The organism is Marivita sp. S6314, assembly GCF_023015985.1.
In the GTDB taxonomy this organism is placed as follows: domain Bacteria; phylum Pseudomonadota; class Alphaproteobacteria; order Rhodobacterales; family Rhodobacteraceae; genus Marivita.
In genome coordinates, this window is sequence record NZ_JALKAO010000004.1 from 1 (window position 1) to 57671 (window position 57671).

Annotated in this window: 49 protein-coding genes (1 of these 49 running past the window's edge); 27 read left to right on the top strand and 22 right to left on the bottom strand. The window is 59.2% G+C overall.

Going from position 1 to position 57671, the window contains the following annotated elements; translation table 11 throughout:
• The first annotated feature begins 607 nt into the window (after positions 1 to 607).
• Positions 608 to 2311 (top strand): adenine deaminase, encoded by a 1704-nt coding sequence (gene ade, locus MWU54_RS12250; RefSeq protein ID WP_247084069.1) that lies wholly within the window; start codon positions 608 to 610, stop codon positions 2309 to 2311.
• Here the strand turns inward: ade and MWU54_RS12255 are convergent.
• Positions 2308 to 3195, bottom strand: coding sequence for a LysR family transcriptional regulator (locus MWU54_RS12255; protein ID WP_247084071.1), 888 nt, complete (start codon positions 3193 to 3195; stop codon positions 2308 to 2310). The genes ade and MWU54_RS12255 overlap by 4 nt on opposite strands.
• Positions 3196 to 3360: 165 nt before the next feature.
• Between MWU54_RS12255 and MWU54_RS12260 the strand changes: the two genes are divergently transcribed.
• Both MWU54_RS12260 and MWU54_RS12265 read left to right on the top strand, forming a co-directional pair.
• A complete protein-coding gene (locus MWU54_RS12260; protein ID WP_247084962.1) occupies positions 3361 to 4866 on the top strand; it encodes a proton-conducting transporter membrane subunit in 1506 nt (501 codons plus the stop codon).
• 31 nt (positions 4867 to 4897) lie between these two features.
• Positions 4898 to 7288 carry a DUF2309 domain-containing protein gene (locus MWU54_RS12265; RefSeq protein WP_247084964.1) on the top strand — a complete coding sequence of 797 codons (2391 nt, stop codon included), beginning with the start codon at positions 4898 to 4900 and terminating at the stop codon, positions 7286 to 7288.
• 6 nt (positions 7289 to 7294) lie between these two features.
• On the opposite strand, the gene aroA is transcribed toward MWU54_RS12265, so the two are convergent.
• Positions 7295 to 8551 carry a 3-phosphoshikimate 1-carboxyvinyltransferase gene (gene aroA / locus MWU54_RS12270; RefSeq protein WP_247084073.1) on the bottom strand — a complete coding sequence of 419 codons (1257 nt, stop codon included), beginning with the start codon at positions 8549 to 8551 and terminating at the stop codon, positions 7295 to 7297.
• Positions 8552 to 8816: 265 nt separating this feature from the next.
• On the opposite strand from aroA, the gene MWU54_RS12275 reads away from it, so the two are divergent.
• Positions 8817 to 9815 (top strand): ArsJ-associated glyceraldehyde-3-phosphate dehydrogenase, encoded by a 999-nt coding sequence (locus MWU54_RS12275; RefSeq protein ID WP_247084075.1) that lies wholly within the window; start codon positions 8817 to 8819, stop codon positions 9813 to 9815.
• The gene (arsJ, locus tag MWU54_RS12280; RefSeq protein WP_348647648.1) at positions 9812 to 11071 is read left to right on the top strand and encodes an organoarsenical effux MFS transporter ArsJ; all 1260 of its coding nucleotides are present in this window, start codon (positions 9812 to 9814) and stop codon (positions 11069 to 11071) included. Before MWU54_RS12275 ends, arsJ begins: the two co-directional genes overlap by 4 nt.
• A gap of 137 nt (positions 11072 to 11208) precedes the next feature.
• Here arsJ and MWU54_RS12285 read toward each other — a convergent pair whose 3' ends face one another.
• The 6 genes from MWU54_RS12285 to MWU54_RS12310 all read right to left on the bottom strand — a co-directional run bounded on the left by MWU54_RS12285 (position 11209) and on the right by MWU54_RS12310 (position 16992).
• Positions 11209 to 12516, bottom strand: coding sequence for a TRAP transporter large permease (locus MWU54_RS12285; RefSeq protein WP_247084077.1), 1308 nt, complete (start codon positions 12514 to 12516; stop codon positions 11209 to 11211).
• Complete coding sequence (locus MWU54_RS12290; protein WP_247084079.1) at positions 12516 to 13016, bottom strand: TRAP transporter small permease; 501 nt, start codon at positions 13014 to 13016, stop codon at positions 12516 to 12518. Before MWU54_RS12290 ends, MWU54_RS12285 begins: the two co-directional genes overlap by 1 nt.
• Before the next feature lie 59 nt (positions 13017 to 13075).
• Positions 13076 to 14089: a TRAP transporter substrate-binding protein DctP gene (dctP, locus tag MWU54_RS12295; RefSeq protein ID WP_247084081.1), complete on the bottom strand. Its 1014-nt coding sequence runs from the start codon at positions 14087 to 14089 to the stop codon at positions 13076 to 13078.
• 70 nt (positions 14090 to 14159) lie between these two features.
• On the bottom strand, positions 14160 to 14786 hold the full coding sequence (leuD, locus tag MWU54_RS12300) for a 3-isopropylmalate dehydratase small subunit (RefSeq protein ID WP_247084083.1): 627 nt from the start codon (positions 14784 to 14786) through the stop codon (positions 14160 to 14162).
• Positions 14786 to 16192, bottom strand: coding sequence for a 3-isopropylmalate dehydratase large subunit (gene leuC, locus MWU54_RS12305; RefSeq protein WP_247084085.1), 1407 nt, complete (start codon positions 16190 to 16192; stop codon positions 14786 to 14788). Before leuC ends, leuD begins: the two co-directional genes overlap by 1 nt.
• Positions 16192 to 16992 carry a GntR family transcriptional regulator gene (locus MWU54_RS12310; RefSeq protein WP_247084968.1) on the bottom strand — a complete coding sequence of 267 codons (801 nt, stop codon included), beginning with the start codon at positions 16990 to 16992 and terminating at the stop codon, positions 16192 to 16194. The genes leuC and MWU54_RS12310 overlap by 1 nt, the downstream gene beginning before the upstream one ends.
• Before the next feature lie 144 nt (positions 16993 to 17136).
• On the opposite strand from MWU54_RS12310, the gene MWU54_RS12315 reads away from it, so the two are divergent.
• The 6 genes from MWU54_RS12315 to MWU54_RS12340 are packed head-to-tail and all read left to right on the top strand — an operon-like array spanning position 17137 to position 24291.
• Positions 17137 to 17703 carry a DUF4440 domain-containing protein gene (locus tag MWU54_RS12315; RefSeq protein WP_247084087.1) on the top strand — a complete coding sequence of 189 codons (567 nt, stop codon included), beginning with the start codon at positions 17137 to 17139 and terminating at the stop codon, positions 17701 to 17703.
• Positions 17700 to 19394, top strand: a complete 1695-nt coding sequence (locus MWU54_RS12320) for a hydantoinase B/oxoprolinase family protein (RefSeq protein WP_247084108.1) — start codon at positions 17700 to 17702, stop codon at positions 19392 to 19394. Before MWU54_RS12315 ends, MWU54_RS12320 begins: the two co-directional genes overlap by 4 nt.
• Positions 19391 to 21454, top strand: coding sequence for a hydantoinase/oxoprolinase family protein (locus tag MWU54_RS12325; protein ID WP_247084110.1), 2064 nt, complete (start codon positions 19391 to 19393; stop codon positions 21452 to 21454). The genes MWU54_RS12320 and MWU54_RS12325 overlap by 4 nt, the downstream gene beginning before the upstream one ends.
• Positions 21451 to 22071 carry an isochorismatase family cysteine hydrolase gene (locus MWU54_RS12330; RefSeq protein WP_247084119.1) on the top strand — a complete coding sequence of 207 codons (621 nt, stop codon included), beginning with the start codon at positions 21451 to 21453 and terminating at the stop codon, positions 22069 to 22071. Before MWU54_RS12325 ends, MWU54_RS12330 begins: the two co-directional genes overlap by 4 nt.
• Positions 22068 to 22934: an isocitrate lyase/phosphoenolpyruvate mutase family protein gene (locus tag MWU54_RS12335; protein ID WP_247084137.1), complete on the top strand. Its 867-nt coding sequence runs from the start codon at positions 22068 to 22070 to the stop codon at positions 22932 to 22934. Before MWU54_RS12330 ends, MWU54_RS12335 begins: the two co-directional genes overlap by 4 nt.
• Positions 22915 to 24291, top strand: coding sequence for an FAD-dependent oxidoreductase (locus tag MWU54_RS12340; protein ID WP_247084146.1), 1377 nt, complete (start codon positions 22915 to 22917; stop codon positions 24289 to 24291). Before MWU54_RS12335 ends, MWU54_RS12340 begins: the two co-directional genes overlap by 20 nt.
• Before the next feature lie 222 nt (positions 24292 to 24513).
• Here the strand turns inward: MWU54_RS12340 and MWU54_RS12345 are convergent, their stop codons facing one another.
• The 7 genes from MWU54_RS12345 to MWU54_RS12375 all read right to left on the bottom strand — a co-directional run bounded on the left by MWU54_RS12345 (position 24514) and on the right by MWU54_RS12375 (position 31632).
• The gene (locus tag MWU54_RS12345; RefSeq protein ID WP_247084155.1) at positions 24514 to 25899 is read right to left on the bottom strand and encodes an FGGY-family carbohydrate kinase; all 1386 of its coding nucleotides are present in this window, start codon (positions 25897 to 25899) and stop codon (positions 24514 to 24516) included.
• Positions 25896 to 26210 carry an L-rhamnose mutarotase gene (rhaM, locus tag MWU54_RS12350; RefSeq protein WP_247084168.1) on the bottom strand — a complete coding sequence of 105 codons (315 nt, stop codon included), beginning with the start codon at positions 26208 to 26210 and terminating at the stop codon, positions 25896 to 25898. The genes MWU54_RS12345 and rhaM overlap by 4 nt, the downstream gene beginning before the upstream one ends.
• Positions 26210 to 27196, bottom strand: a complete 987-nt coding sequence (locus MWU54_RS12355) for an ABC transporter permease (RefSeq protein ID WP_247084170.1) — start codon at positions 27194 to 27196, stop codon at positions 26210 to 26212. The genes rhaM and MWU54_RS12355 overlap by 1 nt, the downstream gene beginning before the upstream one ends.
• Entirely contained in the window at positions 27193 to 28176 is a 984-nt protein-coding gene (locus MWU54_RS12360) for an ABC transporter permease (RefSeq protein ID WP_247084172.1), read from the bottom strand. Before MWU54_RS12360 ends, MWU54_RS12355 begins: the two co-directional genes overlap by 4 nt.
• Positions 28177 to 28186: 10 nt before the next feature.
• Positions 28187 to 29680 carry a sugar ABC transporter ATP-binding protein gene (locus MWU54_RS12365; RefSeq protein WP_247084174.1) on the bottom strand — a complete coding sequence of 498 codons (1494 nt, stop codon included), beginning with the start codon at positions 29678 to 29680 and terminating at the stop codon, positions 28187 to 28189.
• Positions 29681 to 29790: 110 nt separating this feature from the next.
• Positions 29791 to 30792: a rhamnose ABC transporter substrate-binding protein gene (gene rhaS / locus MWU54_RS12370; RefSeq protein WP_247084175.1), complete on the bottom strand. Its 1002-nt coding sequence runs from the start codon at positions 30790 to 30792 to the stop codon at positions 29791 to 29793.
• A gap of 39 nt (positions 30793 to 30831) precedes the next feature.
• Positions 30832 to 31632: a DeoR/GlpR family DNA-binding transcription regulator gene (locus MWU54_RS12375; protein WP_247084177.1), complete on the bottom strand. Its 801-nt coding sequence runs from the start codon at positions 31630 to 31632 to the stop codon at positions 30832 to 30834.
• Positions 31633 to 31818: 186 nt separating this feature from the next.
• Between MWU54_RS12375 and MWU54_RS12380 the strand changes: the two genes are divergently transcribed.
• Positions 31819 to 33921 (top strand): bifunctional rhamnulose-1-phosphate aldolase/short-chain dehydrogenase, encoded by a 2103-nt coding sequence (locus tag MWU54_RS12380; RefSeq protein ID WP_247084179.1) that lies wholly within the window; start codon positions 31819 to 31821, stop codon positions 33919 to 33921.
• Between the two features lie 9 nt (positions 33922 to 33930).
• Positions 33931 to 35169 carry an L-rhamnose isomerase gene (locus MWU54_RS12385; RefSeq protein WP_247084181.1) on the top strand — a complete coding sequence of 413 codons (1239 nt, stop codon included), beginning with the start codon at positions 33931 to 33933 and terminating at the stop codon, positions 35167 to 35169.
• Between the two features lie 148 nt (positions 35170 to 35317).
• Here MWU54_RS12385 and MWU54_RS12390 read toward each other — a convergent pair whose 3' ends face one another.
• The 6 genes from MWU54_RS12390 to MWU54_RS12415 all read right to left on the bottom strand — a co-directional run bounded on the left by MWU54_RS12390 (position 35318) and on the right by MWU54_RS12415 (position 41851).
• Complete coding sequence (locus MWU54_RS12390) at positions 35318 to 36223, bottom strand: isocitrate lyase/PEP mutase family protein (protein ID WP_247084183.1); 906 nt, start codon at positions 36221 to 36223, stop codon at positions 35318 to 35320.
• Positions 36202 to 37476 (bottom strand): TRAP transporter large permease subunit, encoded by a 1275-nt coding sequence (locus MWU54_RS12395; RefSeq protein ID WP_247084192.1) that lies wholly within the window; start codon positions 37474 to 37476, stop codon positions 36202 to 36204. Before MWU54_RS12395 ends, MWU54_RS12390 begins: the two co-directional genes overlap by 22 nt.
• Before the next feature lie 6 nt (positions 37477 to 37482).
• A complete protein-coding gene (locus MWU54_RS12400; RefSeq protein ID WP_247084194.1) occupies positions 37483 to 37995 on the bottom strand; it encodes a TRAP transporter small permease in 513 nt (170 codons plus the stop codon).
• A gap of 5 nt (positions 37996 to 38000) precedes the next feature.
• The gene (dctP, locus tag MWU54_RS12405) at positions 38001 to 38978 is read right to left on the bottom strand and encodes a TRAP transporter substrate-binding protein DctP (protein WP_247084196.1); all 978 of its coding nucleotides are present in this window, start codon (positions 38976 to 38978) and stop codon (positions 38001 to 38003) included.
• A gap of 272 nt (positions 38979 to 39250) precedes the next feature.
• Positions 39251 to 40618 carry an FAD-binding oxidoreductase gene (locus tag MWU54_RS12410; RefSeq protein ID WP_247084197.1) on the bottom strand — a complete coding sequence of 456 codons (1368 nt, stop codon included), beginning with the start codon at positions 40616 to 40618 and terminating at the stop codon, positions 39251 to 39253.
• Between the two features lie 321 nt (positions 40619 to 40939).
• Complete coding sequence (locus tag MWU54_RS12415) at positions 40940 to 41851, bottom strand: LysR family transcriptional regulator (RefSeq protein WP_247084199.1); 912 nt, start codon at positions 41849 to 41851, stop codon at positions 40940 to 40942.
• 263 nt (positions 41852 to 42114) lie between these two features.
• Between MWU54_RS12415 and MWU54_RS12420 the strand changes: the two genes are divergently transcribed.
• The 7 genes from MWU54_RS12420 (at position 42115) to MWU54_RS12450 (ending at position 49580) form a co-directional block, all read left to right on the top strand.
• Positions 42115 to 43356: an amidohydrolase family protein gene (locus tag MWU54_RS12420; RefSeq protein WP_247084205.1), complete on the top strand. Its 1242-nt coding sequence runs from the start codon at positions 42115 to 42117 to the stop codon at positions 43354 to 43356.
• Positions 43357 to 43378: 22 nt separating this feature from the next.
• Positions 43379 to 44395: a GTP-binding protein gene (locus MWU54_RS12425; protein ID WP_348647650.1), complete on the top strand. Its 1017-nt coding sequence runs from the start codon at positions 43379 to 43381 to the stop codon at positions 44393 to 44395.
• Between the two features lie 162 nt (positions 44396 to 44557).
• Positions 44558 to 45460: a TRAP transporter substrate-binding protein gene (locus tag MWU54_RS12430; RefSeq protein ID WP_247084209.1), complete on the top strand. Its 903-nt coding sequence runs from the start codon at positions 44558 to 44560 to the stop codon at positions 45458 to 45460.
• A 58-nt stretch (positions 45461 to 45518) separates the two neighbouring features.
• Positions 45519 to 46040 (top strand): TRAP transporter small permease, encoded by a 522-nt coding sequence (locus MWU54_RS12435; RefSeq protein ID WP_247084211.1) that lies wholly within the window; start codon positions 45519 to 45521, stop codon positions 46038 to 46040.
• A gap of 12 nt (positions 46041 to 46052) precedes the next feature.
• Positions 46053 to 47366 (top strand): TRAP transporter large permease subunit, encoded by a 1314-nt coding sequence (locus tag MWU54_RS12440; protein WP_247084213.1) that lies wholly within the window; start codon positions 46053 to 46055, stop codon positions 47364 to 47366.
• Between the two features lie 2 nt (positions 47367 to 47368).
• Positions 47369 to 47902 carry a GAF domain-containing protein gene (locus MWU54_RS12445; RefSeq protein ID WP_247084214.1) on the top strand — a complete coding sequence of 178 codons (534 nt, stop codon included), beginning with the start codon at positions 47369 to 47371 and terminating at the stop codon, positions 47900 to 47902.
• Positions 47903 to 48056: 154 nt separating this feature from the next.
• On the top strand, positions 48057 to 49580 hold the full coding sequence (locus tag MWU54_RS12450; RefSeq protein WP_247084215.1) for a M81 family metallopeptidase: 1524 nt from the start codon (positions 48057 to 48059) through the stop codon (positions 49578 to 49580).
• Positions 49581 to 49589: 9 nt separating this feature from the next.
• Here MWU54_RS12450 and MWU54_RS12455 read toward each other — a convergent pair whose 3' ends face one another.
• Positions 49590 to 50501 (bottom strand): LysR family transcriptional regulator, encoded by a 912-nt coding sequence (locus MWU54_RS12455; RefSeq protein WP_247084216.1) that lies wholly within the window; start codon positions 50499 to 50501, stop codon positions 49590 to 49592.
• A gap of 176 nt (positions 50502 to 50677) precedes the next feature.
• Here MWU54_RS12455 and MWU54_RS12460 point away from each other — a divergent pair, with 176 nt between their 5' ends.
• The 7 genes from MWU54_RS12460 to MWU54_RS12490 all read left to right on the top strand — a co-directional run.
• Positions 50678 to 52261: an ABC transporter substrate-binding protein gene (locus MWU54_RS12460; RefSeq protein WP_247084217.1), complete on the top strand. Its 1584-nt coding sequence runs from the start codon at positions 50678 to 50680 to the stop codon at positions 52259 to 52261.
• A gap of 82 nt (positions 52262 to 52343) precedes the next feature.
• Positions 52344 to 53309 (top strand): ABC transporter permease, encoded by a 966-nt coding sequence (locus MWU54_RS12465; RefSeq protein WP_348647651.1) that lies wholly within the window; start codon positions 52344 to 52346, stop codon positions 53307 to 53309.
• Positions 53306 to 54226, top strand: coding sequence for an ABC transporter permease (locus MWU54_RS12470; protein ID WP_247084219.1), 921 nt, complete (start codon positions 53306 to 53308; stop codon positions 54224 to 54226). The genes MWU54_RS12465 and MWU54_RS12470 overlap by 4 nt, the downstream gene beginning before the upstream one ends.
• Positions 54223 to 55200 (top strand): ABC transporter ATP-binding protein, encoded by a 978-nt coding sequence (locus MWU54_RS12475; protein WP_247084220.1) that lies wholly within the window; start codon positions 54223 to 54225, stop codon positions 55198 to 55200. The genes MWU54_RS12470 and MWU54_RS12475 overlap by 4 nt, the downstream gene beginning before the upstream one ends.
• Positions 55197 to 56201, top strand: a complete 1005-nt coding sequence (locus tag MWU54_RS12480) for an oligopeptide/dipeptide ABC transporter ATP-binding protein (RefSeq protein WP_247084227.1) — start codon at positions 55197 to 55199, stop codon at positions 56199 to 56201. Before MWU54_RS12475 ends, MWU54_RS12480 begins: the two co-directional genes overlap by 4 nt.
• An 18-nt stretch (positions 56202 to 56219) precedes the next feature.
• On the top strand, positions 56220 to 57626 hold the full coding sequence (locus MWU54_RS12485) for an amidohydrolase (RefSeq protein WP_247084229.1): 1407 nt from the start codon (positions 56220 to 56222) through the stop codon (positions 57624 to 57626).
• A gap of 10 nt (positions 57627 to 57636) precedes the next feature.
• Positions 57637 to 57671 carry the start of a M20 family metallopeptidase gene (locus MWU54_RS12490; protein ID WP_247084231.1) on the top strand. Its footprint extends 1357 nt past the window's final position, so only the first 35 of its 1392 coding nucleotides appear in the window; the start codon lies at positions 57637 to 57639; its stop codon lies beyond the right edge, outside the window.

Consider the following 57671-nt stretch of genomic DNA (forward strand, 5'->3'; position numbering starts at 1 on the left):
TCAGACACCGACCGCGCATACATCTCCTCGTACCGCGCCGCATCAACATGCGCCCGCGATACCAGATCGGACGAGGGGGGATAGGTTTTGGCTGTTCCAGTGGTGGATTGGTCTTTCATAGTCTCGGTCTCCTCGCATCGCCCAGTCCTCCCCGGGCGCCATGGAATGCAATTGCATCGTGCAACTGCAGCTTGGGTGCGATCATAGAGACGTGTGAAAACAAATAAATAAGTAAATAAAAAACAGGTGGTTAGCTGTAAAGAATTTGCAAATGCACTGGAAAAAATGTGAAGTAATTCACAAGACGTAACGTAACACATTCAAAAAGCGAAGAACTTTAATCTGCCGAAAAAAGCAGCAAATGCCGTGAATGCGACATGCCGAAGCAGGCAAAGATACCCAGTAGTGGGTGTGACATATTGATCCGGTATGCCGTTGTATGCCGTTTTGCGCGCCTGTTTTTCGCACCCGCATGAAAACGCGTGTTCATCCGCTGCGCAGATTCGTCGTGAGTCGCCCGCATCGTTAGCGCTGAACAATTCTGCAGTGGCTGTGGCATGCCCGCTGCGCTAGCCTGACGGCACTGATTTCAAGAAGGCCGGACCTCATGCCCACGTCATCCTCTCTCGCGCGTCGTATCGCCGTTGGTCGCGGAGACGCACCTGCCGATCTGGTGTTGCGCGGAGGGCAGGTCTTGGATCTGGTCACCGGGGAATTGTTGGCCGGGGATGTGGCCATCTGCGACGGGTTCATTGCCGGGACCTGCGCATCGTATGATGCGCCGGAAGTCATTGACGTAACCGGCCTGATCCTTGTGCCCGGCTTTATCGACACGCATCTGCATATCGAAAGCTCTCTTGTCACACCGTTCGAATTTGACCGCTGCGTGCTCCCGCATGGCGTGACCACGGCGATCTGCGATCCACATGAAATCGCCAATGTCATCGGGGCCGAGGGCATCCGCTATTTTCAGGAGGCCAGCACGCACACGCTGATGGACATCCGCGTGCAATTGTCGTCCTGCGTGCCGTCGACCCATATGGAAACCGCCGGAGCCGACTTGTCGGCTTCGGATCTGGCCGGTTTGATGGGACATCCGTCCGGCATTGGTCTGGCGGAATTCATGAACTATCCCGGCGTCATTCATCGCGACCCTGGTGTTTTGGAAAAACTCGAACTGTTCCGCAACGGGCATATCGATGGGCATTGTCCGCAGCTGCTGGGGCGTGATCTGAACGCGTATGTCAGCGCGGGTATTTCAACCGAACACGAGGCAACCACCGCCGGTGAAGCGCGCGAAAAGCTGCAAAAAGGCATGCGTGTGTTGATCCGGGAAGGGTCGGTGTCTAAGGACCTTCATGCGCTGCAAGCTTTGCTCACCGAGCGGACCGCGCCGTACATGTGCCTGTGTACCGATGATCGCAATCCGCTGGACATCGGCGAAGAGGGCCATCTGGATTACATGATCCGCACGCTGATCGCGCTTGGCACGCCACCGCTGGCCGCGTATCGCGCCGCCGCGTTGTCAGGGGCCGAGGCCTTTGGCCTGAAAGATCGCGGCCTGATTGCGCCGGGCAAACGGGCAGATATCGTCGCGGTCACATCGCTTGAGGCCTGTGACGTTCAGCGGGTGTTCTGCACAGGGGTGGAAGCCACTGCAGACGCGTTTGCTGCCCGCACAACCCTGCCGCCGGTGGCGCGCCGGTCGGTGCATGCGCCGGTTTTGACTCCCGAGGATTTCAGGGCGCGCGCCAACACGCCGGATACGGACGTGATTGGTATCCTCGAAGGCAAGATCATCACCGAACATCAGCGCGAAACCATTCCAATTAAAGACGGCGACAAATACCCTGATCCCGCCCGCGACCTGATCCGGATTTCGGTGATCGAACGGCATGGCAAGAACGGCAACATCGCTACCGGTTTTGTGCGCGGTTTCGGGCTGAAACACGGGGCCATCGCGTCAACCGTGTGCCATGACCATCATAATATCGCCTGCGTCGGGGTGGACTATGCCGATATGGCCTGTGCCGCGAACCGTTTGACCAAGCTTGAAGGCGGATTTGTTGTCGTTCGGGACGGGCAGGTGCTGGCGGAACTGGCCTTGCCCGTTGCCGGGTTGATGAGCCTTGAGCCCTTTGAGCATGTCCGGGACAGGTTGATTCAGCTGCGCGACGCCGCCCGCAGCCTCGGGGTCACGCTCAACGAGCCGTTCTTGCAATTGGCCTTCCTGGCGTTGCCGGTCATCCCGGCGCTCAAGATCACGGACCGGGGTATGGTCGATGTGACGAAGTTCGAGATTATTCCCTAGGGGGTGCCTGACCCCTGCGCCCGGTCCAGCAATTCCGCGAGCAACGGGTTCGGATAGCGGCGGTCCAGCGTGACGGCGTAGAACACCTCGTGCAGGTCGAGCATGGCGGCTTGCTTTAGTTCGCCTCGGGCCAGTTCGTCCTGCACCACGATCGGCGGCACGACGGCCAAACCTGTGCCCTGTCGCGCCAACAAGCGGATCATGGCCATGTCATCCACCTCGGCGGCAATCGTTGGCACTGCGTTCACGCGCCGCAAGAGCGTGTCAAACGCGTCGCGGATTTGTGTGTCGCGTGTCGGAAGGATCAGCGGATGGCGTGCGACAAGCGCTTCCAGCGTGTCGGTTCCCGTCACGCGGTCGGCGGTGCCGAACAGGCCGACGGTCTGATCGGCCAGTTTTTGGGACAGGTAGGGGGTCATCGCGTCGCGGGGCGGGGCGGTGTTGGTCAGGACGACATCAAGGTTCAGCGCATCAAGCGCCGCGTAGAGTTCGGCAGCGCTGCCGGATCGCAGGATCACCTCAACATCGGGTCGGCCCAGAACCGGGGTGATGAATGACAGCTGAAAGTTACGTGACAGCGTGGACATGGCCCCGACCCGCAAAGCCCGCACGGGGCGCGATGCCTCGCGCAGCGTGTCGAGCAATTCTTCTCCGGCAGTAAAGATCGTGTCGGCGTGATCAAGGGCAATGCGCCCCGCTTCGGTCAGGTGCAGCGCGCGACCGCGTCGTTCGAAAAGCGCCTGGCCGATCCGGGCTTCCAACTGTTTGATTTGCGATGACAGGGCCGATTGCGACAGGTTCAGCCGCTCAGCCGTACGGGTCAGGTTGCCGTCATGAGCGACAGCCCAGAAATACCGAAGGTGGTGGTAATTCAAATCGGACATTCGTTCACTTTAATAGAACGATTATTCTCATACAATGTATTTTAATTCATCTTTCGGTCGAGCTACCTCGTTCTCAAAGATCACGTGACGAGGGGAGACCGCACCATGATCACCTTACTTCCACTGCTGGCTCCGGCGTTTTTCGCCGTCGTGGGGCTGATTTACATGCGTTCCGACATGCCGCGCGGTGCGCCGCAATTGCGGCTTGGGGAATTTGCCGGTCTGGGTGCCATCGCGGTTTCCCTTTTGGCCTTGGTGTCGCTGATCCAGACCGGTTCCGCCACCAGCCCAATGATCGGGTTTGCCGAAATGGGCTTTGCGGCCCGCATTGATGCGGTCAGTGTCACGATGCTGATGCTGGTCAGCTTTATCGGCTGGGTCGTGATGCGCTATGCCGTCACCTACACGGATGGTGAACACACGCAGGCGCGGTTTCTGGGATGGTTGAGCTTGGCCCTTGCGGCGGTTCTGCTCTTGGTGACGGCAGGCAATCTTGTTCAGTTGATTGTGGGCTGGGGCGCGGTTGGCATTTGTGTGAACCGGCTGTTGCTGACCTACCCCGAACGGGCAGCGGCACAGCGCGCGGCGCGCAAGAAAGCGCTGTGTTCAGCCGCGTCTGACATTGGACTGATCGCAGGTGCGATTGCGCTTGGAGTGGCCTACGGGACCGCAGATATCGCCGCCATCCTTGATGCGGCGCGGGCCGGAGACGGCGGCACGGCGGCGGTTGTTGCGGTGGCGTTGCTGGCGGTGTCGGCCTTGTTCAAATCCGCGCAGATCCCGACCCATGGCTGGCTGACCGAAGTGATGGAAGCGCCGACACCGGTGTCGGCCCTGTTGCATGCGGGCGTTGTCAATGCGGGCGGGTTCCTCCTCATCCGCTTTGCAGACGTCCTTCTGCTGGCCCCCGGTGTGCTGTCCATTCTTGTGATGGTTGGCGGTTTGTCTGCGCTCTTTGGTGGGCTGGTGATGCTCACGCAGCCATCGGTGAAGACATCGCTGGCGTGGTCCACCGTGGCGCAGATGGGCTTTATGATCCTGCAATGCGGTCTGGCACTGTTCCCGCTGGCCCTGCTGCACATCGTGGCGCATTCGCTTTACAAGGCGCACGCATTCCTTGCCTCTGGTGGGGCGGTTGCGCAGGTGGCGTCGATCCGGCGTCCCGGTCCGGTGGCGATCCCGAACGGCAAGGCGGTGCTCAAGGCGTTTGCCATTGCGCTTGCGATCTACTTTGCCATCGGTCTGTTGCTGGGTCTTGATGGAAAATCCGCGCAGGCGATTGCCCTTGGGGCAGTTTTGGTGATGGGCGTGGCTTACCTGCTGGCGCAGGGTCTGGCCGACAAGGCCCCCGGCGTGCTGACGCAGCGTATGGCGCTCTATTCGCTGGCGACCACGCTGAGCTACTTTGCGTTGCAATCCATCGCGATCTGGCTGACGGCGGGCACGCTGCCCGCGACGCCAGCGCCGGGTCCGCTGGAATGGGCGTTGATGGTGCTCACGATCATCAGCTTCGGCGCGGTGGCGCTGGCACAGGCAACCTTCCCGAACTGGGCGACACACCCATCCGCGCAAGGCTTGCGGGTGCATCTTTCAAACGGGTTTTACCTCAATGCGGTGTTTGACCGGGTGACGGGCGGCTGGGCGGCCCGGACATCTAGGGCTTCCCGGTAATTCAGGCACAGGAGTAGACGATATGTTGACGATGGTTGAACGGTTCTCGGGTCCTGCGCTTGAGATCATGGCAGGCGCAAAAACCGCCGCGTCCCACATTCCGCCACTATGGGCACTGGATGCCACGGTTGCGGTGAACCCTTATGTCGGGCAGGCCGGAGAGCCTTTGCAGGTGGCCGCCGCCCGTCTGGCGCGGGTGGCTGGTGTCCGGACGGTGGCAGAGCGGGCGCATTTCAAAGCCAAGTATGACGCGCATGAGCTGAGCCTTGGCGATCTGGAAGCGAGTCTTGCCGAGGTGCCGGAACTGACAATGTCGGTTGATGAGCTGATCGCGGCGATGTCTGCCGAGGTGGCGGCCCCCGAAACGCTGCCAACGATTGCAGACCTTGCCGAAGAGGTGTCAGACATCAACTGGCCGGACTTTGTCGCGGAACGGATCGGCCACTGGGCCGCGGGGCATTACGATGCCGGTCAGGCACTTTGGCCCGCGCCGAAAACCCGCGTCTGGCTGGCGTGGCGGTCCTTTGCGCAGCGCGACCTGACGCCCGAGATTTTTGGCCTGACGGGGTTTGCCAGCCGGGTGGCGTCCATGTCGATGTCAGCACGCGGCGCGCTGACCAAATGCGCCGAGGACATGGGCATCACAGCCGAGGTGTCGGAAAGCTATTTCCACACGCTGCTGATGCGGCTTGGCGGATGGGCGCAGCTTGCCTCGGGCGAGGCGTTTCGTGCCAATCTCAAAGGCGAGGGCAACAACGACATCACTGACCTTCTGACCGCCAAGCTGGTGTTCGAGGCGGCCTTGTTGGCGCGCTACGAAAACCAGATCGGCGCGCGGTGGAAAGAGGTGCTTGAGGCCCATGCCCAGCCGATTGTTCCGTCGCAGGACGATCTGATTGATGCGGCCCTTCAGGCGGCGGCGGATCACGCATCGGCCCGGAAACTGGACGAAACGCTGTGCCAGACCGTGCCAGAAACGGATGTTGCGCCCGACATTCAGGCCGCGTTCTGCATCGACGTGCGGTCCGAAGTGTTCCGGCGCGCATTGGAGGCGACCGGTACGAATATCGAAACCATCGGCTTTGCCGGGTTCTTCGGGATTGCAGCCGCCCATAACGGGTTTGCATCCGACGTCACCGAAACACGCGGGCCCGTTCTGATCAACACAGGGGCCGACACGGTGGCCACAGACCCGGACGCGACAGACACGCTGACCCGGGTAGCGCGGCGGGTGACACGGGCCTGGGGCCGGTTCCGGCTGGCGGCGGTGTCCAGCTTTGCCTTTGTTGAGGCCACGGGGCCGCTTTATCTGGGCAAGCTGATCCGGGATTCGCTGGCACAGAGGAAACCAAGCCTTGGGACCGATCCTGCGCCGGCGCTGGCGGGCGATGTGAGCCTTGAGGACCGCATCACCATGGCGGCTGGCATCTTGTCCGCGATGTCGTTGAAATCGGGTCTGGCCAAACTGGTTTTGCTGGCCGGACACGGGGCAGGCGTTGTGAACAACCCCCATGCCAGTGCGCTGCAATGTGGGGCCTGCGGCGGCCATGCGGGGGATGTGAATGCCCGGCTGGTGGCGCTGTTGCTGAATGATCCGGACGTCCGCGCGGGATTGGCCGACAAGGGGCTCGACGTGCCTGCAGACACGCTCTTCGTTGCCGGGTTGCACGACACGGTGACAGATGAGGTGACGCTTTACGAGGCGGACCTGCCGTCGGGCCATGCGCAGAAAGACACGCTTGCCAGCTTGAAAACCGCCTTGCGGCAGGCGGCCAAGGTCACGCGGGCCGAACGGGCCCCGCGTTTGCCGCGTGCGAAGACTGCCGACGCGGTGATGGAGCGGGCCAAGAACTGGTCCGAGACACGTCCCGAATGGGGTCTTGCCGGGTGTTCGGCCTTTATCGCCGCCCCCCGTGCGCGGACGGCGGGCCGGAACCTGGAGGGCCGGTCTTTCCTGCATAATTACACGTGGCAGGAGGATACCGAGTTTGGAGTACTGGAACTGATCCTGACCGCCCCTGTTGTGGTCGCAAGCTGGATCAGCCTGCAGTATTACGGATCGTCTGTTGCGCCCGATGCGTTCGGGGCGGGCAACAAGCTGTTGCACAATGTCACCGGCGGGATCGGCGTGATCGAAGGCAATGGCGGCGTGCTGCGCGGTGGTCTGCCCTGGCAGTCTGTCCATGACGGTGACAAATTCATGCACGATCCGGTGCGGCTCAGTGTGGCGGTGGAAGCCCCGCGCGAGGCGATCACCGATATCCTTAAGCGGCATCCCGGCGTGGCAGAGCTGTTCGACAATGGCTGGCTCAAGCTGTTCGTGATCGGCGAAGCCGGTGGGCTGGCCTGGCGCTATACGGGCAAGGGGCAGTGGACATCGATGGACGGCCACACGCCGCCTGCCAATATCGCGGCCGAATAAACCGCGTCAGGGCTGGGTGATGTCGACCGACACACCCAGCCCGCGCAACACGTCCCAATAGTTGGGGAAAGTCTTTGACACGCAATAAGGGTCTTCGATCCTGACGCCGTCAATCTTGAGCGCGGCCAGTGCAAAGCACATTGCAATGCGGTGATCGGCATAGCTGTCGATCAGGCAGGGGTGCGATTGCCCGGCCAGCGACGGATCAGCATGCACGATCAAATCATCGCCTTCGATGCTGGCAAGATCGGCGCGGATGGCTGTCAGTCCGGCATGGACTGCTTCGATCCGGTCACATTCCTTGACCCGCAGGTTTTCGATCCCGGTGAAGCGCACCGGGGTTTCGTTGAACGCCGCCAGCACCGCCAATGTCGGCACGGCGTCCTGCATTTGTGATCCGTTGATCTGCGCCGGCATGTTCGGAAACGCCGCGATCATGTCATAAGCCTTGGCGTCGGGCTGGTTCATGTCGGCAGGGGCAATCCCGATGTCAATCTTGCCTTTGGTCAGCACATCCGCCGCCCAAAGATAGGTCGCCGCACTGGCGTCCGGTTCAACCGGGTACTCTGCCGCCCTGTACCCGCCCGCAGAGATGACGATCTCGCTTTCGAAGACCACCTTGGCCCCGAACGCGCGCATGACGGCGGCTGTGATGTGCAGGTAGCCCACCGCGCCGATCTTGCCGCCGCCGATGCGAATACGCGTGTCGCCGTCGCCCATGGCCGCCAGCATCATGATCGCCGAAATGTACTGGCTTGACAGGGTGCCGCTGACCTCGATCTCGCCACTGCGGAAATTGCCGGTGCCTTTGACCAGAACGGGCGGGCAACCGGTTTCCGAGGTTGCATCGACCCCCATTGCGCGCAGCGTCTCAAGCAGCGGCGCGATGGGGCGTTTCTGCATGTGTGCGTCGCCGGTGATCACCGTGTCGCCGTTCACAAGCGCCACCGCCGCTGTCAGAAACCGCACGGCGGTTCCGGCATTGCCCAGAAACAGCGGCTCGGACGCGGGTTTCAGGGAGCCTGTCCCATGCACCTCGACCGTTGTGTCGTCGATCTCGGTGATCTCAACACCCATCGCGCGTAGGGCGGCCATCATGTACTTGGTATCGTCACTTCGCAAAATGCCGCTCAGCCGGGATGTGCCGCGTGCAAGACCGGCCACAAGCAGGGCGCGGTTGGTGACGGATTTCGACCCGGGAAGGTTCACCGTCCCCGTCAGCGGCATGGTAACCGGGGTGATCTGGGCAATTGGCAACGACATGATGCGGCTCCAAGCGAAACAACAGGGCGTGGTTTACGCGTTTTGCCCCGCGTCGCAATCCGAAAACGTGCTGAGGCCTGTGCGCCGGGTGTCCAAGCGGGAGCGGATGGGACGGGGTGCGCCCGATAAGGTCCGGTCTTACGTGCTGTGCAACAGGCGCATCATGGCGCGGGCTGCCGACCGAGGCGGAAACGGACAGGGTGTTACAAAACTGTTAAATCGGCCCTATAGACCCGCCGCGACAGTTAAAATCTGAAAGATGTCCATGACCACATACGCGCTGAATGGCCTTGGCCGGATCGGGAAACTCGCGTTGAAACCCTTGCTGGACAGCGGGGCCGAGATTGCCTGGATCAACGACGCCACGGGCGACGCCGCCATGCATGCCCACCTGTTGGAATTCGACACGGTTCACGGTCGCTGGGACGCCGCTTTTGATCACGATGCAAACAGCGTCACGATCAACGACCGGACGCTGCCCTTTGTCGGAACCAACGATCTGGCGGACCTGCCGTTGGAAGGCGTTGACGTTGTGATTGATTGCACCGGCGTCTTCAAAACCGAGGCACAGCTTGCGCCGTATTTTGACGCAGGCGTCAAGAAGGTCGTTGTCTCGGCCCCGGTCAAGGACGGACCGACCGCAAACATCGTCTATGGCGTGAACCAGCACATCTACGATGCCGCACAGCACCGGATCGTCACGGCAGCCAGCTGCACAACCAACTGTCTTGCCCCGGTGGTGAAGGTCTTGCACGAAAACATCGGGATCAAACACGGCTCTATCACCACGATCCATGACGTGACCAACACCCAAACCATCGTCGATCGCCCCGCCAAGGACCTGCGCCGCGCGCGGTCGGCGCTGAATTCCCTGATCCCCACCACCACCGGCAGTGCCACTGCGATCACGTTGATCTACCCGGAGCTTACCGGACGGTTGAACGGACATGCCGTGCGCGTGCCGCTATTGAACGCCTCGCTGACCGATTGCGTGTTCGAGATGCAGCACGAAACCACGCGCGAGGAGATCAACGCGCTGTTCAAAACCGCCGCCGACGGCGCATTGCGCGGGATCCTGGGCTATGAAGAGCGGCCGTTGGTGTCGGCTGATTACACCAACGACACACGGTCCGGCATCGTCGATGCGCTGTCCACGATGGTGGTGAACGGCACGCAGGTCAAAGTCTACGTCTGGTACGACAACGAAATGGGATACGCCCACCGTCTGGTGGATGTGGCGCTGATGGTCGGGGACAGCCTGTGAGCCGACCCGAAGGTCTTTCGGCCTACATCGCTGTCACGGCGGCTTACTGGGCGTTTATGCTGACAGATGGCGCACTGCGAATGCTGGTGCTTTTGTACTTTCACACGCTGGGATTTTCACCGGTCCAGTTGGCCTATCTTTTTGTGCTGTACGAAGTCGCGGGCATGGTAACGAACCTGTCGGCAGGGTGGATCGCGGCCCGGTTCGGACTGGCGGCGACACTGTATGCCGGGCTGGGCCTTCAGGTCGCGGCACTTCTGGCGCTGGGCCAGCTTGATCCGGATTGGACGATTGCGGCGTCTGTCGCGTTTGTCATGGGGGTGCAGGGGGCATCGGGTGTGGCCAAGGATCTGGCCAAGATGTCCTCGAAATCCGCCGTCAAACTGCTGGCACCGACAACAGGGGATGGGCTGTTCCGCTGGGTGGCGCTGCTGACCGGGTCCAAGAATGCGGTCAAGGGGATCGGGTTTTTCATCGGGGCGGCGCTGCTTGGGACCTTTGGATTTGAGGCGGCTGTCTATGGGATGGCGGCCGTTTTGGCGGGTATCTTGATCGCGATTGTGATTGCCATGCCGCCGGGCCTGCCCAGCGGGCGAAAGACGGCCAAGTTTTCCGAGGTGTTTTCCAAGTCCGCCAACATCAACTGGCTGTCCGCTGCCCGCGTGTTCCTGTTCGGCGCGCGGGATGTCTGGTTCGTGGTCGGCATCCCGATCTATTTCTACGCCGTCCTGTCAGACGGGACCGAGGCGGGCAATCGTTCCAGCTTTTTCCTGATTGGCACATTCATGGCGCTGTGGATCATTCTCTATGGCGCGGTGCAGGCCAATACTCCCCGGCTGCTGAACGCCACCGGACGCAGCACCGCAGATCTGGTCGCAGAGGCCCGCATCTGGGCGCTGCGGTTGCTGGTGGTGCCGGTGGGGCTGACCGTTGCGGTCCTGCTGTCGCCGGGGCCGCAGCCCTGGCTGACCATCACGCTGGTCTGTGGTTTGCTGGTTTTCGGGGCCTTGTTCGCCGTCAATTCCGCGCTGCACTCCTATTTGATCCTTGCGTTTACGCGTAATGACCGGGTGACCATGGATGTCGGGTTTTACTACATGGCAAATGCGGGCGGGCGCTTGTTGGGCACGGTGCTGTCCGGGCTCAGCTACCAGATCGGTGGACTGGCACTGGTGCTGGGCACGGCGTCAGCCATGGTTGCGGCGTCGGCGCTGCTGGCCGGCCGCTTGCGCGCACCGCCAAGCGTGGTGACGTGACGGGACGTCCCGCCGCTTGATTGTGTGATGCGATGGCGCGATCCGGGCGCTGGCCAAGGCGCGCCGTTGGTGTCGTGTGGTCACGCGGGCGTCAAAGCCCGAGGCAGCGGGTGGTTCATTCCTGACGCATCACCCTTTCAGAGCGATGGCAACCAAAGGGCCAGTTGCGGGAAAACGATCAGCAGTGCGACCAGGAACAGCGAGCAAAAGATGAACGGAAATGCCGAGGTGTAAATTTCGCGCATCGTGGTGCCTGGGGGCGCCACCCCCTTCATCACGAACAGCAATAATCCGAAGGGTGGGGTGGTGAAGCTGATCTCAAGCGACAAGAGCATGATAAGCGCAAACCAAATCGGATCGAAACCAAGCGTTTGCGCGAGGGGAAAAAAGATCGGGACAGTCAGGAGCATGATCGAAATCTGTTCCATGAACATGCCGAGCAGCAACAGGACCGCAAACATCACAAGCAGCATCGCCAAAGGTGCAAGTTCAAAGCTTGTCGCCCAATTCACCAGACCCCGGGACGCGCCGGAGAAGGCCAGCAGTTGGCTGAACGTCGCCGAGCCGAAAACGATGAGATAGGCCATCAACGTCACCTTGAGCGCGCCGATCACCGACTTCTTCATCGCGTCCCAGCTCAGACACCGGAAGATCGCGGCCAGGACCAGAACGCCAAGCGCGCCAAAGGCCGCGGCCTCGGATGGTGTGACAAACCCTTTGATCATCAGCGCGATGATGATGATCATGACGCTGACCATTGGGATCACTTCACGCAGAAGCAGGCCAAGCTTGGACAGAAAGGACATCGGTTCCACGTCATAGGCGGGCGCGGCTGTCGGGTCGATCTTGGTCTGTATCCAGATTGTGGCGATATAGAACCCCGCAAGGATCAGGCCGGGGATCACGCCCGCAATCAGAAGGGCCGCCACGTCGATCTGAGCGAGCGTCGCCAGCAGCACAGCGAGCGCAGAGGGTGGAATGATGATTGCCAGACCACCCGTGCCGAGGATCGGGCCGATGCTCATATGCGACTTGTAACCCCGGCGGCTCATCTCGGGCACCATCAAGGAGCCGAGCAGCGCAGTGGAGCCCATGGATGAGCCCGAAAGCGTAGAAAAGGCCGTGCCGCCCAACACCGTGACATAGCTGAGCCGCCCTGGAAGGCGGCCCAAAAGCTTGTCGATGGCGGTAAACATGCGCCCGCCAAGGCCGGTGTGAAAGAAGATTTCCCCCATCAAAAGGAAGAGCGGAATGGGCATCAGCGCGTATTTGGTGAGCGAACCGAGACCGTTGTTGAGCAGCTGCATCACCCCGCGCTCACCGCCCATGAAGACCCATGCGCCGATGATATTGGCGGCCAGAAAGGCCAAGGCGATCGGCATTCCGATCGCCATGAGCAGCATGATCGTGCCAATCAGCAGGGCCAGCGCTTCGAACCATTCCATTATTCGTGTATCCCCGCTTCGCCGCTATGCATCAGGTCTTCGCCAAAGATGAAGCGCGAGAATTCAATCGCCATCATTCCGAACGAGAGCGGAAAGGCGATGGTCAGGAGCCAGCGCGGATAATAATAGGCGCGGGTGTCGAAATCGCCCCGCTGCAGGTTGATCATGACAAGCTCGACGCCCTTCCACGCGAGGATCGCACAGACCAGCACGCAGGCCGTAGCGACGGAGCGGCTGAGAAGGCGGCGCGGTTGCTCGGGCAGGGCAGCGGTGAGCAGTTCGATGTGCACATGACCCTTTTCGCGCACCAGCCAGGGCGCACCGAGCATTGTCATGTACAGCAGACCGTATTCAGCCGACGTAAAGAGCCATGCAAAGGGCTGAAGCCCCAGATTTCGCATCACCACGGACGTGATGACCGACACCATGATCCACACAAGCGTGAGGCCTGATATGCCTGCCATGCCATATAGCAAGGCCTTGTAGACCGTGTTGATCATCGCTGATGGCTCCGGAAAAAGGCGGGCCTGCCCGTAAGGTAGCAGGCCCGGATGCGGGATTAGTTGGCGGCGTCCAGATCGTAGAAGAGTTCGATCAGGCGGTCATAGTTGTCGGTGCCACCGGGCTGGCCGGACATGACCTCTTTCATCCGCTCCCAAGTCTTTTCACGGGCGGCGGCAAGGTAATTTGCCTTGGCCTCACCTTCGAGCGAGACAACCTTCATGCCAGCCGCATCCAGCGCTGCGAAGTCTTCGTCACGCTTGGTACGCAGTGCCGCAACGCTGTCTTTCTCATGCTGGATGGCCACGTCCTGAACGATCTTCTTTGCCTCGTCCGAGAGCGAGTTCCACTTGTCGTTGTTGACGATCACGCCAAGGTCGGTCGAGAAAAAGCACGGCTCGATCCGGTAGTTCAGGAACTCGTTCCACTTCAGGTCGATCAGGCCAATCTGCGTCCAGCCTGTTGCATCCACCACACCGCGTTGCAGCGCGGAATAGACCTCGCCAGTGGGCAGGTCGATCACCTGCGCGCCCAGGTAGTTGGTGAAGAATGCGTTGTAGACGTTGTTGCCGCGCAGCTTGAGACCTTCAACCTCAAGGTTGCCGTCGGCATCAAATGTCGGTTCGTTGCGGGTCCAAAGATTGTAGCACACGCCGCTGTCGAACCAGCCGAGGTATTTCAGGCCCATTTTCTCTTGGTGAATCTGGTCGATCAGGGCGATACCGCCGTTTTCGCGGGTCTCAACGGCGGTGAGGTTGGATGCAACCATGGCGTCCTTTTCGGGCAGAGCGCCGCCATAGAACGAGCCGGGTGTGTAGACCATGTCCACAATCCCATCGCGCACCGCATCGGGCTGCTGGAACATACCAATGGCCTCGGGGCCGCCCCGTACATCAATCTGAACCACACCTTTGCCGGCCTCGTTGACCTTGTCGACAAAGCTTAGGAAGCTTTTCGTGTAGATCAGCGTTTCGGGGAATGCATGCACCGCCGAGATCGTCTCTTCGGCCTTGAGCGTTCCCGCCACCAGCGTGGCCCCTGCAAGCAGGCTTGCCATAAGTTTCATTTTCATCGTGTCGTCCTCCACTGTTTTGAGGTCTCTGCCTCGTTTGTCTGGCCCACTTTGAGCCGTGGTCGCCGGGTCAAACGGCCGTTTTCAATCCGTCTCCGTCAGGCCAGGCCCAGGATGCGGTTTGACTGCGTTGTTGCTTGAACGCGGCGATGGCCGCGCTGTGATTTTGGGTCAGGTCGATATCGTCCCACCCGTTGATCAGTTTGGTTGCCCAACTGTCGTCGAGATCGAAACGAACCTGCACGGCACCAATCGTGACGCAGCGGGCGTCGATGTCTATTCTGGCGTCCTGTGGACCTGTCGCGAACGCCGCTTCCAATGCGGCGTTCGCGGTGTCATCGACCTTGGCCGGTAGAAGCCCATTGTTGACCGCGTTTGCAGCAAAGATGTCGCCGAAGCTGGGAGAGATGACCGCACGGATGCCAGCATCCACCAGCGCATAGACGGCCGCCTCGCGCGATGATCCGCTGCCGAAATTGCGGCCGACCAAAAGCACGCTGGCCTCGGGATGTGCATTGAGTGGGAAATCGTCGCGCAGCGCGCCGGACGCGTCGCGGCGCATGTCATGCAGCAGGTACGGCCCATACCCGTCGGCGCGCGGCACGGACATGAAGCGCGCAGGGATCAGTTGATCGGTATCGATGTTTGCAACCGGCAACCCGAGCGCTGTGCCTTGATGTACGCGCCAGCCGGGCATCACGCAGCGCGTCCTTCGAGCAGCGGACGCACATCGGTGAGCGTGCCGGTCACGGCGGCGGCGGCAACCATGGCTGGGCTCATCAAATGGGTGCGTGCGCCGCGCCCCTGACGGCCTTTGAAATTGCGGTTGGTGGACGACGCGCACCGTTTGCCATCGCGCACCAGATCGCCATTCATCCCCACGCACATGGAGCATCCTGACGCGACCCATTCAAGGCCTGCGTCGATGAAAACACGGTCGAGTCCCTCGGCCTCGGCTTGCGCTTTGACCTGTGCAGAGCCGGGAGAAATCAGCCCCGGCACCTTGGCTTTGCGGCCGCGCAGAACCGTTGCCGCCGCGCGCATATCTTCGATCCGGCCGTTCGTACAGGAGCCGATGAAAACCTGATCAACTGGCGTGCCGTCGAGCATGTCGCCAGCCTTCAATCCCATGTATTCCAGCGCCGCGCGGGCGGCCTCGGCCTTTTCGGGTGGGACCTCGGAAGGGTCAGGGATCGGTGCGCTGATCGGCAGCGCCTGTTCCGGGCTTGTGCCCCATGTCACCGTCGGGGAAATCTCGGACGCGTCGAAGGTCACTTCGCGGTCAAAAACCGCGCCTGCGTCGCTTGCAAGCGACGTCCAATCGGCGCAAGCGGTCTGCCAGTTTTGTCCTTTGGGCGCAAAGCGACGCCCTTCCAGATAGGCAAAGGTTGTGTCGTCCGGTGCCACCATTCCAAACCGTGCGCCGCCTTCTATCGACAGGTTGCACAGTGTCATACGACCTTCCATTGAAAGGCCCGTGATGGCGCTGCCCGCATATTCCACCGCATGACCCTGTGCACCGCCGGTGCCCAGTTTGGCGATCCAGCCAAGGGCAATATCTTTCGCCGTCACCCCTGCGCCAAGCGTGCCGTTCACCGTGATGCGCATTGATTTCGGTTTGCGCTGCCAGACGGTTTGCGTGGCAAGCACATGCGCCACTTCCGTCGCGCCGATGCCGAAAGCCAGTGCTCCAAAGGCACCATGCGTCGAGGTGTGACTGTCGCCGCAGTTGATGAGAAGACCGGGCAGCGTCAGGCCTTCTTCGGGGCCGACAACATGCACGATGCCCTGGTGTGGATCGTCCAGATCATAGAGCCGCAGCCCATGCGCGGCGCTATTGCTGCGCAACGTTTCGATCATGCGGGCAATCTGCGGATCGGCGATTTTTGAGCGATCCCTTGTGGGCGCATAGTGATCAACAACCGCAAAGGTGAGCGATGGTTCGGCCACGGACAGGCCACGCTCCGCGATCTTGGCAAACGCGTGGTGTGACCCTTCGTGCACCAGATGTCGGTCGACCCATAGCAGGGACACACCATCATCGCGCTGCAGCACCTCATGGGCGGCCCAAAGTTTGTCGAGAAGGGTTTGCGGCGTCGCCATTACCCCTCTCCCTCGCTCTGGCCAATCGCAGGCTCCCAATGACGCGCCGCGCCCTGGCCGACACGCGTCAGCGGCATTTCCAGCCGGAACATATCAGGACGGTACAGCCCCGACAGATATTCAACCCCGTTACCGTCAACATCGCGCACGACACGGCGCAGCGACAGTAAGGCGGACCCGACCGCCACGTTCAGCGCTTCCGCCACATCGGGCCCAGCGAGCGTGGCACTCACCGATTGATGCGCCTCCTTGATCTGGACGCCGCTGCGCTCAAGCAGTGTGAAAAGCGGTTTGGTCGCGAGATCGTTTTCGGAATAATTCTGGGCAATTTGCGCCGGAACATAGGTCGTCAGGTGAGAGAAGGGGATGTCGTCCGCCAAACGCACCCGCGTGGCGATCTGGACCTTGCTCTTGCTGTCGAAACCCATGGCGGTGGCCACGAAATCGGGCGCCGTGTCATAGGAAAACGACAACAGCCGCGCTGTGGTCTGCTGGCCCATCTCAACAAGCTGCGGCATCAAGGTGTTGAAATCCATTGCCGCGCGTTGACCGCTGGCGACCCGTGCGCGGACCTTGGTGCCGCTGCCTGCGCGCCGTTCGATCATCCCGCCTTGGGCCAGTGCATCCAGTGCGCGGCGCACGGTGACGCGGCTGACCCCGAAGGTTTCGGCAAGCTTCTGTTCGCCTGGCAGGCTTTCACCGTCGCGCAGGTCGCCGCCGGTGATCTGATCACGCAGCGACAGGTAAACATGCCGCGCCTTGACCCCGTCCGGCAGTATCTGAACAGCCTCCGCCCGCACCGCGATTCCTCCATATTTCTGAGTCGGAGGGTAAATGCGTTCTTTCCAAAAGCAAGGATTAGTATTCTGAATGTGCCGAAAAATTCTTTGGAATGATGCAATATATGTATTACAAATAATACAGATTGTGGGAGGGAGATGGTCATGCCAATCGTCGAGTTGCACGTTCTTGAAGGCTATAATGCGCAAGAAAAACAAAGGCTTGGTGCGGCGTTGACCGATGCAGTGCGATTCGTGGTTCCAGCCGCGCCCGAGTTGGTCGCGGTGATGATCCGCGATATGCCGATTGCCGATTATTACCGCGGGGGCACGCCGCGCAGCCCCGCGCCGGCGCGCCCCGATCCTGTTCAGATCGTCAAGGACTATCTTGCTGCGATGGAGGCGCGCGATCTGGAGCAGGCGCGCGCTTTGCTGGGCGACGGCTTTACCATGACTTTTCCTGGAACCGCGCCGATGTACAGGCTGGAAGAGCTGATCGAATGGTCAAAACCGCGCTACAAATTCGTCACGAAAACCTATGACGGCTTTGACGCGATGCAGGGCGCGGGCGAAGCCGCCATCGTCTATTGCCGCGGCACGTTGCAAGGCGAATACCACGACAGTCAGCGCTTTGACGGCATCCGCTTTGTCGACCGGTTCGAGATCACGGGGTGCAAAATCAGCAGGCAAGACGTCTGGAACGACATGGCCGAAGTGAGGGCAAACGTATGAGTGAGATTGACCCCATTACCCTGTCGGTCCTCGCAGGCCGGATGGAGCAGATTGCCGATGAAATGGACGCGACATTGTTCCGTGCGGCCTTTAACCCGATCATCGCCGAAGCGCATGACGCAAGCCACGGGCTCTATCATGCGGTGTCGGGCGATACGCTGGTGCAGGGAAAATCGGGACTACCCATTTTCGTGGGTGTGATGTCTTTCGCGGTAAAAGCCGTGATTGAAAAAGCCGCCCGGGACGGTGACCTGGAAGACGGCGACATCTACATTTTCAATGATGCGCATATCGGCGGCACGCACCTGTCTGACATGCGCCTCGTGCGGCCCTATTTCCGCGATGGAACGTTGTTTTGCTATCTCGCTTCGGTCGGACACTGGCATGACGTGGGCGGCGCTGTGCCCGGCAACTATAATCCTGCGGCGACAGATGTGTTTCAGGAAGCGTTCAACCTGCCGCCTGTAAAACTTGCCCGAAAGGGCGAGATCAATCAGGACATTATCGACATCCTCCTTCGTAACACCCGTTTGCCACAATCGGCGATGGGGGATCTGAACGGCCAGCTTGGGGCGTTGGATCTGGGCGTCAAACGGATGGACGAATTGCTGGATGAATATGGCGCCGACACGATCACCGCCGCGCTTGAGGCGCTCGGTCACCGGGCTGAAGCGTTGATGCGATCTGAACTCACCGATCTGCCCGATGGCCGGTGGGAAGCGACGGATTATCTGGACAATGACGGGATCATTGACGCGCCGCTGAAGATCCAGATTGCGCTTGAGATCAAAGGCGATGAGATGACGCTTGATTTCACGGGGTCGTCGCCGCAATGCGCAGGCCCCGTGAACATCGCATTGCCAACGACTGTGGCAACGGCCTATGTCGCGATCAAGCACGTCTTTCCGGCGCTGCCCGCAAATGCAGGCGTGATGCGCCCGATCAATGTGATCGTCCCCGAAGGAAGCCTGCTTGCCGCGCAATTTCCAGCGCCGACGGGCGGTTATACTGAAACCATTCTGCGGATGATCGATGTGGTCTTTTCGGCGTTTGCGCAGGCTGCGCCCGACCGCGTTGTCGCCAATGCTTATGGCACGATTAACGCGCTCTCGATTGCGGGGACGAAAAAGAACGGGCAGCCATGGGTGATGTTTTCTTTCTATGGCGGGGGGCATGGCGGCTCGATCGAAACGGACGGGCTGAACCACGGCAATGCGCCCATTTCCACTGCGACAATCCCGCCGATGGAGATTCTGGAAGCCGCATATCCGGTGATGTTCCGCACATGGGCGTTGCGCCCGGATAGCGCCGGAGCGGGCGCGCATCGCGGCGGACTTGGTGCGATCTACGAGATCGAAGTGCTGGAGGAAAACGGTGCTGAGGCCTTCCTTTTTGGCGAGCGCGGGCGATTTGCGCCTAAAGGCATTGCAGGCGGCGGCGAGGCGGCCATGAACGTGTTCCAATATGAGCAGGATGACGGCTGGCACAGCCCGCAACTGGCCTCGAAAATGCGCGGCATCAAACTCAAGGCGGGACAGGCTGTGCGTCTCGAAACGCCGGGAGGCGGCGGATATGGCGCGGCGGCTGAACGCAGCGTGGATGCCGTGGCCCTCGACGTGGCGCGCGGTCTGGTGAGCGAAGCCGAGGCGGACGCGATCTACGGCACCAAATGGCGGGAGGGCACGGCATGAGCAGCCGTATGATCGGTGTCGATGTTGGCGGCACCTTTACCGATGTCTTCGTTTTGAACGAGGCCGAGGGCACCGCCAGCGTTGCCAAGGTGCCGACGACGCGTCCCGACCAATCGAGCGGTTTTCTTGACGGGATTGGCTGCGAGGTGCAGGACCTGTCGGAAATCGCGGTCGTCGTGCATGGCACGACAGCCGGCACCAACGCCTTGTTGGAACGCAAGGGCGCAACGACGGGCGTGATCTGCACCGAAGGGTTGCGCGACGTGCTGGAGATGCGCCGACGCGATCGGCCGCGCACCTGGGGCCTGCGCGGAGATTTCGAACCGGTGGTGGACCGCCGCAACCGTCTCGAAGTGCCCGAGCGCACATTGGCCGATGGCACGATCCGCACGCCTGTGGATATTGATGCCGTTCGCATGGCCGCCAAGACGTTGCAGGATCAGGGGTGCGAAGCCGTCGCAATCCTCTTTGCCAATTCCTATGCCAACACGGCCAACGAAGACGCCGCTGTCGCCGCGCTTCGCAAGGTCTGGCACAATGAGCACGTCTCGGCCTCGTCCGAGATTCTGCCCGAGATCCGTGAATTCGAACGCTTTTCGACCACTGCGCTGAACGCCTATTTACAGCCCGAAGTGTCTGGCTATCTGGGGCGGCTGGAAAACGCGCTCAAAGCAGGTGGGTTTGATGGCGAGTTTATGATCGTGCAATCAAATGGGGGCGTGATGGCGGTCGACACCGCCTGCCGTTTGCCCGTGCGCACCGCGCTTTCCGGTCCTGCTGCCGGTGTCATTGCGGCGGGGTATATCGCGCAATCGTCGGGGTTTGAAAACATCATCACCGGCGATATGGGCGGAACAAGTTTTGACGTGTCCTTGATTGCCGAGGGGCAGTCGATGCTGTCGCCGCAGACGTCGATTGATTTCGGAATGGTCGTGCGCAACCCGATGATCGAAATCACCACAATTGGCGCTGGCGGTGGGTCCATTGCGTGGGTCGACAAGGGTGGGCTGCTCAATATCGGTCCGGAAAGTGCGGGCAGCAATCCGGGGCCGGTTGCCTACGGGCTTGGCAATACGCGTCCAACCGTGACGGACGCCAATGTCGTGCTGGGCCGGATTGATCCGGACAACCCAATCGGCGGCAAACTTGACCGGCTGGATCTGACCGCTGCAGGCCGCGCAATTGACGAGCATGTGGGCGCGCCACTGGGACTTAGCACTGTCGAGGCTGCAGAGGCGATCCTCAGGGTCGCCAACAGCCGCATGGCCGGGGCGATCCGACTTGTCAGTATCGAACGCGGTTTTGATCCCAAACGTTTTGCCTTTATGCCCTTTGGCGGCGGCGGCGCGCTTCATACCGGTGCTATGCTGGCCGAAGTGGGGATCGCGCGCGCCATTGTCCCGCGTTATCCTGGGGTCACCTCGGCGATGGGCTGTGTGATTGCCGATATGCGGCAGGATTTCGTGCAAACCATCAACTCGCTCGTCGACACGCTGGATGAGACGGCGTTGGGGACATTCATGCAAGCGCATGCCGATCAGGGCATGGCGCTTCTTGATGCCGCGCGCACCAAATTCGAAGCGCGTGAGCTGAGTTTTGAACTCGACATGGCCTATATCGGGCAGACGCATACTGTTTCTGTGCCAGTGAGCGTGAAGACGTTGGACGGTAAGGTGACCGCCCCCACACGGGCCGAGATCGAAGAGGCGTTTGACACCGCCTATCGCGCCACCTTTGGCAGGCTTCTGCAGAACGGTGTGCGGCGCATTTTGAACCTGCGCAGCGCCGTGACCGGCAAACGCCCCAAATTCGACCTGAGTGCTCTGGCTCCAACCGAGGGCGGCTCACGCGACCCTATCGGCCAAAGACAGGTACATTTCGCTGATACATGGCATGACACGGCGATTTATGACCGGCTTTCTTTGCCGGTGGGTGCTGTCATCAAAGGCCCCGCGATCCTGACACAGCCCGACACGACCGTTCTGATCGAGCCGCATTTGCGGGGCCGGGTCGACCCGTTCGGCAACACCATTATCGAAACCTCGGAGGATGTATCATGAGCAAGCCGGGCAAGTGGGATATCGCGCGCACGGCGCTTTTGACGATTGATCTGCAAAACGATTTTATCCATCCGGACGGCGCGTATGGGCGCGCGGGCCAAGGCGCGGACAGCATCCTTGCCTTGCCGGATCGCATCGCCCCGCTGGCACGGGCCATTCAGGCCAAGGGCGGGCGTTATTTCTCGGCCCAGTTCACACTGGTGCCGGACAAGGACGGCGAACCGCTTATCGCGCCGCATCTGAAAGAACTGCGCCCGTTTCTTGGCAAAGGTGACTTCGCGCCCGGCAGCTTTGGGCACACGCTTGTGGATACGCTGCAGCCGGCGGATTTCGTGATTGAAAAGGTTGTCTATTCGGCCTTCTACCAGACTCGGCTGGAATACCTGATGCGCGCCGTCGGCATAGATCATCTGATCGTCGGCGGCATCGTGACCAACGGCGGTGTCGCCTCTACCTTGCGGGACGCGCATCTGCGCAACATCGAAACGGTCATGCTCACAGACGGTTGCGCGGCCTTCAAACAGGACGTGCATGACGCCACGCTCTTGTCATTGGGCACGATCACCCACCAGATGACCTGCGCCGAGGCGTTGGCTTTGATCAAGGGTGCATCATGAGCTTGCGCGCGCGCCTACAGCAAAAAGAGATCGTCATCGCCCCCGGTGTCTATGACGGGCTGACCGCCTCTCTGGCCGAAACGGCCGGGTTTCAGGCGCTGTATCTCAGCGGTGCAGCCGTCGCCTATACGCGGCTCGGGCGCCCCGATATCGGCCTGACCACCGCGTCCGAGATGGCGGATACCATGACGTTGATTGCGGATCGCACGATGCTGCCTGTGATCATCGACGCCGATACGGGCTTTGGCAACGCGCTCAACGCGCAGCGCACCATGCGTCTTTACGAGCGTGCAGGCGCGTCAGCCTTGCAGATGGAAGACCAGACCTACCCCAAGCGCTGCGGGCACCTGGCGGACAAATCTCTGATCAGCGCTTCCGAAATGGTGGGCAAAATCGCGGCGATGGCCGATGCCCGCGCCTCGGATCAGACGCTCATCATCGCGCGGACTGATGCGATTGCCGTCGAAGGGTTTTCAGCCGCCGAGGATCGCGCCGAGGCGTATCTTGAGGCGGGTGCGGATGTGCTCTTTGTCGAAGCCCCCCAGAATCGCGACCAGCTTGAAACAATCACCAAACGTTTTGCCGGACGTGTTCCGCTTCTGGCCAATATGGTGGAAGGCGGTGCCACGCCAGTCACTGGCGCGGATGATCTTGAAGGCCTCGGCTTTTCCATCGTCATTTTCCCCGGTGGCATCGTCCGCGCTTTGGCCCGCACTGCGCAGGATTATTACCAAAGCCTTGCCCAGCACGGGTCAAACAAGCCCTTCGCTGACAGGATGTTCGATTTTGCGGGGCTCAACGGCATTATGGGAACCGAAGAGATGCTGAAAAAAGGGGCACGCTATGACGGTTCCGACAGTTGAGCGGCCGCCCGAGCGGTTCGATCTCTCAGTCGAAACCCTGATTGTCGGCGCCGGTGCCTGCGGGCTGATTGCCGCTTTGTCGGCGCAGGAAGCCGGGCAAAAGGTCTTGGTGATTGAGGCCGATGCCGTGCCCTCCGGCTCCACCGCTTTGTCGGCGGGATTGATCCCTGCGGCGGGAACCAGGCTGCAGCACGCGGCGGGCATAAAGGACAATCCCGCCCACTTTGCCGCCGATATTCAAACAAAGGCGCATGGCGAGAACGATCAGGCTTTGGTGGACCTTTTGGCACAGAATTCGGCCCCGGTGATCGACTGGCTGGTCGAGGTGCACGGTTTGCCGTTCTCGGTAGTGGATGATTTCGACTATCCCGGTCATTCGGCCCGCCGGATGCACGGGCTTCCGACACGTTCAGGTGCAGAGCTTATCGACGCGCTGCGCAGCGCCGCTGAGCGGGCCGGGATCGACATCATCTGTGAACGCCGTGCAGAGACGCTTTTCTTTGAGGACGGGGGTGTCCACGGCATTGCCGTTCGACGCCCCGATGGAGGTGTGGAAACCATAAGGTGCCGTCGCCTGATCCTTGCCTGCAACGGCTATGGCGGCAACCGCGAACTGGTGGCGCGCCATATGCCCGAGATCGAAGATGGGCTTTGGTTCGGCCATGATGGCAATCGCGGGGAGGCGGTGCAGTGGGCCGAACAGATCGGTGCAGCAACCGACCATCTTGGCGCTTACCAAGGTCATGGCAACGTGGCCCACCCGCATGGCATCCTCATAACCTGGGCCACGATCACCGAAGGCGGGGTGCAAGTGAACCGGCAGGGCAAACGGTTCTGGAACGAGGCACAAGGCTATTCGGAGGCGGCGCGTGCGGTGCTGTCGCAACCGGGCGGCGAAGCTTTTGCCGTCTTCGATGCGCGCATCGCCGACATCGCCCGGCAATTCGAGGACTTCAAACGCGCCGAAGCCCAAGGTGCGATCAAGACGGCGACCACCCTGAACGACCTCGCGCTTGCGCTTGGACTGCCAGCGGACAAGTTCAAAAGGACCATCGCCGAGATCCCCAACCCTGGCAGAGATGACTTTGGCCGTGAGTTCGGCGCAACACGCCTTGCACCGCCATTTTGCGGCGTGCGGGTGACCGGTGCGCTTTTTCATACGCAAGGCGGTCTGAGAGTGGATGATATCGCACGGGTCGTCACGCGCGACGGCACGCCGATTGCAAATCTCTTCGCCGGTGGCGGCGCAGCCTGCGGTGTGTCGGGCCGCAAGGATAGCGGCTATCTGTCGGGAAACGGCTTGCTGGCCGCCGCTGTTTTGGGCCGGATCGCCGGAAAAGCCGCGTCCGTTGGGTGATCCATGCGGATGAACTCTAACGCAGTTGCAACTGGCTTGAGCGTAAACGCTGCTTGAACACACAAGCGAAAGTCCGTGCCCGATCCCACCATCGAAACCATCAGGCGGTGAGCGTGGGACCGGATTGGAGGCATGTGACGCCCGTCATCTTTGCGAGATCTGCAACGTCACCCGGGATTAAAATACTGAGGCCTTAATGCGCACGTGACTGCGAGGTTCCCGCTAATGCGCTTGGTGGTGCACCGTCTGACGCCACACGGCCGCATAGTCTTGAAGCAGACGTTCGTCTTCTGCCCTGACCGTAATCGGATGATCGGTGATCGGGCGGGCCTTTGTTTCGCCCAAAGCCAGCATCGCGGCACCTGAACTGGTTCCTGTTGTTCCCGATGACCGAAATACATCTGCGGCCATCGCGACGCTTAACATTTGAAGGTAAAGGTGATTGCCGGCAAAGGGACCTTCTACGATGATGTGCCCGTCGTGGCCGATATTGGACAAGCATTCGGCCGTCACAAGAGCAAGGTAGAGGGCCACTGCGGCGCCGCGACGCCCTGTTCCCGTGTCCGGTTCTTCCCCGACCCAAGCGGAAACGCGTCCCTTGAACGGTCCGCTGTCCGGTGCAAGCGCGGGCAAAAGCATGACCCGGTTTGATAGCACAAAGTGCAGGTCTTCAGCAGTTGGCTCCGCAGAGATGCCGCCCGTGGCCAGATCGTGTTCGCGCCCGCCCATGAAACGCGCGGACGGGGCAGGTTGCCCGAAGGCGGTGACATTGATCAAAGTATCCAGATGTGGATCAAGCTCAACCGGCTTTCCGCCAACGGACATTGCGATGACCCATGTTCCTGTCGAAATGACGCTGAAAGGCGGGTTTTCTGCCTGAACATAGGGCAGGAGGGATGCATTGGAATCGTGAATGCCACAATAGACGGGCGTTTCTGGCGGCAGGCCGGTGCGTTCGGCAACCAGAGGCAATAGAGGCCCGAGGACGTCGTGCGGCTTGCGAACAGCGGCGAGTTTTTCCGCAATTCCCAATCTTTCGACCAATGAGGAAAAGCGCCCGTCAGACGGAATCCACAGGTCTGTGTGGCATCCCAGAGATGTGACATCCGTGGCCATCACGCCCGTAAGCCGTGCGCCCCAGTATTGCGGGTAGGTGACAATCTGGGCGGTTCGCTCCTTGAGCGAAGCATCGCATTGAAATTGCCAGAACAGTTGCGCGCCGATATTCAACCCGCCAGCAAGACGCGGCGATCCGGTTTCAGCAAACGGAGGGCGCATTTCGCTATATGCATCAAAGGCCTCATCAGGACCGGAATGTTCGTAATCGAGGATCGGTGCCGCCAGCCCACCTTGCGCATCCAAAAGCGCAGCGCAGGCCCCATGGGTTGTGATCGAGATTGCGTCGATCCCGTGCTGTACGTGAAAATCGCATAGGCCGTCCAGTAGGAATTCCCAATGCCCCTCTACATCGAAATGCGGATAGGGCGGGCCCGGTAGAACCGTGTTGGGGCGTGTGATTACGGAAATCTCGGACAGGGACTGGCCGTCGACCAAGGCAAGTTTCGCATTGGTCTTTCCGATATCTATGACGGCGACGTGACGCGTCATGGCATGTGAAACACGGTTTCAAGCGGTTTGACCACCGGTTCGTTGCTCGGATGAGTCTGCATGATGTCGGCCATGTGCGCCCACCATTTCTGCATCACCGGATGATCGGGCAATGCGTCCATCCCGTGCCCGTCCCCGCGCCATAAAACGGCAAAAAGGATTTCGGTGTCTTCGTCCAGATGGATCGAATAGTCCGAGACGCCCGCCTGTTTCAGGAGCGTCACAAGCTCCGGCCAGATCTCGTCATGGCGCTTGATGTACTCCGCCCGGCAGCCGGGATTAAGATGCATCTTAAAAGCGTATTTCTCCATTATCGGGCCCGCCACATGGACCAAAGGCGCGGCAGGGCGATCACGCCAATCAGCAGCGCACCGATCACGATGGACATCACGATACCCGGCACGTTCAACAGGCCCAATCCGAAGGTAACCAGCCCCATGACAAAGGCTGCGATGACCACGCCGACAATCGTGCCTGATCCGCCAAGGATGCTGACCCCGCCCAGAACAACCATGGTGACAACCTCAAGCTCCCATCCGGTTGCGATGGAAGGCCGCGTCGAGCCCAGTCGCGCGGTCAGGCAGATGGCCGCCACGCCAGACATCAGGCCGGTCAGAAGAAACAGGATGAACTTGACCCGTTGCACCCGAATGCCGGAAAACATTGCACCGGTGGCATTGTTGCCGATGGCATAGACCGAGCGTCCAAAGTTGGTCTTGTGCAGCAGCACGCCGTAGATCACCGCGATGATTGCAAACAGCACGAATTCGAACGAGATCACCCACCAGACATAGCCTTGACCGAACCAAGAGAAACTCTCGGGGTAGCCCCGGAACGCCTGATCGCCCAGCACGATATAGCTGATGCCGCGGAACAGGCTCATGGTGCCAATGGTCACCACGATCGAGGGCAACCCCATGCGGGTGACAAGCACCCCGTTGAACGCGCCGCACAGGAGGCCGACGCTCAGACCGATCAACACAAGGCCGGGCGTGCCAACGCCGATCTGCACGGCAGCGCCCATCGCCGTCGAGGCCAGCGCGATAATAGAGGCGACGGACAGGTCGATTTCACCAGAGATGATCAACAGCGCCATGGCGAAGGCGATCATTGCCTTTTCGGTGAAGTTGAACGTGGCATCGCTTAGGTTCCAGGCGTTCAGGAAATAGGGCGAGGCAAAGCTATTGGCGACGAAAATGCCGATGGCCACGAGCAAGAGTAGGGTCTCCCAGCTTTTCAGCCGTTGCTCCATCGGAGAGCGAAGACGGTCGGGGATCAGGCGGTCTGTGGTGCTCATGAGATATGCTCCGCACGCTTGAGGATGATGCGACCTTTCTCGCGGTTGGCCTGCGCATTCAGCGCGACGGCGATAATGATCGCGCCACCGGAGATGGCCAGTTGCCAGAAGGGAGAAATATCGACAACAGGCAGGGCGTTTTTGATGATGCCAAGGAACAAAGCCCCAAGAAGCGCGCCCGCAACGGTGCCGATGCCACCCATGATCGAGACACCGCCGATGACGCAGGCGGCCACGACGTCCAGTTCGAACCCGCCCGCGATATCCACATAGGATACGGCGAAACGCGACACCCAGAGATAGCCTGTCAGACCTGCCAGAGCGCCCGAGATCGTGAACGCCCAGAACTGGGTTTTCCCGACGTTGATCCCTGCGTAAGTCGCGGCATGGGGGTTTCCGCCCGCGGCATAAAACGCCCTTCCCAGGGTCGTCCGTGTCATCAGGATCGTGAAGGCGATCACGGCCAGGATGGCAATCCAACTCAGGACTGGCAGACCCAGCAGTTCCATGCGCGGAAAGGCTTTGAACGCCGGGCTCATTTCATGGCTGTTCACCCATTTGCCGTCAGAGATCAGAAAAATCAGACCGCGAAAGATCGTCATCGTCCCGAGGGTCACGACAATGGGCGGAATTTGCAGCTTCCACACCAGAATGCCGTTGAACATCCCCAGCAGCGTGCCCAGCCCGATGGCAAGGGCCAGCGTGAAGATGATCGGCAAGTCCGGCGCTGCGATGTTGACCATCGAGACGACCATGCCCGTCAGCGCGAGGTTGGCTGCGACGCTGAGGTCAATGCACTTGGTAAGAATGACGATCATCTGGCCAATTGCGAGAAGGATCAGTGGAGAGGTGTCATTAAACACATTGGCCAGGTTCGAGGGCGCAATGAAGGCGGGAAACCGCGACGAAATCAGGACGAGCAACAAGATGATGGCCCCGACTAGAAGTGTCTCGCGCGTTGTGATCAATCGTTTCAACATGCGTGCGTCCTCATATGCCAGCAGCGTGCCGGACAAGTGTTTCTGGCTGTAGATCTGCGTCTGCCAGTTCGGCAACGATCCGGCCTTCGCGCATCACGATCACGCGGTCTGACATACCCAGTACTTCGGGAATTTCAGAACTGACCATGATCACTGCGAGGCCTTGTGCCGCCAATTCGGCCATGAATTCGTGAACCGCGGCTTTCGAGCCGATGTCCACGCCCTTGGTCGGCTCATCAAGTATGATGACCTTGGGTTGGGTTGCCAGCCATTTGGCAATCACCACCTTTTGTTGGTTGCCGCCGGACAGGTTGCCGACATGGGTGTCCAGCGAGGCCGCGCGCAGATCGAGCCGCTCGGTATATTCGCGCGCCAGTTTGAATTCCTCGGCAAGCTTGAGGAAACCCTTGTTCGAGATACGCCCAAGCGAGGGGAGGGTGACGTTCTGAAAGATCGGAAGATCAAGGATCGCACCCTGCTTGCCGCGATCCTCGGGCACGTAGACGATCCCGTTGTCGACCGCATCGGCGGGCGATTTGATGTCCACCGCCGTGCCGTCGATTTCGACCGACCCGGCAGAGGGGCGCGTAATTCCGAACAGCGATTGCATGAATTCTGACCGCCCGGCACCGACCAACCCGTAAAATCCCAGGATTTCACCTTTGCGAAGCGTAAAGTTTATGTCTTCGAATTCTGTCGGATGAGCATAGCCGCTGACAGACAGGACTGGAGCGCCCACGTTGGGTGTTCTTTTGGGAAAGATCTGGCTGACGTCACGGCCGACCATCATTTTGACCAGTTCGGCTTCGGTCACGTCTGAAATCGCGCCGTCGCCAATCAATTGGCCGTCGCGAAAGACTGTGAAGTTGTCCGCAATCCGAAAGATCTCGTCGAATTTGTGGCTGATGAACAAGATCGCCTTGCCTTGCGCTTTCAGGCTTTCGACCAGTTCGTAAAGCTCTTCGATTTCCTTGTGCGACAGGGCGGCCGTGGGTTCATCCATGATGACCACGCGCGCTTCGATCGAAAGGGCGCGGGCAATGGCGACAAGGTGTTTGTTCGCGATGCCAAGGTCCTTGAGCTTAAGGTCGGGATCAAGGTTTGCGCCGATACTGTCCAGAAGCGTGCGGGCCATCTGCGTTGTTTTCTTGCGGTCGATCAATCCGAAAGCGCCGCGCGGCGCGTGACCCAAGAAGATGTTCTCGCCGACAGAAAGCTCGTCGAAAAGAACGGTTTCCTGATGGATCGCTGTCACGCCATTGTCGGCAGCGGCTTGTGGCGTCGGGAAAGGTGTGGGATGTCCATCGACAAGGATGTCGCCACCATTGGGCTGGTAAATGCCGGTCAGGATTTTGACGACGGTGGATTTGCCCGCGCCATTTTCCCCAATCAGGGCCGTGACCTGTCCAGGGTAGAGGCTCAGCGAAACCTCGGACAAGGCTTTGACGCCGGGAAACGTCTTCGTGATACCGTGCAGCGCCAGCACAGCTTGATCAAGCGTCATGCCTTGAGACGGCAGAGCAGTGTCTGTGTGTTGCAGCATGACTCGCCTCGATGTGAAGGGGGACATGCCCCGGCGCAGCGATGGGCCGCGCCGGGGACAGGGTCGTGTGTTTAGAAGATCGACTTGAACTGCTCGATATTGGACGCGTCGTAGACAAACGGATCCGCCATCGCGGCAGAGTTTGTTTCGTCCAGCGTGATCGTTCCAACGCGGCCGATGGAAATTTCCGCGCCTTCCTCGGCCGTGGCATTACCCGACGCTAAAGCGTGGGCGATATAGGCGGCCGAATAGCCCAGATCGATCGGGTTCCAGATCGCAAAGGACTTGGACGCGCCGCTTTCGATCGCGCCCGCCATTTCGGACGGAAGACCAAGGCCGGTCACGTTGACCTGACCAATCTTGCCCGCATCGGCAACCGCTTGAGCGGCGGCAACGATGCCAACGGATGTCGGTGCGATGATGGCATCAAGGTCGGGGTAAGACTGCATGAGGCCCGTGGCTTCACGATAGGACTTGTCCGCCAGATCATCGCCATAGACGGTGCCGACGACATTGATGCCAGGGTAGTTGCCCATGACCTTCGTCATTTCTTCGATCCAGATGTTCTGGTTTGTCGATGTTGTCGTTGCAGAAAGGACCGCCACGTCACCGCCGTCTGGCAGGTGATCCGCAGCCAGCTTGATGATCATGTTGCCAATCAGTGCGTTGGAAGATGGGTTCAGGTGAACCTGACGGCCTTCCTCTGCGACGCCGGAATCCCACGAGATCACCGTGATGCCGCGCTGCATGGCCTTTTTCAGCGTTGGGACCAGCGCATCTGTGTCATTGGCAGACACGGCGATGGCGTCAACACCCTGGGCAATCAGGGAATTGATAACCTCGATCTGGCCTTCCGCAGTCGTGTCGGTTGGACCTGTATAGATGATCTCGACCCCGCCGATTTCGGCGGCAGCTTCTTCTGCGCCTTGTGCGGCTGCTTCAAAAAAGCCGATACCCAGTGCTTTGACAACAAGCGCGATGCGCATGTTGTCCTGTGCCATGGCGGTTGTGCCGAACAGGCTGGCAGCAAGCGTCAGACCTGCGGTGAGTTTGGTAAATGTGCGACGTTTCATTGGTTTCCTCCCTAAAGTACGTTCGCGAATTGGCCCCGCTTATGAGGCCATGTTTTTCTGAGCGCCGCCCGGCTGGACGACGATCAGGGTCACTTCTGCGGCTTCGAGCATGGAAGCCGCCTTGTCTGAAATCTGGTCATCCGTGATGACGGTGCTGATGCGTGAGAGCGGGCACAGAACAAGGCTTGAGCGTTGCTCGAACTTCGTGCTGTCGGCCAAGACGATCAACTCGTCGGCCTGTCCGATCAGTTTCTGCTCGGCTTGGATCAGCAGCGGATCAGCCTCCATTAGGCCGAGAGGGCCAAGGCCCTGAGCGCCCATAAACATGCGACGTGCGCAGAAATTGCGCGTCACGTCATTGTCGAAAGGCGACAGGATGATGTTCTGTTCGCGGTAGATCGTTCCGCCGGACAGCATGATCGTGTTCTTCGAATGCTTGAGCAGATGCTCGGCAATCGGAAAGGAATTGGTGAAGACCTGCAACCGGCGCGTCGCCAGCGGATGCACCATCTGGAACGTCGTTGTGCCGCCATTGATGATGATCGCGTCACCATCGTCGCACAAATCGACGGCTGCCGCAGCGATGGCCTGCTTTTCTTCGATGCGGATGGTTTCGTTCACCGAAAACGGGCGTCCGGCAAGACCCACGAACTGGGGAGGGTTCAGTGCCTCCGCACCGCCGCGCACACGTCGAAGCTGCTTTTCCTGATCAAGCGTCGCAATGTCCCGGCGGATCGTGGCTTCTGACGCGCCGGTCAGATTGCACAGCTCGACCACCGTCACAACAGGGCGTTCTTCGATCGCAGACAAGATGATCGTGTGGCGTTCTTTCTCGTGCATTGTCGTCCTCCCGTGTCGTCTAAGCTGTCCAGATTCGGATCACCTGTCAATCAAAAACAATCAAAACTGATCATACTGCGGTGCAGCATGACTAATTATGATTGATAATGATTGACAAAGCGACACGCTCCAATCAGCCTGATGCGGAAACATTTGGTCGGCGGAGAGCGCCAATCGGGAGGAAACATGTTGAAATCACTGCAAACTCAACTTCTGGAAAGCCGCTGGGATGATGCCGCCACCAAGGGTATGAGCGAATCGGACCTTTTGCTGTATCGCTCAAATATTCTCGGCTCGGATAAGCGCGTGACCAATTACGGCGGCGGCAATACGTCGGCCAAAGTAATGGAAGCAGATCCGCTTAGCGGTGAGGACGTCGAGGTCCTTTGGGTGAAAGGGTCGGGCGGCGATATCGGCTCTATGAAGAAGGACGGGTTTGCAACGCTCTACATGGAAAAGCTGACCGCGCTCAAAGGCCTGTATCGCGGTGTGGAATTCGAAGACGAGATGGTGGCCTACCTGCCTCATTGCACCTTTCGATTGAACCCCCGCGCGGCGTCGATCGACACGCCGTTGCATGCTTATGTCCCCCGAAAGCATGTGGATCACGTGCACGCGGACGCCATCATCGCGATCGCCGCCTCCAAGAACTCCAAGGAGTTGACGCGGGTAATCTTCGGCGACCGCATCGGCTGGTTGCCATGGAAAAAGCCGGGGTATGAGTTGGGCCTATGGCTTGAGGATTTCTGCGTGAAGAACCCCAATGCCGATGGGGTTGTACTGGAAAGCCACGGGCTCTTCACATGGGGTGATACGTCCAAAAGCTGTTACGATCAGACAATCGATGTGATCAATGTCGCGACCAAGTGGTTGGCAGAGCGCAGCGAAGGTGTGCCAGCCTTCGGTGGCGCCGTTCATGAAAGCCTGTCGCCCGCTGCGCGTCGTGAAATTGCAGCGCGCCTCATGCCCGCCATTCGCGGATTTGTATCCGGTAACCAGCATATGGTGGGACATTTCAACGACAGCGATGCGGTTCTTGAATTCGTGAATGCCAAAGACATGCAACCGCTGGCCGCTTTGGGCACTTCTTGCCCGGATCATTTTCTGCGTACCAAGATCCGGCCGCTGGTCGTCCCCTTTGATCCTGCGAAAGGCAATATCGAAGAGGTGGTGGCTGGCTTGCCGGACCAGGTTGACGCCTATCGCCAAGACTACGCGGCCTATTACGAGCGCTGCAAGAAAGACGACAGCCCGGCGCTGCGTGATCCCAATGCGGTGGTCTATCTTGTGCCCGGCGTCGGGATGATGACCTTCGCCAAGGACAAGGCAACCGCGCGCATTTCCGGCGAGTTCTATGTGAACGCGATCAACGTCATGCGCGGCGCGTCCGCCGTCAGTGAGTATCAGGGCCTGCCCGAGCAGGAAGCCTTTGATATTGAATACTGGCTCTTGGAAGAAGCCAAGCTGCAGCGCATGCCGAAACCGAAATCCCTGGCCGGGCGCGTGGCCTTGGTCACCGGCGGCGCGGGCGGCATCGGTGCCGCAACGGCAGCCCGCTATCTGACCGAAGGCGCTTGCGTGGTCCTTGCCGATATCAATGAAGAGGCGCTGGCCACGACGCAGACCGCGCTGACTGATCGGTTTGGTGCCGATGTGGTGCGCAGCGTTGTGATGAACGTGACCAGTGAAGAGGCCGTCGCAGCGGCGTTTGCGGATGCGTCCGTCGAATTCGGAGGCGTCGACATTCTGGTGTCCAACGCGGGCATCGCATCGTCAGCCCCCATCGAAGAAACATCGCTGGAACTGTGGAACAAGAACATGGACATTCTGTCCACGGGCTACTTCCTGGTCAGTCGTGAGGCGTTCAAGCTGATGCGTGTCCAGGACATGGGCGGTGCCGTTGTGTTCGTCGCGTCCAAAAACGGCCTCGCGGCCTCGCCGAATGCGGCGGCCTACTGCACAGCGAAAGCTTCGGAAATCCATTTGGCACGGTGTCTGGCCCTTGAAGGCGCGGAAGCGGGCATTCGTGTCAATGTCGTGAACCCGGACGCGGTTCTGCGCGGATCGAAAATCTGGGAAGGGGACTGGCTGGAGCAACGCGCGGGCACCTACGGCACCGACAAGGACGGACTGGAAGAGATGTATCGCCAGCGGTCCATGCTCAAGCGGTCCGTATTCCCGGAAGACATCGCGGAAGCATGTTATTTCTTCGCTGCCGATACGTCCTCCAAATCAACGGGCAACATCATCAATGTGGACGCGGGCAATGTCCAAGCGTTTACACGGTAGGGGCACATCATGAGCTATGAGAGCGCAAAAGCCGCCTTTGCCGACTGGGGCGTTGATACAGAAGCTGCATTGGATCGGCTGAAAACGATCCCGATTTCGATGCATTGCTGGCAAGGCGACGACGTTGTCGGGTTCGAGCAAAAGTCAGGCTCGTCCGGTGGCGGCATTCAGGCGACCGGCAACCATCCGGGCCGCGCCCGCACACCCGATGAACTGCGCGCCGATCTGGACTTCGCCTATGCGATGATCCCGGGGTCGCACCGGCTCAACCTGCATGCGATGTATCTGGACACGGATGCCAATCCGGATCGTGACGAGATCGAATTTGCGCATTTCGCGCCATGGGTCGACTGGGCCAAGGGGCAGGGGATCGGGCTGGATTTCAATCCAACCTTTTTCGCCCACGCCAAGGCGGACGATAATCTGACGCTCAGCCACCCGGATCAGGGCATCCGCGATTTCTGGATTGAACACGGAAAGCGCAGCCGGGATATCGCGGCGCAGATGGGCGCAGCCCTTGGTTCTTCTTGTGTGAACAACATCTGGGTGCCGGACGGCTACAAGGACACGCCGATTGATCGGATGTCAGCCCGCAAGCGTTTGGAGGCGTCTCTGGATACGATGCTTGCGCCGCCGCAAGACAAGGCGCAGATGCTGGACGCGGTTGAAAGCAAACTTTTCGGTATCGGGGTAGAGGCCTGCACTGTCGGCAGCCATGAATTCTACATGGGGTACGCCATACGCAACGGCACGTTGTTGTGCCTCGATATGGGTCATTTCCATCCAACTGAGAATATCGCTGACAAACTCAGCGCGGTTGCCCTGTCGCTGGACGAAATCTTGCTGCACGTCTCGCGGCCGATGCGGTGGGACAGCGATCATGTTATCCTGCTGAATGATGACATTTTGCAAATGGCGCAAGAGCTTGTCAGCGCCGATTTGCTCGGGCGCACACATATCGGCCTCGATTTCTTTGACGCCACGATCAGCCGAACTGCCGCCTGGGTGATTGGGACGCGTAACATGCAAAAGGCATTGCTGCGGGCCTTGTTGCTTCCTCTGCAGCAATTGAAAGCGGCTGAAAGCAGCCAGGATTTCACGACCCGCTTCGTGCTGACAGAAGAATTCAAGGACATGCCTTTCGGCGCTGTCTGGAACGAGTTCGCCGCGCGCGAAGATGTTCCGAACGGCCAAGGTTTGATCAAAGAGCTTGATCGGTATCAGGCGCTGGTTGCAGACCGTGGATAGAGTGGCCGCGGTTTCTGGACGATCAGAGACGCGAGGCTGATTGAAGGGCCAAATGCGACGCGGTTCATTGCATTCGCGTGGACAGTTTGCACTCTGTGGCCACTCACGGTGCTCTACCCATTCGCAGGGATCAGCCGCGCGGGACGGCTCAATCGGGGCGGCGGTCGGTGTAGCGCGTCTCCAGATCGTAGTAGTCGTCAAAACCCACAAGGCGACGCAGTTCTTCGAACGCCAAAAGCCCCTGCGGTGGGCGACCGTCACGCAGGGCGGCCAGCGCGTCCTGCATGGCGCGCATTGCGGCGGACATCAGGGTCAGCGGATAGGCTGCGTGGTTGTAACCGATATCTGCCAATTGCTCGGGTGGGAGGATGGGTGTAGCGCCACCCTCGACCATATTTGCCATCTTCCATCCCGGCAGTTCGGAACAGATGCGGCGCATTTCGGCTTCGGAATGCGGGGCTTCGACGAACAGGATGTCGGCACCTGCGGAATGGAATGACTGTGCCCGGGCAAGGGCTTCGTCCAACCCGTGGCCGTGGCGCGCATCTGTGCGGGCGATGATCAGGATGTCCTGTCCGCTTTCACGGCGCGCATCATCGGCGGCACGGACGCGATCGACCGCTTCTGCCCGGTCGACAACCAGCTTGCCCTTGGTATGTCCACAGCGTTTCGGGGCGACCTGATCTTCGATCATCACCGCCGCTGCACCCGCACGCGCATACCCCGCCACGGTTCGGCGCACATTCATTGCGTTGCCATATCCGGTGTCACCGTCCGCCAGCACGGGCAGGCGGGTCACAGCACAGATATCCCGCACCGCATCGCGCATTTCGCCGTAAGAGATCAGCCCCGCATCCGGAGCGCCGATGCGATGGGCCGAGACGGCAAAGCCCGACATGAACATGGCATCGAACCCGGCGTCCTCGATCAGACGGGCCGACAACGCATCGCCGCAAGAGGGCGTGACCAGCAACTTGCCCGTTTCCAGCCGTGCGCGAAGTCGTGCGGCGGCGCTGTGTTGCGGGGCCGTGGTTACAGTATCCGTGGAAGCCATAGGACGATATCCTCGAACCAGTAGATGATAAAGACGGTGGTCAACATCATCGCGACAAAGGGCGCGGCCCCGCGGGCGACCTCACCCAGGCTGGCGCGCCCAATGGCCTGAATGACGTAGAGGTTCAATCCGACCGGCGGTGTGATCAGCGCGCATTCAACCATCAGCACGAAGAAGATGCCGAACCAGATCGGGTCAATGTTCAGCGCCATCACAGCGCCTGCCAGGACCGGCATCATGATCAGCATCATGGAGAGCGCTTCCATGAACAGCCCCATGATAAGCAGCGCCAGCCCGACGGCGATGATGAACAACCCCATTGTGTCGATGTTGGACGTGATAAAGGCCGACACATCCTGCGGGATGCGCCACAGTGCGATGGCTTTGCCAAAAACCTTGGCACAGCCCACGATCAGCAGGATCGCCGCCGATGCGCGCAGCCCGTCCATGACCGCGTCTTTCAGCCCGGCCAGATCAAGGCTGCGCAGCACAACGAATGTCAGAAACAGCGCGCCAAGGAAGCCGATGGCTGAGGCTTCGGTTGGCGTAAACCAACCGGCGTAAATGCCCGCAATGACCAAAGCCGCCAACGCAATCGTCGGCAGTGCGCGCAGGCCCGTGCTGCGGCGTTCGGCCCAGCTGGCCTTGGGAGTTGCGGTGTATTGCGACGAAAACCGCGCGTAGAGCATCGAGTACCCGATAAAGAGGCCCATCAGCAAAAGGCCCGGCCCGATCCCCGCCATGAACAGATCAAGGATCGAGGATTCGGTGATCACGCCATAGACGATCAGAATGATCGAGGGTGGGATCAGGATCCCAAGCGTGCCCCCGGCCGCGAGCAATCCGAACACGAAAGACCTAGGGTAGCCGCGCTTCGTCATCTCGGGAATGGCGACCGATCCGATGGTGCCTGCCGTTGCGACCGATGAGCCAGAGATGGCCGAGAACAATCCGCAGGAAATCACTGTCGCCACGGCCAGCCCGCCAGGCCAGTGACCGACCCAGGCTTGCACCGCTGCAAACAGGTCGCGCCCGACCCCACCGCGCAACAGGATGTTCGACATCAACAGGAACAACGGCACGGCGATCAGAATGAAGCTGTCCAACGAGGACAGAAGCCCGGTTGCTGCGATGCGCGGGGCAAAATCCCCAAGGATCAGCAACGTAACCCCAAGCCCGCCAAGGGCAAAGGCCACGGGCACTCCGATCAGCAGCAGCACGAAAAGTGCAAACAGAATGGCAAGAACAGTCACTTGGGATTATTCCGGTGCATGAGCGTCGGTAGGGAGCGGCGCGCCAAGCGCGCAGCGGATGAATTCGATAATGGCCTGGATGCCCAGCAGACCAAAGGCCAGCGGCACGGCGGACTGTGCCCACCAGGCCGGGATATCCAGCATGCTGCCCGAGGAGCGTCCGCGCTCGAACGAATTGAGCGGCGCATCCTTGCCGTACCAGACCAGCACCCAGCAGAACGCGACCACAAAAGCCAGCGCCGCCAGTCGCGCCGCGCGCTGTGCACCCGGACCCATCAACGCCGTTAGAGCCGTGACGCGGATATGCTGGTTGTGCCGCAGCAGCGCTGGGCCAGCAAGCAGCGTGGCAAAGATAAACAGCAGTCGGGACAGTTCCTCGGCCCAAATGGTCGGCGCGTTGAAAAAGTAGCGCGCAACCACCTCGAAGCCCAGCATCAGCCCGATGGTAAAGTAGGCCCAGCCGCAAAGCTGGGCCAACCGATCGGCAAGCCAATCGAAAAAAGATGCGACTGACTGCATTGCGGTCAGAAGTTTTCTGCGGCGTCGAGCAATTGACGACCCAGATCGCCGGACTCGGCCAGCCATGCCTCGATCGTCGGTGCAGAGGCTTCCTTCCATCTCGCGATTTCTTCGTCCGTTGGATAGTAGACGGTCATGCCATTGGCTTCCGCCTGCTTGAACGCATCGGCCTCAAACTCCGACATGTAATCGCGCACAGCGGTTTCTGCATTGCGGGCGGCTGTTGTCAGAACAGTGCGCTGCTCTTCGGTCAGGCCTTCCCAAACATCTTCGTTGATGACGACGATAAATTCGATATCCGCGTTGTTCACGACGGTGATGGCGTCCATCACTTCCCAAAGCTTGCGAGAAACAACGCCGGACACACCGGTCATACCGATATCGACGGTGCCCCGCTGATACGCCAGAAACTGTTCAGAGCCGGAAATCAACGTCGGTGCGCCGCCCAGAACGCTGACCCATTCGCCCAGCCACTTGCCGAATACGCGGGCTTTCTTGCCCTCCATGTCCTCGGGGCCGCGCAGGGGTTCATCCTTGCTCAGAAGAACCGAGCCACCATAGGCCTGCCACCACAGAACATGCGAACCCGTTTCACGGATCGCCGCATCAATCGGGTCCCGTACAGGCGAGCCGGGGGCCACTGCCGCGCGGACCTTTTCTTCGGTATTCATGACGAAGGGCATGTAGAAAATATCGACAGCCGGGATTTCACCGACATAGCGGGTCAGTGACGCAACCCCCATCTCGATCTCGCCCGCGCCAACCGCTTCGGGCACTTCGTTGTCGCGGTAAAGCTGCGCACTGTCATAGATCTCGACCGTTATATCGGAATTGGCCTCGACCTCTTCCTTGAACATCAGAAGGTTCTGGCCAAGGTGGCTTGCAAGCGGCAGCTGCAAGGTAATCCGCAATGTCGTGTCTGCGAATGCGGGGCTGACATAGAGCATGGCCGCTGCGGCAAGACTGCCTAGCAGATGTTTCATGATTTCCTCCTCCCAAGGGTCTATTCTTTTTCCGATTGTGCCGTACCTCCCCGTACGACGAGCGACCAAACAATCTACAGCTTCCCCGTTCTGTCAAGGGGACTGTCGCAAACTTCGTGAGGATACGGGCTGGTCACTCTCGGGCTTTCGCGAATTGCACGAGCGGTCGTTACGGATGATGTTCGAACATCAGCATGCGTCAGACAGCCTGTCGGTGACGATGGAAACAAATTGCGTCGGTCAAACCAAATTCGGCTTTCCGTGAACCACAGTCAAAGAACGCCTTTCGCGCTCTCGCGGAGTCGTTTCATAAGTACGGCATCATCGCGTCGGGCGAGCGAGAATTCTCGACTGTAGGATTGTGTCGGATCTCCCGCCACCCAAGCTGCAGCCAGTTCACCGCCTGCGCAGGCCGCCATGGTGCCGAACCCGGAATGGGCGCAGTTCATAAACGCGCCCTCGGGACCCATGGGCCCGATGAGGGGCCAGTTTTCCTCGGTCATGGTGTACCAGCCGCCATAGTGATACATCGTGCGGGGGAGCCGACCGTAGTAAGTCTTCAGGGTCGGGTTAAGCCGCGCGGCACCGCGCAGCACGATTTCGGGAAAGTTGTCGTCCAACGGCGACTCCCATGTCGCCTCGGCAGGCGTTTCGTTATAGGCCCAGCCCAGTTTGATCCATTTGCCGGTGTCGCCGCCATCCGGGCGGCAATGAATGGAGCCCGGCATACTCTCGGCCAACCAGCGGAAATCGGGATCAGCGGCCAGCATTTCCTTTTCCTCATCTGACCAGTCGATCTGCTGACCGTCGAGATCAATGGAAAATGGCATGGCCCGTGGGATGGCATTCTCACGGTCCTCGAACGCAATCTTCTGCTGGAACGTGTTGTAGATCGGCAGTTCCACACCCAGCATCTGTGCAATTTTACCGGCAAACGGACCTGCGGCATTGACGATCTTGTCAGCGCGGATGTCGCGCGTGCCGTCAGCGCCGCTCACACTCAGCACAAACCCGTCACCCGGTTCTATGGCTTCCACCGATCCTTCAATACGCTCCATGCCAGTGTCTTTCACGGCTTCGAGCATATACATCCCCAACTGCTGACCGTTGATATCGCCCCCGCGGCGGATGTGGATGATGGTCTGCACATCCGGGCTGTAGGATGGAAACGTCTTTTGGATCGGCGCCCGGTCTTGCAAAATGTCCACTCCGACGGGCGCCGTTTCCCAATCAGGTGCCGTTGGTGGACTGTATCGGTCGGTATCACCGCGTGTGTGATAGCGGATCAGATCGTCGGCTGACGCGCCCAACCCGTCATGCAGTTGCTGGACCAGTTCGCCAATATCCGTGCTGCGCGTCACCAGTGCATACCCGCGCCGGTTCATGTTGATACGGTTGGCGCTGTCGCGCGCGATGTCTTCCAAAAGGTCAATCGAGCGGTTGGTAAAGGCCACCATGCTGGGATGCGGCCACCAGTTGCGGTAGTTTTCCCCCGATTGCGCCGATGTGAACGCCATTGGCGTCTGCGCATCAATCAGCGCAATGCGCGCGATGCCGTGGTTTTTTTGAAGATAATAGGCCGTTGCTATGCCAACAATTCCTGCTCCGATTACTGCGACGTCATAGGTCTTGTCCGACATTTGCCTGTTCCCGGTCTATAGTTTGGTCGCGCTTCGCGTTGAGCCATACAATTTGCGACGGCGCTCTATGCCCAAAAGCATGTTCGCAATCCGACGTTCTGCAGCCCGTGTGATACGCACACATTCCCGTAGCGTAGCTGAATATTCATAAGCAAGTTCGGTATCTATGAATTCTTGCATCGACCAATGCAGTCCTGTGGTGAAGGCGGGCGAGAATCCACCTGGCCAGACGCTTGGCTCCTCGCGTTCGATGGAAAGGACGACGCGGCGCACGCGGCTGGTCCCGAAGTGACCGATTGCGTTCTCTGCTTGGCGGGTTGCTCAGATGTCCTCGGAGTATTGGTATTGCTCTGTCGTCAATTGAACAAACCGCATGAAATGGCGCGCGGCATCGGTTGTTTTTCGTTTCTTTGGAAGAACGAAGTTGGTCTGGTAGACGACCGGCGCGTCAAACTGTTTGATAACAATACCATTCTCTTCGCCCGAGAGCAGCGGGAAAGGGTTCACGAGCGCAAGCCCGACACCTTGGCGGACCAGCTCCAATGCGGCAATGGCGGTTGTCGTTTCGACGACGATGTTTGGCCTTACGCCCGTCTTGCTCAAGATCTGATTTGTCAGAGCACGCGTCCCGAACGTGCCCAGAAAATCCACCATGTCCATTCCATGCAGGTCACTCGGCTCGATATGGGTTTTCTCTGAAAGAGGGTGGTCCGAAGGCAGCAAGCAAACCACTTTTGACTGCCGCCAAGGCACATAGGTCACGCCGGTGTTCTGAATGTTGCCACTGGACAGGCCCAAGTCATAGCTGGAGTCCAGAATGCCCGAAATCACCACATCGGTTGTCTTGATATCAAGCTCGATCTTCTGCCCCGGATAGCGTTTCAGATACTTGGCGACGCATGGGATAAGCAGCTTCTGTGCCTGCGTCTGCGGCGCGACCAGGCGAAGCGGTTGTTTGTCTGTTGCTGACCAGTCGATATGGTCAATGGCATTGACCGCGTCGAACAGGGGGTCAAGCATTTCATTGAGGCGATAAGCCTCTGGCGTTGGCTGAATGCGACCGGGCGATCTTACAAAAAGCGTGCGACCGGTCCGTTCTTCAAGTTGCGAAAGCGTGCGGCTGATTGCGGACTGCGAAACACCGATCCGACGGGCGGCTCCAACAGTCGTTCCGCTGGCGATCAGCGCCCGAAGCGCCTCGAATTCTCTCAATCGCCGGTGGGTCGCGCGCAACGGAAGTCTCCTCAAAACTGCCTAGAGTCCGGACGTTACACGGACAGGATAGTCCTATGCAATACTGCATTGGCTTCCTTATTGATTATGATTTTTCAGCTAAGCTATTCTGACGCCGTAGCGCATAACGGACGTCCGTTTGCCAAGAAGCACGCGTTGTCCGCTCAAGACTTGGTCCGCTTGGACCAGCAGCAATCGTCGTCTCAGACCCCTGACTTGGCGACCGGTCGGTTAGGGCTCAAACAGGAAAGCACCGCACGACTATGGCAGAAACGATACTCTTTGCAGGCGGTAATCTCCTTGATCCCCGACAGTCAGATCTCATCGAGGGCGTTGACGTTCTTGTCGAGGACGGTCGCGTGAAAGAAGTGTCGGAGACGCCGATCAAGAGCGATAGTGCAGTCCGGATCGACATCGCGGGAAAAACCATCTGCCCCGGATTGATCGATGCGCATGTCCATATGTTCATGAACGAAATGAACCTTGGTCTGGCGCGCACGGTGCCGGTGACATACGCATCCGCCAAAGCCGCCTTTGTGCTCAAAGGCATGTTGATGCGCGGCTTCACCACGGTGCGCGATATGGCCGGTGGTGACTTCGGAATGCGGGACGCCTCAGCCTCGGGCTACATTGACACGCCGCGGCTGTTCATATCCGGGCGCAGCATCACGCAAACCGGTGGGCACGGTGACTTCCGAGAAGCCAGCGTGACGACAGAAGATTACGCCTGCTGTTCGGCGTCTGAGTTGTTTTCGATCATCGCTGACGGCTTGCCCGAGGTTCTCAAAGCGGTCCGCGATGAACTGCGAAAGGGCGCAGACCAGATCAAGGTGATGTTAAGCGGCGGTGTCGCGTCGCCCAACGATCCGCTGAACAGCCTTCAATATCGGTCGGATGAACTGGAGGCGATTGTCGAAGAGGCCACTCGATGGGGCGTCTATGTGGCGGGGCACGCCTATTCGGATGATGCAATCAAAAGGGGCCTCGCCGCAGGAATTCGCACCATCGAGCACGGCAACTTTATCACGCCTGAAACTGCCAAGACCATGTCCGACCTTGATGCGTACCTGGTCCCGACGCTTATCACATATGACGTGACAAAGAAGCTGGGACCGGCGTCCGGGAAATCGGAAGTCAGCCTTCGCAAGAATGACGAGGTGCATGCGGCTGGGCTGCAATCGCTGGAAATCTGTCGCGCGGCAGGCGTGCCCATCGGGTACGGCACCGACTTGTCTTTCCACACGCAGCAATGGCAATGCAGTGGGCTGGCCCTGCAGGCAGAGGTTCAGTCGGCGGGCGGCGCGATAGAAGCCGCAACAATCGTCAACGCGCGCATTCTGCGCCACGAAGGATTGCTCGGGGAACTTGTCCCCGGCGCACATGCGGATCTCCTCGTCATAGATGGCAACCCGCTCGCGGACCTGTCCGTGTTCGATGATCAGGGCAGCAAGCTCGATGTCATCATGAAGGGCGGCAAATTTTTCAAGAACACTCTGACGACGTAATCCAATTCGAAAGGTGCCACCTGTGCTGGATCAAAACAGAAAACCGATCATTTTGCTTACCGGTCATCTTGGCAGCGGTAAGACGACACTCCTGAACAAGTTTTTGTCGACGGTCGAAAAAGGAACGACGGCCGTCATCGTGAATGAATTCGGCGAGATTGCCATTGATAACGAACTGATCCGGCAATCCGAAGAAAACGTCGTCCTGCTTGAAAACGGGTGTATCTGCTGCACCGTGCGCGGCGATCTTATTCGCACGCTGCTGGATCTGAATGCGCAGGTGCGCAACGGCGATCTGCCGGATTTCGCACGCATCGTGATTGAAACAACGGGTCTGGCTGACCCGGTCCCGATCATTCACAGCATGATGAACAATCTGGAAGTCATGCTGTCGAGTGAATTGGTCAGCATCGTTGCGACCGTTGATGCAGTCCTCGGCAAATCCACGTTGGACTCCAATGAAATTGCGGCACGGCAGGCCGCGATTGCGGATCGCATCCTGATCACCAAAAGCGACTTGGTCACAGACGACGCGTTGGACGATCTGTCGTCCTATCTTCGGTGGATCAATCCATCCGCATCAATCGATCGAATTTCCCTGGATGACACCGATTTCGATCGCCTCGACACGCCCTTGTTTGCTCCGTCGAAACCCGAAGACGTGCGGCAATGGCTGCAGAATGAAGACCGAACGGGGGGGTTGGTCAAAGGCCATGACACAAACGCATTAACCAGTTTCTGCGTTTCGCGGGATGAGCCGTTGGACTGGGATGACATTTCAGAATGGATTGAAACGCTGACTCAAAAATTCGGGCCGAAACTGCACAGAATCAAGGGGTTCCTGAACATGACGGACTCGCCGGATCGGCCCTATGTTATCCACGGCATCCAGCATCTTTTCCACCCTCCACAACAACTCGACGCATGGCCAAGCGAGGACCGGCGGTCCCGGGTTGTGTTTATCACCGATGGGGTCTGCAAATCTGATGTCGACGACCTGCTCGTGACCACGAGCCCTGCTTTGGAGCGGGCGGGGTAACGATTGCCGCCAGCCTTCAAAGTCAAAAAAACGTTCGGCTTCGCATTCAATAGCTGAACAACAAGGAGAAAAATGATGAATACCTTCAAATCGGCCCTTCTGGGAGCCGCAGTGTCAGCGGTGTGCCTGATCACATCTCCCGTTGCCGCGCAGAATTGGGACATGGCCAATGAATACCCGGCCACGTCCATTCACGGACAAGTTGCAGACTTCCTGGCGCAAGAAGTTGGCAGGCAGACCGACGGTGAAATCGAGATCACCGTCCATCATGGCGGTGCGCTGGGCTACAAGACAGTTGAGCACTTTGATGCCGTCGGTGACGGCGCAATCCAGCTTGCGACATCGCCATTTTCCCAGTGGCTGGGCATCGACCCATTGTTTCAGATTTCCTCGTTGCCATTCCTTGCACCGACAATCGACGACGCGCGTCGCCTTTATGACATTGCCAAGCCTCACTACTCAAAGGTCCTGGAGGACAATGGACAAGTCTTCTTGTTCGCGACCCCTTGGCCGCCCGCCGGGCTGTGGGGAAACAAGAGTTTTGGGTCTGCCGAAGACCTGGTCGGAGTGAAGATCCGGACCTTCGATGTCACCGCGACGGAGCTTCTGAAAGGCGTCGGCGCATTTCCGATCAAACTCGCGTGGTCTGAGGTTCCTGCGCAGCTGTCGACAAACGCGATTCAAGCGGTGCTAACATCTGCGAACGGTGGCGTTGGTGTTCAGCTGTGGGAACTTCAGTCGCATTTCACCCCGGTCAACTACTCAACCGGGCTTCAAGCCACTCACATTAACCGAGACGTTTGGGACGGTCTGACCGAGGCCCAGCGCGACCAGGTTCTTGCTGCGGCGGTCAAGGCCGAGGCGATGGGCTGGGACCTTGCCTCCAACAGCATCGCGAAGGACTTCGAGAAAATGCGCGCCAATGGGATGACCATTAACGAAGATGTGCCCCAGGAATTCCGCGCCTTCCTTAACGAGACGGCCAAACCCGTTGTTGATGCATGGGCCGAAAAGATCGGAGACCGGGCGGTCTCGATCCTGACACCCTATCGCGAAACCAACTGACTGAATGGCGGAAGGGCGCATCATGCGCCCTTTCGAAACGCAACGGGGCGGGGCACACATGTCAAAACTGTACTTGACTGTCTTTCGGATTTCACAAGTGACGGCAGTGGTCGCCGCTCTTGCATTGGTTTGCATGGTGGGTTTCATCGCCTTTGAAATCCTACTGCGTCACTTCTTCTCGACATCGACATTCGTGCAGGATGAATTCCTTGGATACGGACTGTCGATCTGTATCGTTTGGTCACTGGGATACCCCCTTGAAAGCGGCAAGATGATCCGCATCAACTTGCTGACGTCCAGGCTTTCAGCAAGGGCTGAACGCGCTCTTATGACGTTTGCAGCCTTCTCAACGGCACTTCTCATTCTGGGGCTGGCCTGGATGTTCTGGCTTCGCGTGACCCGTGCCTGGACCAGAGGCACAGTGTCGGCCTCGTCTGCTGAAGTCCCTATCTGGATTCCGGAATCGATCATCATGATCGGATTGATCCTCTTCTTCTTTCAACTCGTTGCGCACGGTCTCCAAAGCGCCACGAACCACCCTTCGTTTGCCAAAATCGATGCAAACGACCAAGAACACTGAGGAAAAGGTTTCATGGAATCCGTTGTCGCTGGCTTTGCCGTTTTTGCATTCCTTGTCATTTTCCTTTCGCTGGGCATCTGGGTTTTCGCCAGCATTCTGCTCGTGTCAGTCGTCGCGCTTTACACGTTGGGCGATATGGACCTCGTGCGGATCGGTACGATCAATGCGGCGATTTTCAATCGGTATGCCGCAGCCTGGGAACTATCCGCGATCCCGATGTTCATATGGATGGGTGAGATCGTGTTTCGGACAGATATTTCGATGCGATTGTTCAGGGGCTTGTCGCCCTTTGTGAACATGATCCCGGGTCGATTGCTGCACACCAACGTCATGGGCTGCACCATGTTCGCCGCGATTTCGGGCTCATCAACGGCAACGACGGCCACTGTCGGGAAAATCACAACCCGTGAGCTTTTCAATCGTGGATATGACAAATCACTGAGTGTCGGATCCCTTGCGGGTGCGGGTAGTCTTGGCCTGATGATACCGCCCTCGCTGGTTCTGATCGTCTATGGCATTCTTGCCGAGCAATCCGTGGCGAAACTGTTTGCTGCGGGCGTGTTCCCCGGTTTGATGATCAGTGGCCTGTTCACGGTATACATCGCGGTGCGTGCGTGGATTAACCCCTCCATCGCCCCGGAAAAAGCGCAGCAATACGCGTTGCGGGACTATCTTTCTGCGCTTGGGGATCTCTTTCCGATCCTGCTGCTGATGACCATCGTTCTGGGGTCCATCTACACGGGTGTTGCCACGCCGTCAGAGGCTGCGGCAGTTGGTGTGTGCGTCAGTCTGATCCTGGTCGTTCTGACGCGTCAGTTTTCTTTGAACCTGATGGTCGAGTCCCTGATGGGCGCGCTCAAGACTTCAACAATGATCTGCATCCTGCTGATTGCCGCAGCCGTGCTGTCCACAGCGCTTGGCTTTTTGCACATCCCCAAGGATGTCGCCGCCGGGATCGCATCGCTGGAGCTTTCGCCTTGGGGGCTGCTTGCCATTCTTTCGGTGTTCTACCTCGGTTTGGGGCTGCTTCTTGAGGGTAACTCCATTGTTGTCATGACCTTGCCAATTGCACTGCCGCTTGTTGTGCAGGCAGGGTTCGATCCGGTTTGGTTCGGCATCTATCTGGTTCTGATGATCGAAATGGCAGCGATAACGCCGCCCATTGGCTTCAACTTGTTTGTTCTGCAAGGCGCTACGGGATATCCCATCGGGCGCGTCGCGCGCTCTGCCTTTCCGTTCTTCCTGCTCATGGTGCTGGGCGTTTTCCTCCTGGCAATATTCCCGCAGATCGCTCTTTGGTTCCCCAACCTGATCTACGGGTCATAATCATGCTTCATAAATCACTAAGCTTGGGCGACTTTCGTGCCGTGCTGTCAGCGCATGAGGAAGAAGTCAGCGCCGAGGGTATTTTCCTGGCCACCGAAAAGTTCTGTCGCGCGCAGTTTGGGTTCATGTTGCTGACCGTTCTGCGGTATTTTCCCGCCAGCGGAGAAATTGAACGGGTCTACAGCACTGATCTTGAGAACTATCCACTCGGTGGCAGAAAACAAATGGGTGGCACACCCTGGGGCACGCTTGTGCAAGAGCAGGGTAAGGCGTGGCTGGGGAAGGGGGCCAATGACTTCAGATGGGCGTATCCCGACGCTGAAAAGTCACTCAGCATGGGGCGTGAGACCAGCCTTTGCATACCCATTCGCGTCAAGGCCCGCACGATCGGGGTATTGAGCCTGAGCGCCGAGCGGGATCGCTATACACATCAAGACGTCGAAAACCTGCGGTTCCTTTCCCCATTTGTGGCACATGGGCTTCAAATGCTTGGCACATTGGATGTTGCGGGCTCAACCTGCGAACGTGCGGGTTAGAATTGGGTTTGGCCCGCTGCCGAACTCGGAAAAACCGAGGTAAGCTGTCTATGAAACGCGAGAACCTGCGTGACGGAAAGCGTGTTCAGAAGCGCGTTTAAGCAGGATACGGTCAAGTTGGTTTGGACGGTATTGTCTCGAAGGGGGGCACAAAATGAAACCCAGGATCGCTCTGCTTGGCGCTGTTCTTGAATCCAATCGGTTTGCACCGCCGGCGGAACGGGACGACTTCACCTCGCTGACCTGGCTCGCCGGGGCAGATTTGATGGCAGAGGCCAGATCGGCAACGCCGAAACTGGCAACCGAGTTCGCGGCATTTGTCCGCGCGATGGACGCAACTGGCGATTGGGAACCGGTGCCCTGCTTGCTGGCCGCCAGCCACCCGGCAGGCCCGGTGCGTCAGGATGTGATCGAAGAGATCATCGCCACGAACGAAGAGATGGTGCGCGCAGCAGGGCAGGTGGATGCCGTCTACATTTGCAACCATGGCGCAATGGTCGCGGAACACGATCCGGACCCGGACGGCTTGCTCATGACCCGCATCCGCGAGGTTGTTGGCCCCGATGTTCTGATTGTCGCGACCCTTGACCTGCATGCAAATGTGTCAGAGCGCATGGTCGACGCGTGCGATCTCATCGTCGGATATCGGACGAACCCACATGTGGACCAGATCGAGCGGGGCGAAGAAGCGGCGTTTTCGCTTCGTCGGCAGTTGGCCATGCGGGCAAAGCCCCAGATTGCTCATGTAAAGCTGCCCTTGGTGCCATCATCGGTGACGTTGTTATCTGCCGAGCATCCGTATGGGACGTTGATTGATTACGGCCAGCGGCGGCAGGCTGAATATCGCGGGCAAATTCTCAATGTGTCGGTTTTCGGGAATTTCCTGTTTTCGGATACGCCTGACAACGGGGTGAGCATCGTCGTCACCGCGCGCGAAGAGGCGCAGGCGGCGCAAGACCTTGCGGCGGAGATCGCTGAATTGGCGTGGTCCTTGCGGGCGGACTTTGTGCGGGAGCTGATGTGTCTGGACGACGCTGTCAAACTTGCCGCCAAGACTGATCGCATGACGGTGATCCTGTCTGATGCGGGCGACAATCCAGGCGGCGGTGGCAGTGGCAGGACGACCGCGCTGTTGGCGGCGTTTCACGAGGCGGGGATTAAAGACTGCCTGGTGGGTTCTTTCTGCGATCCGGACCTGGCGCGGGACGCCCATCATGCGGGTATCGGCAACACGTTCACAGCACGGTTCAACCGCAACGTCGATATTAGCCAGAGTTGGTCGCAATGGGACACACCGTTTGAGGCCGAAGCCGAAGTTTTGGCGCTTCATGACGGGAACACGATCGGCGAGCGCGGCATGACAGCCGGGCGCAGGCTCGCCTTGGGCCCTTCGGCGGCGTTGCGTATCGGCGGCATCACGGTCGTGGTGATCACCGACCGGACACAGACATCCGATCCCGTCTTCTTTCACATTTTCGGCTTGGATATCGCGGCTGCGCGCACAGTGGTCGTCAAATCCCGCGGACACTTTCGGGCCGGGTTCTCGAAATGGTTTTCGCCGTCACAGGTCTTTGAGGTCGATACGGCCGGTTTGACCAGTCCGATACATGACCGGTGGTCGTTTCAGCATCTGCCACGGCCAAACCATCCGATGGATGAAGACGTCTCTTGGCCGTAAGCGCCATCGCTAAATAGGCTCGGAATAGGCATCCTCTGGCGTGTTTTCTTTCATAAACGCAATGAACTGGCGGGCAAGGTGGTTCGGCGTGCGCCCTGAAGGCAGTACGAAGCTGGTGTGATAGTGAATTGCCGCATCGAAGGGACGCACCACAATCCCCTCCATTGTAGAACTCAAAATTGGAAATGGGTTCACCAAGGTTACGCCCATCCCTTCCCGGACCAGATCAATGGCGGCCATGTTTGTCGCGGTTTCGGCAACCTGTCGCGGTTGAATGCCGTAACGTGCAAAAATCTGTTCTGTGAGGGCCCGTGTCCCCAACCGCCTCAGGAACGCAACAAGGTCGATCCCTTCAAGATCCCTTGGCGTGATGACGTCCAGATCAGACAGCGGATGACCGATGGGCATGACGCAGACAACCTGACTGCGTCGCCAGGGTTCAACAATGATCCCGGTGCGTTGCGATATCGAACTGGTGACGCCCAAATCATATCGAAGATCCAGGATCCCGCTCAGAAGAGCATCAGACGACTGAATGTCCAGATGCAACTGTTTGCCGGGATTCTGCTTCAGGAAACTCGCAACCTTTGCGATGATAAAATGGTGGGCCAGGGTAGGGGGCACCACAACGCGCAGGGGTTGGCTGTCGGGGGCTACCCAATTCGCCCCCTCAACTTCGGCCAGCGTCTCAAACAGAGGATCCAGTTTTTCGTTCAGTCTGAGCGCCTCGGATGTCGGTTCGATGCGTGCGGACTTTCGGATAAAAAGTGGTCTATCGGCCCGTTCTTCCAGCTGGGTCAAGGCGCGGCTTACTGCAGATTGGGATATTCCAAGCATCCTTGCAGCCCCGACGGTCGTGCCGGTTGTGACGACCGCGCGCAGGGCTTCAAATTCGCGAAGTCTGTGCCGGTGTGAGGGCATTTGACACTTTTCCCTGCTCGAAACTCAGCTCAGACGGTCACGCGCCGACTTGGTCTATCCAAATTTGCATAGTGTTTTTTGTTGGCGATGCACTTTTGATAGTTAACCATTCGCTCAGGCGCAAGAGAAACCGAGAATCGGTTCGGATAAGCGCGCAATCAGAAGGGAGTATTTCCATGAAGAAACTCACAGCTGCCACGGCTGTCACGGCCAGCATTCTCGCTCTCAGCGCCGGCACGGCTTTTGCCGAAAAGCTGACAATTGGTCTGGCCTCCGAGCCCACGGCGATGGATCCGCATTTTCACAACCTTGGCCCGAACAATGCCATGACACTCCACATTTTTGATCGCCTCGTCGATCAAACGGAAGAGCAGGTTCTGGTCCCGGGCCTTGCGGTCTCATGGAAGCCGATTGACGATCTGACATGGGAATTCAAACTGCGCGAAGGCGTAAAATTCCACGATGGGTCCGACTTCAACGCCGATGACGTGGTCTGCACCATCGAGCGCGCGCCAAATGTGCCCAATTCACCGTCCAGCTTTGGCACATACCTCAAAGGCAAGTCGGTCGAGAAAATCGATGAGCTTACAGTCCATTTCACGACGCCCGAACCATATCCGCTGATGCCCAACGATCTCTCAACGATCCGCATCATCTCAAATGAAACGGGGTGTGATGCAGCGACCGAGGACTTCAACTCGGGTGTCGCAGCGGTGGGAACCGGTCCGTTCAAGTTCGTGAGTTATACGCCGGGCGAGTCCATCGTCGTTGAACGCAATGACGATTATTGGGGCACTGTTCCGGTCTGGTCTGAGGTTGAGTTCCGTCCGATTTCGTCCGGGCCCAGCCGCGTGGCCGCACTTCTTGCTGGTGACGTCGATATGATCGCGTCCGTTCCGACGACAGACATCACGACTTTGAAAGCGCGCGACAACTTGGTGATCAGCCAGGGCGTGTCCAACCGGGTCATCTATCTGCACATGGACCAGTTCCGCGAAAACTCGCCTTACGTGAAGGCCAATGGCGGCGGGGATATCAAGAACCCTCTCATGGACCAGCGGGTTCGCAAGGCGATCAGCATGGCGATCAATCGCGATGCGATTGTTGAGCGTGTTATGGAAGGCGTGGCGCTGCCAGCCGGCCAGCTTTTGCCTGACAGCTTCTTTGGTGTGTCGGACAATCTTGAAGTTGTCGCCTACGACCCCGAAGGTGCCAAGGCGCTGTTGGCGGAAGCGGGCTATGGTGACGGGTTCGAAATGACGATCCACGGTCCCAATGACCGCTACATCAACGACGCCAAAGTCGCCGAAGCGGTGGCACAGATGCTCACACGTATCGGGATTAAGACCGCCGTCGAGACGATGCCGCGTTCTGTCTACTTTGGCCGTGCGTCCCGCGGTGCCGAAGGTAATCTGCCAGAGTTCAGCTTTATCCTTGTTGGCTGGGGCGCAGGGTCAAGCGAAGCGTCCTCGCCGTTGAAGTCGTTGATCCACACCTACAACCCGGACAAGGGCTTTGGATCATCCAATCGCGGGCGCTATTCCAACCCGGAAACAGACGCTTTGATCGAAGAAGCACTGCGCACCGTGGATGATGCCAAGCGTGAGGAGCTGCTCGCGCGGGCAACCGAAATCGCGATCAACGACGTAGCGATCATCCCGACCCACTTCCAGGTGAACACTTGGGCCTCAAGAGAGGGCATTCGCTATATTGCGCGTACAGACGAATACACGCTGGCGATGGGTGTCGTGAAAGAATAAGCGCGACGATACTTTCGGGCCGCGCTGTGTCGCGGCCCGTCTCCCATTTTCTCTCTCAAGGCATGATTTGATGACGGTATTTGTGATCCGGCGCCTACTTCAGGCAATTCTTGTTGTGTTCCTGATGTCGGTCATCGTGTTCTTTGGCGTCAATGTCGTAGGGGACCCGGTTCATATGCTGGTGAACCCCGAAGCCGATCAATCAGAGATCGCCGCCACAATCGAACGGCTTGGCTTGGATCGACCCATTTGGGAGCAGTATTTGCTGTTTCTGAAAGGAGCCGTGCAAGGTGATCTTGGAAATAGCTTCATCTTCGGCGAACCCGCGTTGCAACTCATTCTGCAGCACATGCCAGCGACCATGGAGTTGGCTTTCACCGCTCTGACGCTGGCAATCGTCATCGGCATTCCATTGGGGCTCTATGCCGGGCTGTATCCTGACAATGCCATTTCCAAGGGCATCATGGCGGGGTCCATCGTTGGGTTTTCACTTCCGACCTTCTGGGTCGGATTGATGCTGATCATGTTGTTTGCGGTGGAGCTGGGCTGGGTGCCTGCCACGGGGCGCGGCGATCTGGGGTCTTTTCTGGGCATCCAGAGCAGCCTTTTTACGGCTGACGGGCTGAGCCACATTTTCCTACCGGCGCTCAACCTCGCGCTTCTTAAAATCTCTCTCGCCATTCGTCTCACACGGGCGGGTGTGCGCGAAGCGATGGGTCAGGACTACGTCAAATATGCCCGCGCCAAGGGTCTCAAGACCCGGCGCATTATCTTTGTCCATGTGATGAAGAACATCATGATCCCGGTGGTGACCGTGATGGGGTTGGAGTTCGGCAGTCTGATCGGGTTCTCGGTTGTCACCGAAACGATCTTCGCATGGCCCGGCATGGGTAAGTTGCTGATCGACGCGATCCTCCAACTCGATCGTCCGATTGTCGTCGCCTATCTCATGATCATCGTGATGTTCTTCGTTCTGATCAATTTGCTGGTCGACATACTTTACTCGATCCTCGATCCGAGGGTCCGCTTGCAGGATCAGGGCGCATGACTGATATGACGGCCGCCACCCCCGCCACACCGGACGCCGCGAAGGTCGAAACACCGTTTCAACGCTTCCGGTCTGAATTCTTCGAAAGCCGTGTCGCCACCTTTGCGCTCGCGACCTTCGGCGTCATTGTCCTGCTGGCCGTCCTCGCGCCGTGGATCACGCCGCAGAACCCCTATGATCTTGCGCAGGTTGACGTCATGGATGGCCGCCTTGCGCCGGGATCCGAGGCGTTCGCGGGATATACTATGTGGCTTGGCTCAGACGGGGCAGGGCGGGACCTCTATTCCGCGATCCTCTACGGGTTGCGCATTTCCCTGGCCGTCGGGCTGGCCTCCGGGGTCATTGCGCTGTTGGTCGGCACGGTGATCGGCCTTGTCGCAGCCTATGCCGGTGGACGGATCGAGGCGATCATCATGCGGATTGTTGATCTGCAACTGTCCTTTCCCGCATCGCTTGTTGCGTTGATGCTTGTGGCCGCCCTTGGCAAAGGGGTCGACAAAATCATCCTCGCCCTCGTCGTGGCCCAATGGGCCTACTACGCGCGCACGGTGCGGGGGACAGCGCTTGTGGAACGTGGCAAGGAATATGTGGAAGCCGCGCAATGTCTGGGCATCTCCAAAGCCCGCATCGTCTTCCGCCATATCCTGCCCAATTGCATGGCACCGCTGATCGTTGTGGGGACGGTGCAGACCGCCAGCGCGATCTCGCTTGAAGCGACGCTGTCGTTCCTCGGCGTGGGCTTGCCGCAGACCGAACCTTCCCTTGGCGTTCTTATCGCCAACGGGTTCGAATACATGCTGTCGGGAAGGTATTGGATCTCTGTCTTCCCCGGTCTCGCGCTTCTGTTCACCGTGGTTTCAATCAATCTGGTCGGAGACCATTTGCGAGACGTTCTTAACCCGAGGATGCGGAAATGACGAAGGTTCTGGACGTTTCTGGCCTCAAAACGCACTTCTTTACCCGCGCCGGTGTGGTCAAGGCTGTCGACGGTGTCGATTTCTCGGTGTCCAAGGGTGAAATCATGGGACTTGTCGGGGAATCCGGCTCGGGAAAATCCATAACGGGGTTCTCCGTCCTTGGCCTGATTGACCCGCCGGGTCGCATCGTTGACGGGTCTATCAAGTTCAATGGTCAGGAGCTTGCGAACGCCGGCGAGGAGCAATTCCAACGCCTGAGGGGCAACCGGATTTCGATGATCTTTCAGGATCCGATGATGACGCTCAATCCGGTTCTGCGGGTGGATACGCAGATGATCGAGGCGATCCTTGCGCATGAAAATGTGACGCGCCAGGCCGCCTGGGAACGAAGCCGCGACGCACTTGGTCTGGTTGGTATTCCGTCGCCCGAAGAACGCCTGCGGGCCTATCCGCATCAATTGTCGGGTGGTATGCGGCAACGCGTGGCGATTGCGACGGCGTTCCTGAACCAACCCGATCTGATCATCGCCGATGAGCCGACGACGGCGCTTGATGTGACCATTCAGGCGCAGATTATCTATGAAGCGCAACAACTGACCAAACGCACCGGAACCGCGATGGTCTGGATCACGCATGACCTGGCTGTTGTGGCCGGGCTCGTGGACCGGATCTCGGTCATGTATGCGGGACGCATCGTGGAACAGGGCGGCATTGATGATGTGATCGACCGACCGCGCCATCCCTACACAGTCGGTCTGCTTGGGTCCGTTCCAACGGCAAACCGACGCGGCAAGCGCCTGTTTCAAATCGAAGGCATGACACCCAACGTTCTTGATATGCCAAAGGGCTGCGCCTTTGGCCCCCGGTGTCATGCCCGCACCGAGGCCTGCAGGGAAGAGCCCGCGATTGAGGATGTCGATGGACGCCGCTTGCGGTGTTTCAATCCCCAACGCCAGGCAGAGGTGGTGTCATGAGCGTTCCAATCGTTGAAATTCGGGGCGTCTCAAAGCGATTTACCAAACGGCTCGATGTGGCTGGGAAGATTGCTCAGAAGCTGGGCGCGAATGTGCGCGAAGAAACGGTGCATGCCGTCGATGATGTCTCGCTTGCCATTCAACCGGGAGAGGTTCTGGGGCTGGTGGGCGAATCCGGTTGCGGAAAGTCCACGCTTGGCCGTGTTGTCGCCGGCATCCATGCCGCGAGTGACGGGCAGATGTTCTACCAAGGAAAGGACTTGGCCACGATCACAGGTGCTGAAAAGCGCGCGGCAACTCTGGCGATCCAAATGATCTTCCAAGACCCGTTTGCCAGCCTCAACCCCCGGATGCGTGTGGAGGAAATCATCGGCGAAGCGCCGCAATTGCACGGCATCGTCAGCAAATCCGAGCTGTCGGATTATGTCGATGACGTGATGCGCAAGGTTGGCCTCGATCCCTCGCTCAAGAAACGCTACGCCCACCAGTTTTCGGGGGGCCAGCGCCAGCGGATCGGCATTGCACGCGCGTTGGCAGTAAAACCGAAATTCCTGGTCTGTGACGAGGCCATTGCCGCGTTGGACGTGTCGATCCAGGCGCAGGTGATCAACCTGTTCATGGATCTGCGCGAAGAACTTGGCCTCACATATCTGTTCATCAGCCATGATCTCAGCGTGGTCGAGCACATCGCCGATCGGGTCGCGATCATGTATCTGGGCCGCATTGTCGAATCCGCGACGACCGAAGAGCTTTTCTCGAACCCGCGCCACCCCTACACCAAAGCGCTTCTTGCCGAAGCGCCGAGACTGGATCAGCGACGCCGCGACTTTGCGCCGATCAAGGGTGAAATCCCGTCACCCCTCGATCCACCACCCGGCTGCACGTTTCATCCGCGCTGCCCCGTGGCCACTGCGGACTGCCGCAAGACAGTTCCCGTTTTGCAAACAGGCCGTGACGGGCGTGAAACAGCTTGCCTGCTTGAACATACCGAAACCGTATAAATCTACCGGAGTCTGAACGTGAAAAACACTGACCCCATCTGGGACCATGTCGACCGCCACCGTGATGCCTTCACTGATCTGTCAGACCGCGTCTTTGACACACCCGAAACCTTGTACAAAGAGGTTAAATCAGTCGCCGAACACAAGCGTATGCTTGAAGAACAGGGGTTCAGGATCACCGAGAACGCGGCGGGCATCCCGACAGCCGTGGTTGGTGAAGCCGGTGACGAAGGGCCGGTCATTGCGATCCTTGGTGAATTTGATGCGTTGCCCGCGCTCAGTCAAGCGCCGGGCGTGGCCAGTCACCAACCGCTTGAGGAGGGCGGCAACGGGCATGGGTGCGGGCATAACCTTCTGGGGGCTGCGGCGCTGCTGGCTGCCACGGCCGTCAAAGACTGGATGGCGGAAAACGGCATCAAGGCGCGCGTGCGCTATTATGGGTGCCCGGCAGAAGAGGGCGGTGCTGCCAAAACCTACATGGTTCGTGAAGGCCTGTTTGACGATGTGGACGCGGCGATTTCCTGGCATCCGGCGACATTTACCGGCGTGAACGCAGCCAATTCGCTGGCCAATACACGCATTGATTTCACCTTTCACGGCAAAGCCGCCCATGCTGCCGCTGCACCGGAACTTGGTCGATCAGCCCTTGATGCGGTCGAGTTGATGAACATCGGCGTCAACTACATGCGCGAACACATGCCCGACAATGCGCGGGTCCATTATGCCTATCTGGATGCGGGGGGTGTTGCGCCCAATGTCGTGCAGGCCAAGGCGACCGTGCGCCAGTTGATCCGGGCGCAAAGCTTGCCTGAGCTTTATGATCTCATTGCCCGGGTACGCAAAATCGCCGACGGCGCGGCGCTGATGACAGAAACACAAGTGACCTCTCAGGTGTTCTCGGGCGTGTCCAACCTGCTGGGCAACCGCGCGCTGGAAGAAACGATGCAGCGCGAGCTTGAGAAGCTGGGGCCTGTGCCCTTTGACGCCGATGATGAGGTCTTCGCGCGCGAAATCCAGACAACACTCACGGATGCCGACATCGCGGCAACGTTCAAACGTATCGGGGCCAAGCCGAAAAAGGGACTGGCGCTGTGTGATTTCGTAGCGCCGCTGGATCGCCACAGTGATGGGGGCGAAGGCTCAACGGATGTGGGCGATGTCAGCTGGGCGGTGCCAACGGTGCAAGCGCGCGTCGCAACCTGCGCCATCGGCACGCCGTTTCATACCTGGCAAACCGTGGCACAGGGCAAGACTCCGGCGGCGCATAAGGGCCTGATCTACGCGGCCAAAGCGATGGCGGCGACGGCCTGTCGTTTGGTTGAAGACCCGTCTCTGATCAGTGCCGCAAAAACCGTGCATCAGGACCATCTGGAAGAGACGCCCTATACCTGCCCGATCCCCGACGACGTGCATCCCCCGGTGTGAGATCCGCACCATGACCCGCACAGGGGCCATCGACGCCGTCTCAGA

What these genes read in the sequence shown, in the direction of transcription:
- MWU54_RS12410 (WP_247084197.1), bottom strand. Translation starts at nt 40,618, where the DNA reads ATGTCGGACAAGACCTATGACGTCGCAGTAATCGGAGCAGGAATTGTT.
- MWU54_RS12400 (WP_247084194.1), bottom strand. Translation starts at nt 37,995, where the DNA reads ATGCAGTCAGTCGCATCTTTTTTCGATTGGCTTGCCGATCGGTTGGCC.
- aroA (WP_247084073.1), bottom strand. Translation starts at nt 8,551, where the DNA reads ATGTCGTTGCCAATTGCCCAGATCACCCCGGTTACCATGCCGCTGACG.
- MWU54_RS12380 (WP_247084179.1), top strand. Translation starts at nt 31,819, where the DNA reads ATGTTGAAATCACTGCAAACTCAACTTCTGGAAAGCCGCTGGGATGAT.
- MWU54_RS12255 (WP_247084071.1), bottom strand. Translation starts at nt 3,195, where the DNA reads ATGTCCGATTTGAATTACCACCACCTTCGGTATTTCTGGGCTGTCGCT.
- MWU54_RS12390 (WP_247084183.1), bottom strand. Translation starts at nt 36,223, where the DNA reads ATGGCTTCCACGGATACTGTAACCACGGCCCCGCAACACAGCGCCGCC.
- MWU54_RS12355 (WP_247084170.1), bottom strand. Translation starts at nt 27,196, where the DNA reads ATGAGCACCACAGACCGCCTGATCCCCGACCGTCTTCGCTCTCCGATG.
- leuC (WP_247084085.1), bottom strand. Translation starts at nt 16,192, where the DNA reads ATGGCGACGCCGCAAACCCTTCTCGACAAACTTTGGGCCGCCCATGAG.
- MWU54_RS12450 (WP_247084215.1), top strand. Translation starts at nt 48,057, where the DNA reads ATGAAACCCAGGATCGCTCTGCTTGGCGCTGTTCTTGAATCCAATCGG.
- MWU54_RS12455 (WP_247084216.1), bottom strand. Translation starts at nt 50,501, where the DNA reads ATGCCCTCACACCGGCACAGACTTCGCGAATTTGAAGCCCTGCGCGCG.
- MWU54_RS12435 (WP_247084211.1), top strand. Translation starts at nt 45,519, where the DNA reads ATGTCAAAACTGTACTTGACTGTCTTTCGGATTTCACAAGTGACGGCA.
- rhaS (WP_247084175.1), bottom strand. Translation starts at nt 30,792, where the DNA reads ATGAAACGTCGCACATTTACCAAACTCACCGCAGGTCTGACGCTTGCT.
- MWU54_RS12325 (WP_247084110.1), top strand. Translation starts at nt 19,391, where the DNA reads ATGAGCAGCCGTATGATCGGTGTCGATGTTGGCGGCACCTTTACCGAT.
- MWU54_RS12470 (WP_247084219.1), top strand. Translation starts at nt 53,306, where the DNA reads ATGACTGATATGACGGCCGCCACCCCCGCCACACCGGACGCCGCGAAG.
- MWU54_RS12315 (WP_247084087.1), top strand. Translation starts at nt 17,137, where the DNA reads ATGCCAATCGTCGAGTTGCACGTTCTTGAAGGCTATAATGCGCAAGAA.
- ade (WP_247084069.1), top strand. Translation starts at nt 608, where the DNA reads ATGCCCACGTCATCCTCTCTCGCGCGTCGTATCGCCGTTGGTCGCGGA.
- MWU54_RS12420 (WP_247084205.1), top strand. Translation starts at nt 42,115, where the DNA reads ATGGCAGAAACGATACTCTTTGCAGGCGGTAATCTCCTTGATCCCCGA.
- MWU54_RS12460 (WP_247084217.1), top strand. Translation starts at nt 50,678, where the DNA reads ATGAAGAAACTCACAGCTGCCACGGCTGTCACGGCCAGCATTCTCGCT.
- MWU54_RS12360 (WP_247084172.1), bottom strand. Translation starts at nt 28,176, where the DNA reads ATGTTGAAACGATTGATCACAACGCGCGAGACACTTCTAGTCGGGGCC.
- MWU54_RS12260 (WP_247084962.1), top strand. Translation starts at nt 3,361, where the DNA reads ATGCGTTCCGACATGCCGCGCGGTGCGCCGCAATTGCGGCTTGGGGAA.
- MWU54_RS12480 (WP_247084227.1), top strand. Translation starts at nt 55,197, where the DNA reads ATGAGCGTTCCAATCGTTGAAATTCGGGGCGTCTCAAAGCGATTTACC.
- MWU54_RS12445 (WP_247084214.1), top strand. Translation starts at nt 47,369, where the DNA reads ATGCTTCATAAATCACTAAGCTTGGGCGACTTTCGTGCCGTGCTGTCA.
- MWU54_RS12285 (WP_247084077.1), bottom strand. Translation starts at nt 12,516, where the DNA reads ATGGAATGGTTCGAAGCGCTGGCCCTGCTGATTGGCACGATCATGCTG.
- MWU54_RS12275 (WP_247084075.1), top strand. Translation starts at nt 8,817, where the DNA reads ATGACCACATACGCGCTGAATGGCCTTGGCCGGATCGGGAAACTCGCG.
- MWU54_RS12430 (WP_247084209.1), top strand. Translation starts at nt 44,558, where the DNA reads ATGGCCAATGAATACCCGGCCACGTCCATTCACGGACAAGTTGCAGAC.
- MWU54_RS12345 (WP_247084155.1), bottom strand. Translation starts at nt 25,899, where the DNA reads ATGACGCGTCACGTCGCCGTCATAGATATCGGAAAGACCAATGCGAAA.
- MWU54_RS12375 (WP_247084177.1), bottom strand. Translation starts at nt 31,632, where the DNA reads ATGCACGAGAAAGAACGCCACACGATCATCTTGTCTGCGATCGAAGAA.
- MWU54_RS12320 (WP_247084108.1), top strand. Translation starts at nt 17,700, where the DNA reads ATGAGTGAGATTGACCCCATTACCCTGTCGGTCCTCGCAGGCCGGATG.
- leuD (WP_247084083.1), bottom strand. Translation starts at nt 14,786, where the DNA reads ATGCCCGGCTGGCGCGTACATCAAGGCACAGCGCTCGGGTTGCCGGTT.
- MWU54_RS12265 (WP_247084964.1), top strand. Translation starts at nt 4,898, where the DNA reads ATGGTTGAACGGTTCTCGGGTCCTGCGCTTGAGATCATGGCAGGCGCA.
- MWU54_RS12365 (WP_247084174.1), bottom strand. Translation starts at nt 29,680, where the DNA reads ATGACGCTTGATCAAGCTGTGCTGGCGCTGCACGGTATCACGAAGACG.
- MWU54_RS12440 (WP_247084213.1), top strand. Translation starts at nt 46,053, where the DNA reads ATGGAATCCGTTGTCGCTGGCTTTGCCGTTTTTGCATTCCTTGTCATT.
- dctP (WP_247084196.1), bottom strand. Translation starts at nt 38,978, where the DNA reads ATGAAACATCTGCTAGGCAGTCTTGCCGCAGCGGCCATGCTCTATGTC.
- MWU54_RS12385 (WP_247084181.1), top strand. Translation starts at nt 33,931, where the DNA reads ATGAGCTATGAGAGCGCAAAAGCCGCCTTTGCCGACTGGGGCGTTGAT.
- dctP (WP_247084081.1), bottom strand. Translation starts at nt 14,089, where the DNA reads ATGAAAATGAAACTTATGGCAAGCCTGCTTGCAGGGGCCACGCTGGTG.
- rhaM (WP_247084168.1), bottom strand. Translation starts at nt 26,210, where the DNA reads ATGGAGAAATACGCTTTTAAGATGCATCTTAATCCCGGCTGCCGGGCG.
- MWU54_RS12340 (WP_247084146.1), top strand. Translation starts at nt 22,915, where the DNA reads ATGACGGTTCCGACAGTTGAGCGGCCGCCCGAGCGGTTCGATCTCTCA.
- MWU54_RS12330 (WP_247084119.1), top strand. Translation starts at nt 21,451, where the DNA reads ATGAGCAAGCCGGGCAAGTGGGATATCGCGCGCACGGCGCTTTTGACG.
- MWU54_RS12290 (WP_247084079.1), bottom strand. Translation starts at nt 13,016, where the DNA reads ATGATCAACACGGTCTACAAGGCCTTGCTATATGGCATGGCAGGCATA.
- MWU54_RS12475 (WP_247084220.1), top strand. Translation starts at nt 54,223, where the DNA reads ATGACGAAGGTTCTGGACGTTTCTGGCCTCAAAACGCACTTCTTTACC.
- MWU54_RS12335 (WP_247084137.1), top strand. Translation starts at nt 22,068, where the DNA reads ATGAGCTTGCGCGCGCGCCTACAGCAAAAAGAGATCGTCATCGCCCCC.